General features: G+C 73.7%; 50 protein-coding genes, 1 pseudogene and 1 riboswitch (2 of these 52 running past the window's edge). Of the genes and pseudogenes, 22 read left to right on the top strand and 29 right to left on the bottom strand.

All coding sequences use genetic code 11. The features are described from left to right. Positions 1–393: the 3' portion of an aldo/keto reductase gene (locus tag AC3CHW_RS29485; RefSeq protein WP_398610609.1), read on the top strand. Its footprint begins 441 nt before the window's first position; only the last 393 of its 834 coding nucleotides appear in the window; its start codon lies off the left edge, out of view; it ends in the stop codon at positions 391–393. Positions 394–645: 252 nt separating this feature from the next. Here the strand turns inward: AC3CHW_RS29485 and AC3CHW_RS29480 are convergent, their stop codons facing one another. Continuing rightward, a complete protein-coding gene (locus tag AC3CHW_RS29480) occupies positions 646–1,440 on the bottom strand; it encodes an SDR family oxidoreductase (RefSeq protein ID WP_488468477.1) in 795 nt (264 codons plus the stop codon). 222 nt (positions 1,441–1,662) lie between these two features. Between AC3CHW_RS29480 and AC3CHW_RS29475 the strand changes: the two genes are divergently transcribed. Next, complete coding sequence (locus AC3CHW_RS29475; RefSeq protein WP_176160794.1) at positions 1,663–2,652, top strand: LysR family transcriptional regulator; 990 nt, start codon at positions 1,663–1,665, stop codon at positions 2,650–2,652. Between the two features lie 314 nt (positions 2,653–2,966). On the opposite strand, the gene AC3CHW_RS29470 is transcribed toward AC3CHW_RS29475, so the two are convergent. Both AC3CHW_RS29470 and AC3CHW_RS29465 read right to left on the bottom strand, forming a co-directional pair. Next, a complete protein-coding gene (locus tag AC3CHW_RS29470; RefSeq protein ID WP_488468476.1) occupies positions 2,967–3,143 on the bottom strand; it encodes a hypothetical protein in 177 nt (58 codons plus the stop codon). A 14-nt stretch (positions 3,144–3,157) separates the two neighbouring features. Next, positions 3,158–3,865, bottom strand: a complete 708-nt coding sequence (locus AC3CHW_RS29465) for an MFS transporter (protein WP_488468475.1) — start codon at positions 3,863–3,865, stop codon at positions 3,158–3,160. Positions 3,866–4,200: 335 nt separating this feature from the next. Here AC3CHW_RS29465 and AC3CHW_RS29460 point away from each other — a divergent pair, with 335 nt between their 5' ends. Further along, a complete protein-coding gene (locus AC3CHW_RS29460) occupies positions 4,201–5,370 on the top strand; it encodes a S1 family peptidase (RefSeq protein WP_488468474.1) in 1,170 nt (389 codons plus the stop codon). A 329-nt stretch (positions 5,371–5,699) separates the two neighbouring features. Here AC3CHW_RS29460 and AC3CHW_RS29455 read toward each other — a convergent pair whose 3' ends face one another. The 4 genes from AC3CHW_RS29455 to AC3CHW_RS29440 all read right to left on the bottom strand — a co-directional run bounded on the left by AC3CHW_RS29455 (position 5,700) and on the right by AC3CHW_RS29440 (position 8,664). After that, complete coding sequence (locus AC3CHW_RS29455; RefSeq protein WP_488468473.1) at positions 5,700–6,677, bottom strand: class I SAM-dependent methyltransferase; 978 nt, start codon at positions 6,675–6,677, stop codon at positions 5,700–5,702. 222 nt (positions 6,678–6,899) lie between these two features. After that, complete coding sequence (locus AC3CHW_RS29450) at positions 6,900–7,280, bottom strand: Asp23/Gls24 family envelope stress response protein (RefSeq protein WP_488468472.1); 381 nt, start codon at positions 7,278–7,280, stop codon at positions 6,900–6,902. Then, positions 7,277–8,116, bottom strand: coding sequence for an Asp23/Gls24 family envelope stress response protein (locus tag AC3CHW_RS29445; RefSeq protein WP_488468471.1), 840 nt, complete (start codon positions 8,114–8,116; stop codon positions 7,277–7,279). Before AC3CHW_RS29445 ends, AC3CHW_RS29450 begins: the two co-directional genes overlap by 4 nt. Before the next feature lie 2 nt (positions 8,117–8,118). Further along, on the bottom strand, positions 8,119–8,664 hold the full coding sequence (locus AC3CHW_RS29440; RefSeq protein WP_176160799.1) for an RNA polymerase sigma factor: 546 nt from the start codon (positions 8,662–8,664) through the stop codon (positions 8,119–8,121). A 346-nt stretch (positions 8,665–9,010) separates the two neighbouring features. On the opposite strand from AC3CHW_RS29440, the gene AC3CHW_RS29435 reads away from it, so the two are divergent. Then, entirely contained in the window at positions 9,011–9,502 is a 492-nt protein-coding gene (locus tag AC3CHW_RS29435) for an Asp23/Gls24 family envelope stress response protein (RefSeq protein ID WP_398610071.1), read from the top strand. A 163-nt stretch (positions 9,503–9,665) separates the two neighbouring features. On the opposite strand, the gene AC3CHW_RS29430 is transcribed toward AC3CHW_RS29435, so the two are convergent. After that, positions 9,666–9,971 (bottom strand): 4a-hydroxytetrahydrobiopterin dehydratase, encoded by a 306-nt coding sequence (locus tag AC3CHW_RS29430; RefSeq protein ID WP_176160802.1) that lies wholly within the window; start codon positions 9,969–9,971, stop codon positions 9,666–9,668. A gap of 69 nt (positions 9,972–10,040) precedes the next feature. Here AC3CHW_RS29430 and AC3CHW_RS29425 point away from each other — a divergent pair, with 69 nt between their 5' ends. After that, the gene (locus AC3CHW_RS29425) at positions 10,041–10,844 is read left to right on the top strand and encodes a helix-turn-helix domain-containing protein (RefSeq protein ID WP_398610069.1); all 804 of its coding nucleotides are present in this window, start codon (positions 10,041–10,043) and stop codon (positions 10,842–10,844) included. Positions 10,845–10,890: 46 nt separating this feature from the next. Here the strand turns inward: AC3CHW_RS29425 and AC3CHW_RS29420 are convergent, their stop codons facing one another. From AC3CHW_RS29420 to AC3CHW_RS29410, 3 genes are all read right to left on the bottom strand, one after another. Continuing rightward, a complete protein-coding gene (locus AC3CHW_RS29420; RefSeq protein ID WP_176160804.1) occupies positions 10,891–11,304 on the bottom strand; it encodes a nuclear transport factor 2 family protein in 414 nt (137 codons plus the stop codon). Between the two features lie 321 nt (positions 11,305–11,625). Continuing rightward, on the bottom strand, positions 11,626–13,425 hold the full coding sequence (locus AC3CHW_RS29415; protein WP_488468470.1) for an ATP-binding SpoIIE family protein phosphatase: 1,800 nt from the start codon (positions 13,423–13,425) through the stop codon (positions 11,626–11,628). A 512-nt stretch (positions 13,426–13,937) separates the two neighbouring features. Then, positions 13,938–14,345, bottom strand: coding sequence for an ATP-binding protein (locus AC3CHW_RS29410; RefSeq protein WP_459248778.1), 408 nt, complete (start codon positions 14,343–14,345; stop codon positions 13,938–13,940). 303 nt (positions 14,346–14,648) lie between these two features. On the opposite strand from AC3CHW_RS29410, the gene AC3CHW_RS29405 reads away from it, so the two are divergent. Beyond that, a complete protein-coding gene (locus AC3CHW_RS29405; protein WP_398610066.1) occupies positions 14,649–15,548 on the top strand; it encodes an RNA polymerase sigma factor SigF in 900 nt (299 codons plus the stop codon). Positions 15,549–15,693: 145 nt separating this feature from the next. Here the strand turns inward: AC3CHW_RS29405 and AC3CHW_RS29400 are convergent, their stop codons facing one another. After that, positions 15,694–16,269, bottom strand: a complete 576-nt coding sequence (locus AC3CHW_RS29400) for a MepB family protein (RefSeq protein ID WP_488471205.1) — start codon at positions 16,267–16,269, stop codon at positions 15,694–15,696. 195 nt (positions 16,270–16,464) lie between these two features. Beyond that, a riboswitch (cobalamin riboswitch) is annotated at positions 16,465–16,648 on the top strand. A gap of 177 nt (positions 16,649–16,825) precedes the next feature. On the opposite strand from AC3CHW_RS29400, the gene metE reads away from it, so the two are divergent. The 4 genes from metE (at position 16,826) to AC3CHW_RS29380 (ending at position 24,519) form a co-directional block, all read left to right on the top strand. Beyond that, a complete protein-coding gene (metE, locus tag AC3CHW_RS29395) occupies positions 16,826–19,156 on the top strand; it encodes a 5-methyltetrahydropteroyltriglutamate--homocysteine S-methyltransferase (RefSeq protein ID WP_488468469.1) in 2,331 nt (776 codons plus the stop codon). A 358-nt stretch (positions 19,157–19,514) separates the two neighbouring features. Beyond that, positions 19,515–20,714, top strand: coding sequence for a L,D-transpeptidase (locus AC3CHW_RS29390; RefSeq protein ID WP_488468468.1), 1,200 nt, complete (start codon positions 19,515–19,517; stop codon positions 20,712–20,714). 247 nt (positions 20,715–20,961) lie between these two features. Continuing rightward, positions 20,962–23,148, top strand: coding sequence for a PIG-L family deacetylase (locus AC3CHW_RS29385; RefSeq protein ID WP_488468467.1), 2,187 nt, complete (start codon positions 20,962–20,964; stop codon positions 23,146–23,148). Positions 23,149–23,247: 99 nt separating this feature from the next. Further along, positions 23,248–24,519, top strand: a complete 1,272-nt coding sequence (locus AC3CHW_RS29380) for an acyltransferase family protein (RefSeq protein WP_488468466.1) — start codon at positions 23,248–23,250, stop codon at positions 24,517–24,519. A gap of 165 nt (positions 24,520–24,684) precedes the next feature. Here the strand turns inward: AC3CHW_RS29380 and AC3CHW_RS29375 are convergent, their stop codons facing one another. Together AC3CHW_RS29375 and AC3CHW_RS29370 are read right to left on the bottom strand one after the other, a co-directional pair. Beyond that, on the bottom strand, positions 24,685–25,533 hold the full coding sequence (locus tag AC3CHW_RS29375) for an EamA family transporter (RefSeq protein ID WP_488468465.1): 849 nt from the start codon (positions 25,531–25,533) through the stop codon (positions 24,685–24,687). Positions 25,534–25,698: 165 nt separating this feature from the next. Then, positions 25,699–28,053, bottom strand: a complete 2,355-nt coding sequence (locus AC3CHW_RS29370; RefSeq protein ID WP_488468464.1) for an MMPL family transporter — start codon at positions 28,051–28,053, stop codon at positions 25,699–25,701. Between the two features lie 274 nt (positions 28,054–28,327). Here AC3CHW_RS29370 and AC3CHW_RS29365 point away from each other — a divergent pair, with 274 nt between their 5' ends. The 4 genes from AC3CHW_RS29365 to AC3CHW_RS29350 all read left to right on the top strand — a co-directional run bounded on the left by AC3CHW_RS29365 (position 28,328) and on the right by AC3CHW_RS29350 (position 31,838). Next, complete coding sequence (locus AC3CHW_RS29365; protein ID WP_488468463.1) at positions 28,328–29,503, top strand: sensor histidine kinase; 1,176 nt, start codon at positions 28,328–28,330, stop codon at positions 29,501–29,503. A 68-nt stretch (positions 29,504–29,571) separates the two neighbouring features. Continuing rightward, entirely contained in the window at positions 29,572–30,273 is a 702-nt protein-coding gene (locus AC3CHW_RS29360) for a response regulator (protein ID WP_488471204.1), read from the top strand. A gap of 242 nt (positions 30,274–30,515) precedes the next feature. After that, a complete protein-coding gene (locus tag AC3CHW_RS29355; protein ID WP_488468462.1) occupies positions 30,516–30,911 on the top strand; it encodes a VOC family protein in 396 nt (131 codons plus the stop codon). 261 nt (positions 30,912–31,172) lie between these two features. Continuing rightward, positions 31,173–31,838 (top strand): nitroreductase, encoded by a 666-nt coding sequence (locus AC3CHW_RS29350; RefSeq protein WP_488468461.1) that lies wholly within the window; start codon positions 31,173–31,175, stop codon positions 31,836–31,838. A gap of 541 nt (positions 31,839–32,379) precedes the next feature. Here the strand turns inward: AC3CHW_RS29350 and AC3CHW_RS29345 are convergent. After that, positions 32,380–32,673, bottom strand: coding sequence for a DUF1330 domain-containing protein (locus AC3CHW_RS29345; RefSeq protein WP_488468460.1), 294 nt, complete (start codon positions 32,671–32,673; stop codon positions 32,380–32,382). A 151-nt stretch (positions 32,674–32,824) separates the two neighbouring features. Then, entirely contained in the window at positions 32,825–33,385 is a 561-nt protein-coding gene (locus AC3CHW_RS29340) for a carboxymuconolactone decarboxylase family protein (RefSeq protein ID WP_488468459.1), read from the bottom strand. 90 nt (positions 33,386–33,475) lie between these two features. Here AC3CHW_RS29340 and AC3CHW_RS29335 point away from each other — a divergent pair, with 90 nt between their 5' ends. Further along, the gene (locus tag AC3CHW_RS29335; protein ID WP_488468458.1) at positions 33,476–33,832 is read left to right on the top strand and encodes a winged helix-turn-helix transcriptional regulator; all 357 of its coding nucleotides are present in this window, start codon (positions 33,476–33,478) and stop codon (positions 33,830–33,832) included. Positions 33,833–33,972: 140 nt separating this feature from the next. Here the strand turns inward: AC3CHW_RS29335 and AC3CHW_RS29330 are convergent, their stop codons facing one another. The 4 genes and pseudogenes from AC3CHW_RS29330 to AC3CHW_RS29315 all read right to left on the bottom strand — a co-directional run bounded on the left by AC3CHW_RS29330 (position 33,973) and on the right by AC3CHW_RS29315 (position 39,501). Next, positions 33,973–37,203 (bottom strand): chondroitinase family polysaccharide lyase, encoded by a 3,231-nt coding sequence (locus AC3CHW_RS29330; protein WP_488468457.1) that lies wholly within the window; start codon positions 37,201–37,203, stop codon positions 33,973–33,975. A gap of 196 nt (positions 37,204–37,399) precedes the next feature. Continuing rightward, positions 37,400–37,627 (bottom strand): DUF397 domain-containing protein, encoded by a 228-nt coding sequence (locus tag AC3CHW_RS29325; RefSeq protein ID WP_488468456.1) that lies wholly within the window; start codon positions 37,625–37,627, stop codon positions 37,400–37,402. Beyond that, entirely contained in the window at positions 37,624–38,475 is an 852-nt protein-coding gene (locus AC3CHW_RS29320; protein WP_488468455.1) for a helix-turn-helix domain-containing protein, read from the bottom strand. The genes AC3CHW_RS29325 and AC3CHW_RS29320 overlap by 4 nt, the downstream gene beginning before the upstream one ends. Positions 38,476–38,684: 209 nt before the next feature. Beyond that, positions 38,685–39,501: pseudogene (locus tag AC3CHW_RS29315) on the bottom strand (helix-turn-helix domain-containing protein). A 251-nt stretch (positions 39,502–39,752) separates the two neighbouring features. Here AC3CHW_RS29315 and AC3CHW_RS29310 point away from each other — a divergent pair. Then, the gene (locus tag AC3CHW_RS29310; RefSeq protein WP_187064024.1) at positions 39,753–40,364 is read left to right on the top strand and encodes a TetR/AcrR family transcriptional regulator; all 612 of its coding nucleotides are present in this window, start codon (positions 39,753–39,755) and stop codon (positions 40,362–40,364) included. A 141-nt stretch (positions 40,365–40,505) separates the two neighbouring features. After that, complete coding sequence (locus AC3CHW_RS29305; protein ID WP_488468454.1) at positions 40,506–41,267, top strand: SDR family NAD(P)-dependent oxidoreductase; 762 nt, start codon at positions 40,506–40,508, stop codon at positions 41,265–41,267. 59 nt (positions 41,268–41,326) lie between these two features. Here the strand turns inward: AC3CHW_RS29305 and AC3CHW_RS29300 are convergent, their stop codons facing one another. Then, a complete protein-coding gene (locus AC3CHW_RS29300) occupies positions 41,327–41,926 on the bottom strand; it encodes a TetR/AcrR family transcriptional regulator (RefSeq protein ID WP_488468453.1) in 600 nt (199 codons plus the stop codon). 192 nt (positions 41,927–42,118) lie between these two features. On the opposite strand from AC3CHW_RS29300, the gene AC3CHW_RS29295 reads away from it, so the two are divergent. Next, positions 42,119–42,940 (top strand): class I SAM-dependent methyltransferase, encoded by an 822-nt coding sequence (locus AC3CHW_RS29295; RefSeq protein WP_488468452.1) that lies wholly within the window; start codon positions 42,119–42,121, stop codon positions 42,938–42,940. Positions 42,941–43,003: 63 nt separating this feature from the next. Here AC3CHW_RS29295 and AC3CHW_RS29290 read toward each other — a convergent pair whose 3' ends face one another. The 3 genes from AC3CHW_RS29290 to AC3CHW_RS29280 all read right to left on the bottom strand — a co-directional run bounded on the left by AC3CHW_RS29290 (position 43,004) and on the right by AC3CHW_RS29280 (position 48,595). Further along, the gene (locus tag AC3CHW_RS29290; RefSeq protein WP_488468451.1) at positions 43,004–44,443 is read right to left on the bottom strand and encodes an amino acid permease; all 1,440 of its coding nucleotides are present in this window, start codon (positions 44,441–44,443) and stop codon (positions 43,004–43,006) included. A 99-nt stretch (positions 44,444–44,542) separates the two neighbouring features. After that, the gene (locus AC3CHW_RS29285; RefSeq protein ID WP_488468450.1) at positions 44,543–46,951 is read right to left on the bottom strand and encodes an alkaline phosphatase family protein; all 2,409 of its coding nucleotides are present in this window, start codon (positions 46,949–46,951) and stop codon (positions 44,543–44,545) included. A gap of 213 nt (positions 46,952–47,164) precedes the next feature. Next, a complete protein-coding gene (locus tag AC3CHW_RS29280; RefSeq protein WP_488468449.1) occupies positions 47,165–48,595 on the bottom strand; it encodes an MFS transporter in 1,431 nt (476 codons plus the stop codon). A 342-nt stretch (positions 48,596–48,937) separates the two neighbouring features. Here AC3CHW_RS29280 and AC3CHW_RS29275 point away from each other — a divergent pair, with 342 nt between their 5' ends. Both AC3CHW_RS29275 and AC3CHW_RS29270 read left to right on the top strand, forming a co-directional pair. Then, on the top strand, positions 48,938–49,720 hold the full coding sequence (locus AC3CHW_RS29275; RefSeq protein ID WP_488468448.1) for an MBL fold metallo-hydrolase: 783 nt from the start codon (positions 48,938–48,940) through the stop codon (positions 49,718–49,720). Then, entirely contained in the window at positions 49,717–50,337 is a 621-nt protein-coding gene (locus tag AC3CHW_RS29270) for a DedA family protein (RefSeq protein WP_398610045.1), read from the top strand. Before AC3CHW_RS29275 ends, AC3CHW_RS29270 begins: the two co-directional genes overlap by 4 nt. Before the next feature lie 30 nt (positions 50,338–50,367). Here the strand turns inward: AC3CHW_RS29270 and AC3CHW_RS29265 are convergent, their stop codons facing one another. After that, entirely contained in the window at positions 50,368–50,871 is a 504-nt protein-coding gene (locus AC3CHW_RS29265; protein ID WP_488468447.1) for a CGNR zinc finger domain-containing protein, read from the bottom strand. 107 nt (positions 50,872–50,978) lie between these two features. Between AC3CHW_RS29265 and AC3CHW_RS29260 the strand changes: the two genes are divergently transcribed. Continuing rightward, positions 50,979–51,860, top strand: a complete 882-nt coding sequence (locus AC3CHW_RS29260; protein ID WP_488468446.1) for an alpha/beta fold hydrolase — start codon at positions 50,979–50,981, stop codon at positions 51,858–51,860. A 76-nt stretch (positions 51,861–51,936) separates the two neighbouring features. Here the strand turns inward: AC3CHW_RS29260 and AC3CHW_RS29255 are convergent, their stop codons facing one another. The 3 genes from AC3CHW_RS29255 to AC3CHW_RS29245 all read right to left on the bottom strand — a co-directional run bounded on the left by AC3CHW_RS29255 (position 51,937) and on the right by AC3CHW_RS29245 (position 55,488). Continuing rightward, positions 51,937–53,175 carry a serine hydrolase domain-containing protein gene (locus AC3CHW_RS29255; RefSeq protein ID WP_488468445.1) on the bottom strand — a complete coding sequence of 413 codons (1,239 nt, stop codon included), beginning with the start codon at positions 53,173–53,175 and terminating at the stop codon, positions 51,937–51,939. Between the two features lie 297 nt (positions 53,176–53,472). Further along, positions 53,473–54,684, bottom strand: coding sequence for a serine hydrolase domain-containing protein (locus AC3CHW_RS29250; RefSeq protein ID WP_488468444.1), 1,212 nt, complete (start codon positions 54,682–54,684; stop codon positions 53,473–53,475). Positions 54,685–54,975: 291 nt separating this feature from the next. Beyond that, complete coding sequence (locus AC3CHW_RS29245) at positions 54,976–55,488, bottom strand: GNAT family N-acetyltransferase (protein WP_488468443.1); 513 nt, start codon at positions 55,486–55,488, stop codon at positions 54,976–54,978. Between the two features lie 175 nt (positions 55,489–55,663). Between AC3CHW_RS29245 and AC3CHW_RS29240 the strand changes: the two genes are divergently transcribed. Beyond that, complete coding sequence (locus AC3CHW_RS29240; RefSeq protein WP_488468442.1) at positions 55,664–56,233, top strand: hypothetical protein; 570 nt, start codon at positions 55,664–55,666, stop codon at positions 56,231–56,233. A 118-nt stretch (positions 56,234–56,351) separates the two neighbouring features. On the opposite strand, the gene AC3CHW_RS29235 is transcribed toward AC3CHW_RS29240, so the two are convergent. Further along, positions 56,352–56,402, bottom strand: partial view of an MBL fold metallo-hydrolase gene (locus tag AC3CHW_RS29235; RefSeq protein ID WP_488468441.1) — the end only. Its footprint extends 1,053 nt past the window's final position; the window shows 51 of its 1,104 coding nt (coding positions 1,054–1,104); the start codon falls outside the window, past its right edge; the stop codon is at positions 56,352–56,354.

Below are 56,402 nucleotides of genomic sequence, written 5' to 3'. Positions count from 1 at the left end.
GAGCGGCTGTTCGCCGAGACGTCGGTGGTCCCCGCGCTCAACCAGATCGAGCTGCACCCCCACCTCCAGCAGGGCGCGCTGCGCGCCTTCCACGCCGAGCACGGCATCGCCACCGAGGCGTGGTCGCCGCTGGGTTCCGGCAAGGGTCTGCTCGACGACCCGAAGATCGGCGCCATCGCGGCCAAGCACGGCAAGTCCCCGGCCCAGGCCGTCCTGCGCTGGCACCTCCAGCTCGGGAACGTGGTCATTCCCAAGTCGGTGACGCCCTCGCGCATCCGCGAGAACATCGACGTGTTCGACTTCGAGCTGGACGCCGACGACCTCGCGACCCTGGCCGGCCTCGACGCCGGTCGGCGTACGGGGCCGGACCCGGACACCTTCGACGTGAGCTGAGCCCTCCCGTCGCATCCCCGCCCGCAGCGGCCCCGAGCCGGCGAGGCGGGGTCGCGGTACGCCCGCGCCGGCCCACCGTCGGCGCCTCCGGCGCCCCGTCAGCACGCGCCCCCGTCGCCCGCCCCTTTCGGGGCCGGGCGGCGGGGGCGCGTGCGTCGCCGGCCCGCCACGCGCGCAGGCACGCTGCCCAGTCAAGGTGGGCTGCCGCGCGCGGGGGCGCGCCCGTGAACAGCGGGGACGGACGTCACGTCGTCAGCGCAGGGCGTATCCGCCGTCGGGGTAGAGCGTGGAGCCCGTCATGTTGCCGTTGCCGAACAGGAACACCACGCTGTCGGCCACCTCGTCCTCGGTGCCGATCCGGCCCAGCACCGTGGCCTCGCGGTAGCGCGCGAAGCCCTCCTCCCGTACCTCGGCCGGGCGGCGCCCCCACAGGTCGCCGTCGAGTGCGCCGGGCGAGACGACGTTGACCCGCACCGGGGCCAGCTCGACGGCGAGGCCGCGCCCGAGGCCCTCGACGGCCGCGTTGCACGCCGCGTACGCGGGAGCCGCGCCGAACGGGCGCACGCTCGCCGCGCCGGAGACCAGCACCACCGAGCCGTCGCGGGCCAGCTTGGGCGCGGCGTGCTTGACCGCGTAGTACTGCCCCCAGAACTTCGAGGTGAAGGGCGACTCGGCCGCCTCGTCGTCCAGCTCCAGCATGGGGCCCGTCTGGTACGAGGCGGCCGGCGTGAACAGGTGGTCCACGCGCTCCAGCGGGGCGAAGAAGGCCGCCAGCGACTCCTGGTCGGTGGTGTCCACCGTGCGCCAACTCGCCCGCTCCCCCAACGCCTCGGCCGCGGCGGCCAGCCGGTCGGCCGTGCGCCCGCCGAGCACCACCCGGGCCCCGTGCGCCACCGAGCGGCGCGCCACGGCGTATCCCATGCCGGAGCCGCCGCCGAGGATGACGACGGTGCGGTCGGCGAGCGGCGAGTACGGGACGGAGGCGGCGGCAGGGGCGGGGGCCGGGGCGGAGGCTGTTGTCGTGTCCGAGTTGTCCGAGGTGGACATCAGGTCCTGCCTTTCGACGGCGGTGCGCGGGGCGGGGTACGGCTCCGCGCGGGGCACCGCCCACCCCGCTGATCAGGGTTCGCAGATGCCAACTCGCCGAGCGCACCCCCGCATTCCTGCCAGGCCGCCGTCGCCCCGGGTCGCCGCGGCGGAAAGGGAGGTTACGCGAGAAGGTCGGGCACGTGTATTGCTGCCACGGAGATGCCGCCATAGCTTTCGCATATGGAGCTTGAGTTGCGGCACCTCAGAGCGATACGCGCGATAGCCGACACCGGCTCGCTGACCAAGGCCGCAGCCTCACTAGGACTCGCGCAGCCCGCCCTCAGTACCCAACTCAAGCGGATTGAGCGGGCACTGGGTGGGCCGCTGTTCGTTCGGGACCGCACCGGGGCGAGACCGACCCCGCTGGGTGAGTTGGTTCTGGACCGGGCCCGGGTGCTGCTGCCCGCGGTGCGCGAGCTCCAGGAGGAGGCCGTGCGGTTCGCGAACGCATGGGCGCACATCCAGCGGTTCCGCATCGGCGGCACCCACGGGCCACTCCTCGGCGGCCTCATCGACCGGTTGGCGACGGCCCACCCGTCCGCCCCGGTCAGCACGTACACCTCCTGGTCCGTCCAGGAGTTGAGCACGATGGTCGTCGAGGGGCGGTTGGACTACGCGCTCATCGGCGTGTGCGGGCAGAGCCCGCCACCGGTGGCCGACCAACTGACCTGGCAGCCGATCGGCACCGACCCGGTGTTCGTGATGTTGGTCGAGGACCACCCGCTGGCCGGCGAGGTGGAGTTGAAGCTGAGCGCGCTGGCGTCGGAGTCGTGGACGGACGTGCCCGGTGACGGGTGTTTCGGGGACTGCTTCGCGGCGGCCTGCGCACGCGCCGGCTTCACACCGGTTTCCGTCTTCGAGACCGATACGGCCTCCTGCGTGCACCTCGTCCAGGTGGGCCGCGCCGTGGGCCTGTGCCGGGCCACCTTCCCGCCGACGCCCGGCGTGGTCATCCGGCCGCTGGCCGGGGCGCCGCTGAGCTGGCGGCACATGATCGGCTGGCACCCCGGCGCGCCGGCCGCCGACACCGCGCCCGCCGTCGCGGGGCACGCCAGGGCGGCGCACGCGGACGCGGTGCGACGCAGCGAGCCGTACGCGACCTGGCTCCGGTCCCACGCGCGATGTAGCGCGGCCTTCGGCACGGCCACGGTCGGCCCGGCCGCGCCCTGAGAGGGCGGCCGGGGCCGGTTCGACCGCTGTTTCCCGCGGACCGCCCGCCGCCGTCACGCACCGGCTCTCGTTTCGCTCCGGCGTATCTGCTTTCACTCCGGCATGTCTACCGGTGGTCGAGTTCCGAGGCGTACGGAATTGAGGCGACGCTCGCGGAATGCGCCGGGGACGCGCGGACCCGGCACGGAACGCGGATGGTTGAGGTTTTTCCGCACGCGCTGGCTGGCCCGACGGAAAACGCGGCGTCGTGTCCGCGTCGCGCAATTCCCGCCCCGCGAAACGGGCCGGCTCTCGTTTTCGGCGGGCCGTCCGCGTCAGATCGCCGCTTCCTCGGCCGCGGCGCGCGCCCGGGGGCGGGTGGCCCAGACGATCACCGAGGCCAGGGCGATCGCGGCCACCGCGAGGAGCAGCCCGGCGCGCACGTGGACGGCGACCGTCACCGCACTCGCGACCAGCGCTCCCAGCGGGACGCCGAGGCCGGACGACAGCATGCGCCGGGTCGTGTTCACCCGGCCCTGGAGGACTGGAGACCGCCGGCGACGGTCATGGTCCGCAGCACCGGGTGCCCCCACAGGAAGCGCACCCCCTCGCGGATGGACGCCAGCAGCTCGGGCCGGTCCGCCGCGCCGCCGCCCCGGTGGGTCGGCGCGTAGCCGATGCCCCGGAGCAGCAGCGCGGAGGCGAGGAGGGACAGCGCGTCCAGGGCGAGCGCGCCGGAGGCGCTGGTGACGGCGATCAGGGTGCCGGCCATCGCCGTGCCGGCGATCCGTACGGCCGTCTCGCCGCCCCACAGCGCGCTGTTGGCCTCGGCGAGCCGGTCGCGGCCCACGGCGGCCGGGACCAGTCCGTAGCCGGCGGCGTCGAAGAAGACGTACAGCGTGGATGACAGGGACGCGGCGGTGAGGACGTGGGCGGGCGTCAGCGCGCCCAGGGCGGCGGCGAGGGGCACGCTGCCGACGCAGGCGCAGTTGAGCAGGTCGGCGGCGACCATGAGCCGGCGACGGTGCGCCCGGTCGGCGACGGCGCCGGCGAGCAGCCCGAACAGGACGTAGGGCAGGGCCTCGCTCGCGGCGACCAGGGAAACGAGAAAGGGAGACTTCGTTTCCTGATACACCAGTACCGGCATCGCCACGAGGGTGACGGAAGAACCCCCTACGGAAAGCACCCGGGACAGCCAGAGGTTCCGGAAATTCCGCGTTCTGCGCAGTGGCATTCTCACGGGCGCCGACTGGCTGCCCGTCGGATCAACAGGTGATTCGTCATGACAAGTTGTAGACATAACGCGCCCCCGGCTGTCAAAGAGCGCGAGAGTACGAGTCCCAGGGGGCCGTCCCCGAACCCGTACGCCGTGTGGGGACCCCGCTGGCCGGGGCGGCCCGAGGCCGGCGATTCGTGACCCGCAGCCGAACGCCGCGTTCCGCAACGGGGCCTTCCCGGCCGGACGGCGTGATCGGCGCCATACCGTCGCGATATGAGGAAGTTGACAGGTCCACGCCCAAGCGCGTCCGGATTACGGTGACGCCACCCCCGACATGAGGAGAACACCAGATGCTCCGCAGACGTGGCTTGATCGCTGGTTGCGCCATCGCCATGAGCGCCTTCTCCCTGACCACCCTCCCTGCCGTGGCCGACAACGGCCCCTCCTCCGCTTCCACCGTCGCCGCCGAGAGCGCCACACCCGCGCTGCCGGCCGGCATGCTCAAGGCGATGGAGCGCGACCTCGGCCTGACCCCCACTGAGGCCAAGGAGCGCATAGCGAACGAGTACCGGGCCGCCACCCTGGAGGCCAAGCTCCGCGGCACGGTCGGCGCCGACTTCGGTGGCTCCTGGCTGACCGGCGACGACGCCCGCCTGGTCGTCGCCACCACCGACCCGGCCGACAGCGCGCCCATCTCCGCCACCGGCGCCAAGGCCCAGGTCGTCAAGCACACCCTGAAGGAACTGGACGCCGCGAAGAGCGCGCTCGACCGGGCGGCCCGCAGCAACTCCACCAAGGCCGCCCCGGTCTGGTACGTGGACGTCAAGTCCAACAGCGTCGTGGTCCGCGCCTCCGACCCGGCCGCCGCCCGCACCCTGATCGCCAAGAGCGGTGCGGACCGCTCGCTGGTGCGCGTGGTCAAGTCCGCCGAGCAGCCGCAGACGTTCTACGACGTGCGCGGCGGCGACGCGTACTACATCGGCAGCGGCTCGCGCTGCTCCGTCGGCTTCTCGGTGACCAAGGGCACCCAGCAGGGCTTCGCCACCGCCGGCCACTGTGGCCGCGCCGGCGCGTCCACCACCGGCTACAACCGCGTGGCGCAGGGCACCTTCCAGGCGTCCCGCTTCCCCGGCGCCGACATGGCCTGGGTCGCCGTCAACAGCCAGTGGACGGCCCGCCCGTGGGTGAAGGGCCCGAGCGGCAACGTCACCGTCTCCGGCTCGCAGCAGACGGCCGTCGGCGGCTCGATCTGCCGCTCCGGTTCCACCACCGGCTGGCACTGCGGCACCGTGCAGCAGCACAACACCAGCGTCAGCTACCCGCAGGGCACCGTCTCCGGCGTGACGCGCACCAGCGTCTGTGCCGAGCCCGGCGACTCCGGCGGTTCGTACATCTCCGGTAGCCAGGCGCAGGGCGTCACCTCCGGTGGCTCCGGCAACTGCAGCAGCGGTGGCACCACGTACCACCAGCCCATCAACCCGATCCTGAGCGCCTACGGGCTGAAGCTGGTCACCGGCTGACCCACCCCCACCCGTGGTGCGGGCCCGCCGGCCCGCACCACCCGGACCCGCTGACCGACCCGATGAACGGCCAGCGGCAGACCACGGCACGACCGGGGGCCGACGCCAGCGCGTCGGCCCCCGCACTCCCAGCCCCGCACCCACCCAGCGCCCGCGCCCCCACGCCAGCGCCGCTCGCCCCCGCCCCACACCACCAGCGCCGCCGCCCCGCACCGGGTCGGCGGCGTTCGGCGTACGCGACGGGGGAGGACGGAGAAGGCGGAGAGGGCGGAGGAGACGGGCCGGGCGCGCTCGTCGTCCGCTTCAGGTCCGCCCGGTGGCGCCCGGGCTCACGCGCGCGCGGTGTGTACGGTCTCGGCCGTCAGCACGAACGCGTCCGGGCGGCGGGCGATGCCCTCGGGGTGCTCGGGGTCGAGCAACTGGTCGAGCACGGCCGCGTCCTCCGCGCCCAGCAGCTCCGGCGCGTGCTCCTGGAAGCGGGACAGGACGGAGGCGAGGTACGCGCGCCCGTCCGCGCCGAGCGGCGCCGGCAGGTCGAGCAGGAAGCTGCGGCTGGCGGCCTCGCGCAGGCCGGCGTCGGTGAGCAGCCCGGCCCAGTCCTCGACCACCCGGGTGCTGCCCGGCAGCCCGGCCCGCATGCCGTCGAACCGGTCCTCGGTGGCCGTGGTCAGCCGGGCCTGGAGGCCGGGCCGGCCGAGGCCGAAGTCGCGGGGCAGGAACCGCAGCGGCAGCCCGCCCTCGGTCAGGGCCATCAGCCCGCCCGGACGCAGCGCGCGGGCCAGCCGCCGCACGATGTCGCCCTGGTCACCGACATGGTGCAGCACCTTGCGGGACCAGATGAGGTCGGCCTCGCCGATGCCGGCCACGACCCGGCCCGCCTCCTCGGGCGCGGCGCCGGCGACGCCGTCCGGGAGGTCGGCCAGCAGCGTGCTGACCCGGTCGCCGAGGCCGCGCCGCGCCGCGCGCTCGGCGGTGAGGTCGAGGAGGGGTTGGGCCGCGTCCACCGCGACGACCTCGGCCTCCGGGAACGCCTCGGCGAGCAGACAGGTGGCGACCCCGGGGCCGCTGCCGATGTCGAGCACCCGCCGCACCGCGCCGGGCTGCCTGCCCGTCGCGGCCAACTGGTCGCGGAGCCAGTCGAGCACCTGCTCGGTGACGGGTTGGTACACCTCGGCCTCGCGCACCAGGCGGGGCCCCTCCGTCGCCCAGTCCAGGTCCGCGTGGTGGTGGGCGTGCCCGTGCGGCTGGCCCGCGGGCGGCTGGTCCCCGGGCTGATGGGCGTGCGGGTGGGAGTGCACCTGGGTCATGACGCTGCCTCCGGCTCGTGACGGTGTCGCGGTGTGCCGGCCGTTGCGCGGCCACCTGCGACGAGCCTGCCGCCAGGTGCGGTGTGCCGGCAAACATCGTTGCTGGTTCGGCAACGCGGGGGCGCCGATCCGGACCACCCGGACCGCCCGGGCCGGCGCCCCGCCCGGGCCAGCGCCCCGCCCGAACCGGCGCCGGTCCCGGGCCGGGGCCGGGGCCGCTCCTCAGGCGATGTCGGTGACCGTGATGGTGACGCTCACCCGCGGCTCCGGCGCGCCGGACGCCGCCGCGAGTTCCCGCACGGCCTCGGTGACCGCCGTGCGGACCTCGCGGGTGACGTCGAGCGCGCGGTGCCCGCGGGCGACCGCGAGGTGGATGCGCAGGCTCCAGCCGCGCGGGGGGTCGGTGCGCTGCGCGCGGACGCCCGCTATCCGGTGGGCGGCCGGCGTCTGGTCGTCGCGGGAGCGGTAGCGCACCGCCGCGCCGCGTACCAGGTCGCCGAAGCCGGGCCGCAGGTACGCGACACCGGGCGTCCGGCGGGCGGCGTCGGCAGCCGCCTCCAGGACGCTGGTGTGCTCCTTGGCTTCCTCCTGCGAGGGGATCACCGCTCTCTCCTTTCGCGGGTCTCGTCGGAGAACGGCGGCTCGCCGCCCAGCGCGTCGCCGAGGTCGTCACCCAGGACGTCCACGACGGACACGTCGATCTCCACGATGTCCATGCCGACGGCGTCCCGCGCGGCGTCGGCGACCAACTGCCGTACGAGCGAGGCCAGTTCCGGAACCGTCCAGTCCAGTGCCGCCGTGAGCTCCAGCGCCACGCGCATCGGCCCCCGGTAGCGCGGGCCGCCGGGGAGCAGCGAGCGGCGGGCCGCCGCGGGGTCGATCGGCATGACCTTGCAACTACCCGCGAACACGCCGGGCAGCGACTCGGCGGTCTCCCGGAACACCTTGGCCGCCGCGACCTCGGCGATCCACGCGTCATCCACGGGCTCGCCGAGCGGCAGCATCCGGCCGGGCCGCAGCTCGGTCCTGACCAGGTTCATCACCCGGGCCGTCACCGCCTCGGCGGGCGGCTCCCGCTCGGCGCGCGCCTCCCGTACGTACCGGTCGAGCACGCCGAGCCCAGCCAGCGCCTCGCGGCAGTAGGGGCAGCCGGTGGTGTGCTCGTCCGCTTCCTCCGCCTCCCACACGGCCGACAGCGAGCGCCCGCACAGCAGGATCTCGTCCTCCTCCGCGCCCTCGGGGTCGGTCTCGGGGAGCGTGTCGGGAACGGCGTCGGAGTGCGAGCCGGGTTCGGGGCCCGCGCCGGTGTCGGGTCGCGGGGTGGGGTCGGGCCGCGAGGTGGACCCGGGGTCCTGGCTGGGGTCGGGGGTGTGCTGGGGTCGGGGGTGGGTGTTCTCGTGGTCCCGGTCCGGCCCGTCGCCGGGCGGACCTGGGTTCATGCCTACCGCCATGCGCCCATCGCCTCCGTCAGGTAGCGCCGTGCTCGGAAGATCCGGCCGCGTACGGCCTGCTGGCTGATGTGAGTCACGTCAGCGATCTCCTCGTACGACAGGCCGTGCAGTTCGCGCAGCACCCAACAGGCGCGCTGCTCGGGGGTGAGGCCGTCGAGCGCGTCCGAGAGCGCCCGGACCACCTCGGTGGACTCGGCGGCGCGCACCGGGGACGCCGCGTGTTCGGGCGCGCTCAGCTCGGGGACCGTGCTGAGGTCCTGGGTGGGTCGGCGGGCGCGGAGCAGGTTGAGGCACCGGTTGGTCACGATGCGGTACATCCAGGTGGAGAACGCCGCGTCGGCCCGGAACTCCGGGAGTCTGCGCCACGCGCTCACGAACGCGTCCTGCACGGCGTCCTCCGCGTCCGCCCGGCTGCCGAGGAGCCGGGTGGCCAGGCTGAGCAACTGCCCACTGTGCCGGCGCACCAGCAACTCGAACGCCGCCTCGTCGCCTTCCCCGGCCCGGACGGCCAGCAGCTTGTCGCTGGGTTCGGGCACTCATCGGCTCCTCTCCGTTCCATACCGCTACAGCCTGCTCCCTCGGGCACCGCTCTCCGGGTTCGACACGGCGGGGGCTCACCCGTCACGCGTGGGCTGGGTCACGCCACGGTCCGCACATCTCAGGGGAAAGATCTCGGTTCTCCCGTGACGAACGGGGTACTGGACGGGTCCAAGCACGTGCCGGCCCATCCGCGCGGCACGTCGCGTACCGGCGCCGGGGGCGCACCGGCCGGCCACCCGCCCCCGACGGGGCGCCGCCCAACCGCACCGACTCCATCGCCGGCAGCGACCGCATCGACGGCATCGGCTGCCGACGACAGCACCAGGCAAGGAGAAGAACCCCATGACGACGGCCACCCCCGCGGTGAACGAGCCCCGCACCGGCGACAGCAAGCCCGCCACCGGCACCACCACCCTCGAGGACTCCTCCGGTGCCGACAGCCAGCCCGCCACCCGTGGCAAGACCTCCATCGCCGACGGCGTCGTCGAGAAGATCGCCGGCATGGCCGCCCGCGAGGTCTCCGGCGTCCACGCCCTCGGCGGCGGCCTCGCCCGCACCCTCGGCGCCGTCCGCGACCGGGTCCCCGGCGGACGTCCCAACGTCACCCGTGGCGTCAAGGTCGAGGTCGGCGAGCGCCAGACCGCCATCGACCTCGACATCGTCGTCGAGTACGACGTCTCCATCACCGACGTCGCCAGCGACATCCGCGAGAACGTCATCGCCGCCGTCGAACGCATGACGGGCCTTGAGGTCGTCGAGGTCAACATCGCCGCCGTCGACGTCCACCTCCCCTTCGACGAGGAGGAGGACGACGACGAGGCCCGCGTCCAGTAACACCGCTCCCGAGGCCGACCGCCGGCCCGGCGGCACTCCCCCGAAACCACCGAGGCCCCGGACCGGGGAGAGCGGTCCGGGACCTCGGCGGTGCGTGCGGCGCACGGGGCGCACGGGGTGCCTGGCGGGGCGTGGGGTGCCTGGGCGTCCAGGTCCGTGCGGTCTAGCGGGCGCCGTGGGCGGGGGCGATGGCCTCCAGGCGGCGGGCGAGTTCGAGGTCGAGATCGGTGACCTTGCCGCCGACGCTGTGCGTGTTCACCGTGACGGTCAGCTTGTCGTAGCTGAGCAGCAGGTCCGCGTGGTGGTTCAGCTCCTCCTGGAGCTGGGCGACGTGCACGACAAGGGCGGCGGCCTGCGGGTGGCCGGCGAGTGCGTACGTGCGCGTGATGCGGTCGCCGTCCGTACTCCAGCCGGGCAGTTCGCGAAGGCGTGCGTCGATCTCCTGCCGGGACAACGGTTCTGCGGCCATGCGGGCTTCCCCTTCGTCACTGCGGGTACTGGGTGACCAGCGTGCCACGCCACGGGTTACGGTCTGGGGATGACGACTGCCACGGTTGGCTCGGGTGTGGGTAACCTCCTGCGGAGTTGGCGCGGCCGGCGCCGCATCAGCCAGTTGGAACTGGCGCTGCGGGCCGATTCGTCCGCGCGGCACATCAGCTTCATCGAGACCGGCCGGGCCCGCCCCAGCCAGGAGATGGTGCTACGCCTCGCGGACCACCTCGACATACCCGTACGGGAACGGAACGCGCTGCTCGTCGCGGCGGGCTACGCCCCGCACTACCCGGAATCCTCGCTGGACGACCCCTCGCTGTCCGGGCTGCGCGCCGGCCTCGACCGGCTGCTGACGGCCTATGAGCCGTACCCGGCGCTGGTCATGAACGGCACGTACGAGGTGGTGGCCGCCAACGCCGGCACCGCGATGCTGCTCGCCGGCCTGCCCGAGCACCTGACGCGCCCGCCGGTGAATGCCATGCGCCTGACGATGCACCCGGAGGGCATCGCGCGCCGCATCCTCAACTACCGCCAGTGGCGCGGCCACCTGCTCGAGCAGATGGAGCGCCAGCTCGCGCTGCTCCGCTCGGAGCCGCTGCGGACGCTGTACGAGGAGGTCAGCGCCTATCCGCTGCCGGCGGGCAGCGACCGGCACACCGACTCCGACGCCACGCACGTGCCGTTCGCGCTGCCGATGGTCATCGAGCACGACGGCCGGGTGCTGTCCTTCATCTCGACGGTCACGACGTTCAACACGCCGATGGACGTGACCGTCTCCGAGTTGGCGGTGGAGACCTTCCTTCCCGCCGACTCGGAGACGGCCCGCTTCCTGCACGAGGCGCGCCCCTGACGACCACCGCTCCGCCAGGGGCCCGCGTCGGCCCGCGCCGGCCCGTTCAGGCGGCGGGTGCCCGGTCCAGGAAGCCGAGCACGGCGCGGGCGCGGCCGTCCTCGTCCAACGTCATCACGTCGGACCCGGCCGCCGGCGACGAGCCGTCGGCCTCCGAGACCAGTTCCCAGGAGAACCGGACGATGTGGTGGTGCCCGTCGACGAGGCCGGTGCCCCGGAACGTGTAGCCGGCGTACTGCTCCCGCGCCCCGGTGATCACGGCCGCGAGCTGGGCGTGGCCGCTGACGTCGCACAGCGGGTCGGTGTACGAGCCGTCCTGCGTCCACGCGGCGGCCACGGCGCGCTCCCGCTCGGCGGGGTCGGTGGCGTTCCAGGCGGCGAAGTAGCGGTTGACGGCGGCCTCGTAGTCGAGGCCCTGGCCCTCGGTCGCGGGGGTGGTCGGGGTGGTGGCCTGGGACATCGGGTCCTCCGTGGGTGGTGGGAGCGGCCCGGGCGGGCCGCGGATGGCTGAGCGGGTCCCGCCGGTCCCGACTCGTGCGGGACGGGCGGGGCGGAACCCGATCCGGAGTGCGCCGGACCGGATTCCGTTGCCCTCACTCTGCCGGTCGGCCGGCGCCGGGGCGATTACCCCTGAGGTCATGGTGCGGAAGCCGGGCCGGGGGCGCGGCGGCGGGCGCGTGGTGTGGCTGCTGGACGTCGGCTGCCGCGCGTGGGCAGGGCCCGGCGCTCGCCCGGGGGCCCGTCGGGGCGGGAGGACGCGTCCGGGTGGGCCGGGGCGCGGCTAGCGCGGGATGTCCTGCTCGGCCCAGACGATCTTTCCGGTGGGGGTGCGGCAGGAGCCCCAGCGGCGGCAGAGCATGTTGATGAGCTGGAGACCGCGCCCGCCCTCGTCGCTGACGTCGGCGTGCTGGATCTGCGGCAGGTCGGGGCCCGTGTCGGAGACCTCGATCATGAGCCGTTCGCCCTGGAGCAGGCGCAGCCGGCCCGGGCCCTGCCCGTAGCGCAGGGCGTTGCCGACGAGTTCGCTGACGATCAGCTCGGCGACGTCGGCGAGCGCCTCCAGGTCCCACTCGTCGAGCTGGTCGGTCACGTGGCGGCGGGCTATCGAGGCGGCGGTGCCGTCGGGGGGCAGGTCCCACACGCTGAGCCGGACCGGCGTCTCGGCGTCGGACGCGGCGGTGAGCAGGACCGCCTCGTCGAAGCGCCGGTCGCTGCCGGGCAGCGCGGTCAGCAGGCTGCCGTCGTCCAGGCGCTGCGGCGGCATCTGCGCCACGGTCTCCAGGAGCCGCCCGAACTGGGTGTCGGGGTCGTCGTCCCGGGTCTTGATCAGGCCGTCGGTGTAGCAGATCAGCCGGCTGCCCGGCGAGACGCGGATGCGCAGCGGGTCGTACGGGATCACGCCGGCGCCCAGCGGGGCGCCGGTGGGCACGTCCACGTAGGTGGGCTTGCCGTCGCCGTCGACGAGGAGCGGGCGCGGGTGGCCGGCGCTGGCCAGCGTGTAGGTGGAGTCCGCCAGGTCGTAGACGGCGCACAGACAGGTGGCGACCTGGTCGTCCTCCAGGTCGCGGGTGGCCAGGTCGAGGCGGGCCAGGACGCGGTCGGGGGCGGTGTCGAGCATCATCAGCGTGCGGGCGACGGTGCGCAGCCGCCCCATGGTGGCCGCCGCGGACACGCCGTGCCCCATCACGTCGCCCACCACGAGCGCGGTCCGCCCGCCGGGCAGCGCCATCAGGTCGTACCAGTCGCCGCCCACGCCACGGGCGTCCGCCGCCGGCGCGTAGCTGGTGTGCACGGCCAGGCCCGGGGTGTGCGGGGCGGCGCGGGGCAGCAGGCTGCGCTGGAGGGAGATCACGTGCTCGCGCTCGCGCCCGTAGAGCCGGGCGTTGTCGATGAACACCGCCGCCTTGGAGGCCAGCTGTTCGGCCAGGGCCAGGTCGGTGGCGGTGAACGGCGGGCTGCTGCCGGCGCGTACGAAGTCGGCGCTGCCGAGCAGGAGGCCGCGGGCGATCAGCGGGACCGCCATGTAGCTGTGCACGTTGCCGCGGCGCATCTTGTCCGCGGCGCTGTCGGTGGAGGCGACCCGCGAGAAGTCGCGGTCGGTCATCCGCGAGACGAGCACCGGCTTGCGCTGGGCCAGGCACACGGTGGTCAGCAGCGTGTCGCGGTGCTTCTCGTCGCGGACGATGATCTCGCCGACCGGGTCCGGCTCCAGGTTGGCCAGCGCGTCCACGGCCTTGACGGCCATCGCCCGCCGCGTGGCGAGCTTGGCGCCCTCGGCCCGGCGGTCGCCCTCCTCGCCGCGCAGCACCACCTCCAGCAAGTCCACCGCCACCGCGTCCGCCAGTTGGGGGACGACGAACTCGGCCAGTTCCTGGGCGGTGCGCCGCAGGTCGAGGGTGGTGCCGATGCGCGTGCTGGCGGCGCTGAGCCAGGCCAGCTTGCTGCGGGTGGTGAACTGGCTCGCCGCGCCGCCCTGGTCCTGGCTGACGCGCACGCGGCGGCGCGCGGCACCTCGGCCGCGGGCGGCACTCTGCGTGGCCAGCCGACTGGTCAGACGCCGAGTGCGGCTGCCGTCGTTCACCGTGCTGGCCTCCCATCGCGCCCAGGCCGCCGTTGCTTTACGAGTGTGCCGGCAAAGCGGCGTCTGCGCCGCCCGGGCGCCGTCCACGGGTGGCTGTTCGTGACTGTTGTTGTGGGACAGCGAGCGTATGTCGCTCTCCTGCAATGTTCAACGGCTCGGACCTGCTCCGGCCACCCTCCTGACACGTCCGACCTGCTTCGGGGACGCCTCGTGGGGGCTGATCGGGGCGCTCGGGGCCCCGCTGTGCGCCCCCCGATGCGCGGGTGACACCGCCCGGTGCGCGGGTGGCGCCGCTCGTCACGGTGGTCGTACGGGACGCGCGCGGGCGGCTGCCCGGCCGACTCGCACGGCGGGCCTGGCAGGCGGGCGCGGCGCGTGGCCGGCGGCGGGACGGGGCCGGGGACGGGCCGGCCGCCTGTCCGCCATGTGGTCGCTCGCCGCGGCGCACCGGCCGCTCCGGGGCCGCGCCGGGCCCGGGCTCCGGGCGCGCGCCCGGGCCGGGAGGGGCGGCGTCAGGTCACGGGCAGGACGACGCGGATCTCCTTGCCGCCGCCCGGACACGGGGTGACGCGGACCTCGCTGGCCAGCCGGCGGATCATGGGCCAGCCGTAGCCCCCGATGGGGACCGGGTCGCCCGGTGTGCGGGCTCTGACGAAGGGCAGGTCGTCGCTGCGGTCGCGTACGGCGAGCCGCAGCCCGTCGGCGTCGAGCCGGGCCCACAGGCCGACGACGCCGCCACCGTGCCGGATCGCGTTGGTCACCAACTCCGAGGTCACGAGCAGTATGTCCGTCACCGTCTCGGCGGCTGGCCCGGCCTCGTGGTGCGCCGGGAACTGCGCGCGCACCAGGTTCTCGATCAGGCGCCGTGCCTCACTGGCACTGCGCGGAATGGCATATCGACTCCGGACGGGAGGTCGCACGTGGCTGCACCTCGTGGCGTCCATACCGTCACCCCCGTAATGACGCGTTGTTTCCGTTGTGGTGCGGCTGCCCGCTCGCGCCGGGCGCAAGCCGGCACATGGGGATTATCCACACGCCCCGCCGGCCGCTGTGCCCGTCGGAGCCGCGCTCGTACGGCCGCCACGGGTGGCCCGTCGACGGGTTCACCGGGAGCCGGCCAGCCGAATCTCAAAAAGATGGGGCATGACTCGATTACGGGCGGGTAGGCGACGCTCGCCGCCGAGAACGGCGGCCAGCGTCTAGCGGATTTTCGGGGAGGACTCATGACGGCGCAGGTCATGGCCACAGCGATGAACACGGCGCAGGTGGAGCCCGTGACCCCCTTGGGGACCAGCACGGACGCCCCGGAGTCGGGCGGAGGTCTGCCGGAGCTCGCCGAGCCGCACAAGCTCGCACCGAAGGACGCTCGGTCGCTTTCCAAGCTCTTCTTCGACCGGTTGACCATTCTCGAAGAGGGCACTCCCGAGTACCAGTACGCGCGCAACACGCTCATCGAGATCAACATGTCGTTGGTGCGGTACGTGGCCAAGCGGTTCAGCCACCGCGCCGACGAGATGGAGGACATCGTCCAGGTCGGCATGATCGGCCTGATCAAGGCCATCGACCGGTTCGAGCTCTCCCGCGAGGTGGAGTTCCCCACCTTCGCCGTTCCGTACATCGTCGGCGAGATCAAGCGCTTCTTCCGGGACACGAGCTGGTCCGTGCACGTCCCCCGGCGTCTCCAGGAGGCCCGGATCGAGTTGGCCAAGGCGTCGGAGGAGCTGAGCAGCCGGCTGGGGCGCGCGCCGACGGTGCGCGAGCTCGCCGAGCTGATGCAGATGACCGAGGAAGAGGTGATCGAGGCCCGGGTGGCGGCCAACGGTTACAACTCGGCCTCCCTGGACGCCGCCATCAGCGGCGACGACCAGGACAGCGCGGCGGCGCTGGCCGACTTCATCGGCATGGACGACCCGGCCATGGAGCTGATCGAGGACTTCCAGTCGCTGGCGCCGCTGATCGCCGAGCTGGACGAGCGGGAGCGGCGCATCCTGCACCTGCGGTTCGTCGAGGAGCTGACACAGGCTCAGATCGGTGAGCAGCTCGGCGTCTCGCAGATGCACGTCTCGCGACTGCTGTCGCGCATCATCAACCGGCTACACCGCGGGCTGCTCACCTCGCACTGAGCGAGCGGACCGCGCGGGCGGGTACGGCTGCTGGCGGCAGGTGACGCACCCGCCCACGGCCCCGGTATCGGTCGGGACACCACGTCCCGGCCGGTACCGGGGCCGTGCCGTGCCCGGGTGGCTCACCGAGGCGCCGGGCGTGGTCTCAGGGGCGGGCGCCGGGGCGGTACAGGGCGCGGGCCCGGGCCTGGTCGACGGGTTCGCGCGCGGGCAGCGGCAGGAAGTGGCGCGACTGCCACGCCTGCGTGGCGCGGGCCTGCCGGCTGGTGGTCGTCACCCACGGCGGATAGACGCGGAACGCCCGCTTCCCACCGATTCCGTCCGTCGCCACGACGCCCCGCTCGCGGAGCACGTCCCGCGTGAACACGAACTGTCCCAGCCGCTGGCCCTCGCGCGTGCTGATCACGAAGAGGTCGACGGGGTCGTCGGCGTCGAAGGGTTGGATCGGCCCGCTCGCGGACCTCCGCCACACGGTGACGAACTGGCCGACCTTCGTCGGCGTCGTCCTGGCCACGCGGAACCTGACCGACGCGCCGTCCAGCGTGAACGCGCACGCCCCGTACGCGGCGCTCTCCGCTTCGGGCACCGGCCGCGAGCAGGCGAACCCGACCGGGTCGTACACGCGCGCCCTGGCCAGCAGCAGATCGTCGGGAAGTCCCGCCACACCGGACCAGGGTCCGGCGTCCCGGGTGCCGCGCTCCGACGAGACGTCGCGGTTCATCGACATTCCGCCATCCTGTCACCGCTGACCAGCACCCCTCGCCCGGCCCGGGTCGCGCAGGCCCGGGTTGTCGGACGGCCACGGGTCGGTTGATCGCCCGGCCGCCGGCCGGGCCCGGCGTCGCGCGCCGGTGCCGGGAACGGCCGAAGTCACCCGGGTCGTGTCGGGCCGAGCCCGTAGGGTGGGTGGCGCAGCCGGTTCGCCCTGTCCGCCAGGCAGGCGCGTCGTAAGAGGGAACCCGGTGGGAATCCGGGACTGCCCCGCAGCGGTGAGTGGGAACGACAGTCGTCATGAGCACTGGGTCCGGTCGGACCTGGGAAGCGGCGACCAGTAGGGGTCTGCCCTGGGCAGGCGTGCCCGCGAGTCCGAAGACCTGCCGCTGCCCGTGCGCGACCGCGCGCACGGTGGATTCCGGTGACCGCGAGGGCGGATCGGCGTACAGGGCGGGCGGACGCGCGCGGCACGGGCCGTGGCGGTCCCGGTCGGCCCTGTTCTCCCGCATCGCGCGTTCGGCCCGGCCCGGGGTCCTGGGACAACGCTCGCGAAGGAGAGTTCCGTGACCACCACGTCCGCGTCCGCGGCACATCGCGCCACCGTGTACGGCTACCCCCGGCAGGGCCCGAACCGGGAGCTGAAGAAGGCCGTCGAGGGCTACTGGCGGGGCCGGGTCGACGCCGCCACCCGGCGGGAGACCGCCGCGGGGCTGCGCCGCGAGGTCTGGCGCCAGCTCGCCGACGCCGGCCTGCACGAGGTGCCGACCGGCGACTTCTCGTACTACGACCATGTCCTGGACACCAGCGTCATGGTCGGCGCCGTCCCCGACCGGCACCGCGCCGCCGTGGCGGCGGACGCGTTGGACGGCTACTTCGCCATGGCCCGCGGCACGCGGGACAGCGCGCCGCTGGAGATGACCAAGTGGTTCGACACCAACTACCACTACCTGGTGCCCGAACTCGGTCCGGACACCGTCTTCGCCGCCGACTCGACCAAGCAGGTCGCCGAGGCGTCGGAGGCGATGGCGCTCGGGCTCGCGGCGCGGCCGGTGCTGCTCGGCCCGGTCAGCTACCTGCTGCTGGCCAAGCCCGACCCGGACGTGGCTGCGGACTTCGCGCCGCTGACGCTGCTTGACCGGCTGCTGCCGGTGTACGCGGAGGTGCTGGCCGACCTTCGGGCCACGGGGGCGCGGTGGGTGCAGCTCGACGAGCCGGCGCTGGTTCAGGACCGCACGCCGGCCGAGCTGAACGCGGCGGCCCGCGCCTATCGCGACCTCGGCGCGCTGACGGATCGTCCGCGACTCCTGGTCGCCTCGTACTTCGACCGGCTCGGCGAGGCGCTGCCGGTGCTCGCGGCGGCCCCGGTGGAGGGGCTCGCGCTGGACTTCACCGGGCCGGCCGCCGCCAACCTGGCCGGGCTCGCGGCGGTGGGCGGGCTGCCGGGCAAGCGGCTGGTGGCCGGCGTGGTGGACGGGCGCAACGTCTGGATCAACGACCTGGAGAAGTCGCTGGCCACCCTCGGCACCCTGCTCGGGCTCGCCGACCGGGTGGACGTGGCGGCCTCCTGTTCGCTGCTGCACGTGCCGTTGGACGCCACCGCCGAGCGGGACATCGACCCGCAGGTGGCCCGCTGGCTCGCCTTCGCGCGGCAGAAGGTCGACGAGGTGGTGACCCTGGCCCGGGCGCTGGCCCACGGCACCGAGGCCGTCGCGCCCCAGCTCGCGGCCAACCGGGCGGGCCTGGCCTCGCGCGCCGGCTCCGCCCTCACTCGCGACCCCGCGGTGCGTGCCCGCACGGCCGCCGTCACCGAAGCGGACGCCCGCCGCGACCAGCCGTACGCGGAACGCGCCGCGGCGCAACGCGCCCACCTGCGGCTGCCGCTGCTGCCGACGACCACGATCGGCTCGTTCCCGCAGACCTCCGAGCTGCGCGCGGCCCGCGCCGACCTGCGCGCGGGGCGCGTGGACGCGGCGGCCTACGAGGCGCGCGTCGAGGCGGAGATCCGCGCGGTCATCGACTTCCAGGAGCGGGCGGGCCTCGACGTCCTCGTACACGGCGAGCCCGAACGCAACGACATGGTGCAGTACTTCGCCGAACAGCTCAGCGGCTACCTCGCCACCCAGCACGGCTGGGTCCAGTCGTACGGCACGCGCTACGTGCGCCCGCCGGTGCTGGCCGGCGACGTCGCGCGGCCCGGGCCGATGACCGTGCGCTGGACCCGGTACGCGCAGGCGCGGACGGAGCGGCCGGTCAAGGGCATGCTGACCGGGCCCGTGACCATGCTCGCCTGGTCGTTCGTCCGCGATGACCAGCCGCTGGCCGAGACCGCCCGGCAGGTGGCGCTCGCGCTGCGGGACGAGGTCGCCGACCTGGAAGCGGCGGGCACCTCGGTGATCCAGGTCGACGAGCCGGCGCTGCGCGAGACGCTGCCGCTGCGCGCCGCCGACCGCGCCGCGTACCTGGCCTGGGCCACCGAGGCGTTCCGGCTGGCCACCAGCGGGGTGCGGCCGAAGACCCAGGTGCACACCCACATGTGCTACGCGGAGTTCGGCGACATCCTGTCGGCCATCGACGCGTTGGACGCGGACGTCATTAGCCTGGAGGCGGCCCGCTCGCACATGCGGGTGGCGGACGAGCTGGCCGCCGCCGGCTATCCGCGCGAGGTGGGGCCCGGCGTGTACGACATCCACTCGCCCCGGGTGCCGGAGGCGGCCGAGGTGGTCGGGCTGCTGCGCGCGGGCCTGGTGGCCGTTCCGGCCGACCGGCTGTGGGTCAACCCGGACTGCGGCCTGAAGACGCGCGGCTGGCCGGAGACCCGCAGGTCGCTGGAGCACCTGGTGGCGGCGGCGCGGGAGGTGCGGGCGGAGCTGCCCGGGGCGGCGGGACAGCCGTAGCGGTGGCGTGGGGTGGCGCCGCGACTCGCCCGTCACGGCGCCACCCCGCGCCACCGCCCGCCTAGCCGGGCGGGGCGGCGGAGGCGGGGCGGCGCGCCGTGGTGCGCCGCCCCGTGTCGCCGCGTGCGCGCGCGAGGGGGGCGCGCCGGGGCGCGTCCGCGGGCGCCCTGGCGTGGCGCACGGACGCGGCGCCGCGTGGCCTGGTCGAGTAGCGCGGGGCCTTCGGGGCGCTCGATTCGCGGGGGTTGTCCCCCGATGGCTGTCACAGAGGCGTTACGGAGTTTTCCGGACGGAATGGCAACCACCGTTCTCGATATCCGCTCTTCCCCCTTGACAGCCAGCGCACGGAGGAATCGCCATGCTTCACGTTCGACGCCCGCAGTACCGCACCTCGCTCCAGCGCCGTCGTACCGCGGCCCTGGCCGGCACGGCGGCGCTGGCTGCCGCCGCCCTGACCGCCTGCTCCAGCGCGGACGCCAACACGGCGTCGGACAAGCCCGCGACGGTGGCGGTCAACCTCTCCGGCTCCCAGGTCAAGGCCGGCGAGCAGGTGAAGGTCACGGCGCGGGGCGGCAAGCTGACCGAGGTGACGGTCGCCGACACCAAGGGCACCAGGCTGACCGGGCGCCTGGCCGATGACGGGAGTTCGTGGACCTCGGACCGGAAGACCGCCCCGGGTGCCAGCTACACCGTCACCGTGCAGTCCAAGGGCGACGGCGGGGCGAAGGACTCGAAGACCTCCTCGTTCCGCACGGTGGCCGCGGACAAGGTCAACAAGTTGGACTGGCGGCCCGGCGCCAAGTCCACCGTGGGCGTGGCCCAGCCCATATCGCTGGTCTTCGACCACCCGGTGAAGAACAAGGCCGAGGTGGAGAAGCAGCTCAAGGTGGAGACGTCGAACAACACCGAGGGCTCCTGGGGCTGGATGCAGGACTGGTCGGGCAAGGACCGGGTGGACTGGCGGCCCAGGGAGTACTGGCAGCCGGGCACCAAGGTGAAGCTGAAGGCGCAGCTCGCGGGCGTGGACTCGGGCGAGGGCGGCTGGTTCGTCCGTGACTACGCGACGGACTTCACCGTCGGCGAGCGCCAGGTGGTCTCGGTGGACCTGGACACCAAGCAGCTCACGCTCACCCGGGGTGGCCAGCGGGTGCGGACGATCCCGATCTCGGGCGGCACCCCCGGCGGCGACAAGGCGTCCTGGCGGGGCACCACGGTGCTGATGTCCAAGGAGGGCACCATCAACATGAACTCCGAGACGGTGGGGCTCGGCAACTCGTACAACAAGATGGTCGACTACTCGATGCGGCTGAGCTGGTCGGGCACCTACGCGCACGCCGCGCCGTGGAACGCGGCCTACTTCGGCCGGGCCAACCACAGCTCGGGCTGCATCGGGATGAGCGACGCGGACGCCGCCGCGCTCTACGGGCAGGTGCGCGTTGGCGACCCGTTCGAGATCAAGGGCCAGGAGACCAAGGGTCTGATCGCGCCGAACAACGGCTTCGGCGAGTGGAACCTGAGCTGGGACGCGTGGCAGGCCAAGAGCGCGCTGCGCGGCTGAGCCCGCGGCGCGCCCCGCGGGGGCGCCCGCCCCCGCGCGTCCCCGGGGGGCGGGCCCGTGACGCCGGTGGTCCCTGACGTCGGTCAGGGACCACCGGCGTTTTCGTGCGCTATGACACGCTCATGCCCGACTTATCCGGGTGGGCACGCATTCGTACGTCATTTCGATACGTGACGGTCACGGGCGGCGCGGCAGGCAACCCCGTTGATCCCCGTGACATCTCTCAGCACGCCAGGGTGGCCTCCAGGTGGCCACCGCAGAACGACGCGGGACCACTCAGGTGCACAACTCCTCACGTACCGGCATAGCGCGGCGCTCGGCGCTGGTCGGCTTCGCGGCGGTCGCCGCCGCCACCGCCGCCGGGTGCGCGGGCGGCGGCTCCGCACACCCGCGCCCCGTCCACCGGCCGGTACGGGCCGTGGACCCGAGTTCGACCGACGCCTACGCGACCGGCGGCGAGCCCGCGCTGCTCCAGGTCATGGCCCACCCCGACGACGACCTGTACTTCATGAACCCGGACGCCGAGCACCTGGTGCGCGCCGGCGTGCCGGTGGTCTCGGTCTACGTCACGGCCGGCGAGGCGATCGGCAAGAACTGGGTGCCCGGCATGCCGAAGCCGGTGCTCGACAAGGCCGCCTACTCCGCCGCCCGGCACCAGGGGCTGCGCCAGGCGTACGCCACCATGCTCGGCCTGGACGCCTTCACGCCCTGGCGGACCTCGGTGCTCGACCTGCCAGGGGGCGTGCGGGCCGAGACCAACGTGCTGACCAACGGCCGCCGCCGGGCCCAGTTGGTCTTCCTGAACATCGCGATGCTCTCGCCGGGACAGGTGCGCGTCCCCGCGCTGTGGGCCGAGCCGGGCGCGGTCATGCGCAGCCTGCCGGCCACCGGCTCGCCGTGCCAGGACGTCAGCACGTACGACCACGACACGCTGGTCGACGTGCTGGCCGCCATCATGGACGGCTGCCGCCCCACGGTGATCCACACCCTGGACCCGGACCCCGAGTTCCAGGCCCACGACGCCGCCCACCCCAAGGACAACGACTACGGCTCCTGCTCCGACCACCGGGACCACACCCCGACCGCGCTGTTCACCTGGAAGGCCATGTCGCAGTGGGTGGCCGACGTCACCCGCCGCGAGCGACGCGCGCCCCGCTTCACCACGCTCGCCTTCCGCGGCTACTACAACCAGCGCTGGCCCTTCAACCTGCCGCCGAGCGTCGTCGAGGACAAGGTGCGCCTGGTGGACGCCTACGGCGGCGACCCGCGCTGGGAGTGCGGCAACGAGGCCGGCTGCGGCGACTACGGCCAGGGCGGCGGCCGGGCGCTGCGCAGCCGCAAGGCGTGGATCCGCTCCACCCACCACCGCTACCCGGGTCCGCAGCTCGCCCTCGACACCGACCGGTCGGGCCGGCTGACCGCGTACGGGGTGCTCGGCACGCAGGCCGCCTGCTGGCGGGAGACCGCGCCGGGCAGCGGGCGCTTCGCGCCGCCGCGCAACCTGGGCGGCGGGCCGCTCGCGCCGACCCTGGCGCAGGTCACCGACGCGGCCGGGCGCACCGTGCTGTTCGGGCTGCGCTTCGCGCGCCTGGAGGGCCAGGGCGGCGCCAACACCCGCGAGATCGTGGCCCTGGAGCAGCGCTCGCCCGGCGGCGCGTTCGGCCGCTGGCGCGGCCTGGGCACGCCCGAGGCGCGGCCGGTGCGCGGGCGCCGGGTCGGCACCCCGACCGCGGTCGCCACCCCCGACGGCCGGGTGCACCTGTTCGCCCGTACGGCCGCCAAGGGACTGGCCACCCGGGTGCGCTCGGCCGGCGGCCGGTGGGGGCCGTGGCAGGACCTCGGTGGCGCCAGCGTGCAGGACGGGCTGTCCGCCGTGCTGGACGCGGAGCACCGGGTGCATGTCTTCGCCGCGGGCCACGACACCGTGCACCACTGGTCGCAGGACGCCCCCGGCGAGCCCCTCACTTTCCAGCCACTCATCGGGTGGCCAACGCCCAGCCACCCACCGGGCGTGGTGCCGGCCCCCGACGGCTCGCTGACCGTGGTCTACCGCGCGCCCGCGGCCGTGCGTCCGGTGGCCTACCGCTTCGTGCCGGGCAGCGGCGGCGCGGCCCGCCGCTCCGCCGTCGACGCCGCAGCGCCGCACGCCACGCCGCTGCGGGAGTTCGACGGCTACGGGGCGATCGGCGCCGGCGTCCTCGCCGCGCGCGGCGGCGGGGACACCGTCGTCCTGCTCGGCCGGGCGACGGACGGCCGGGTGCAGATACAGCAGGGCCTGACGAACGGTGCCGCGCCGGTGCGGGCGCCCGCCGGGCCGCTGCCGGTGGGCACGAGCGCGCTGGTCGCGGGCGTGGATCAGCAGGTGTGCGTGGCCGGGATGGGGGCAGGCGCCGCGCCATGGGTCTGGCGATCCCACCCGACATCGGATGTCTGACTTCCGGACCGGCTGCGGCGGACCAGGGGCCCGGCATGTCAGCATGCCCGGAATGGATTCCGCGTTCAGCGGCCCGGGCTTCGAGGAGGGGAAGAGACTATGCGCCACGCCGACCGAGGCGATGTCGATGGGGCGACCCACCACAAGCGGTCGGCGCCCAGACTCTACGTCCTCGACGGGCTCCGGCTCGTCGCGGCTCTCATGGTGGTGCTCTTCCACTACGTCGCCCTCTACGGCGGCTGGGAGAACAACCCGCGCGCGGTCTTCCCCTCGCTGCACGCCTACGCGCGCTACGGCTGGCTCGGTGTCGAGGTCTTCTTCCTGATCAGCGGCTTCGTCATCTGCATGAGCACCTGGGGGCGCTCGCTCGGTGACTTCGTGGTCTCCCGGGTCTCGCGGATCTACCCCGCGTACTGGGTGGCGGTGCTGCTGACCGCGGCCGTCGTCACGGTGTGGCCGCAGGTGCGCAGCGTTGCGGGCTGGGGCGAGGTGGTGACCAACCTGACCATGCTCCAGGAGGGGCTCGGGGTCTCGGACGTGGACGGCGTGTACTGGACGCTGTTCATCGAGCTGAAGTTCTACGCGCTGTTCGCGGTGGTGGTCGCCACCGGGGTCACCTACCGCAAGTGCGTGATGTTCTGCGGCATCTGGACGGCGGCGGCGGTGATCGCGCCGACGGCGGACAACACGCTGCTCGACATGTGGGCGATGCCGCTGTACTCGCCGTACTTCGTGGCGGGCATCGCCTTCTACCTGATGCACCGGTTTCGGCCCACGGCGCTGCTGTGGGGCATCGTGCTGTTCTCGCTGCTGCTGGCCCACCACCACCTCGGCGAGCGGATCACCGACAACCTGGCCGACCCCGAGCAGCCCATCGCGCACTGGCCCGCGCACCTGGTCGTGGTCCTCGCCTTCGGCGCCATGGCGCTGATCGCGCTCGGCGCCTTCGACCGGGTGCGCTGGCGCTGGCTGGCCACGGCGGGGGCGCTGACGTACCCGCTGTACCTGGTGCACATGTACATCGGCCTCACGATGATCCACTGGCTGCGGGGGCTGCTGCCGGCGCCCTACATCGTGCTCACGGTGGTCCTGGTGATGCTGCTGGCCGCGTACGCGCTGCACCGCTGCGTCGAGCGCCCGCTCGGCACCTGGTTGCGCGGGGCGATGCGCCGGGGCATCGACGACATGCGGCGCCACTCGGCCCCGCGACCGGCGACGGGCCGGTGGGGCCGAGGAGCGGACCCGGACCGCGCGGGCGCGGCCGGCCCCGGCGCCACGACCGCGGACCGGGCGGTGGCCGCCGGGGCGAGCGCGGGCGCCGGCCCGGAGTCCCTGGTGGCGGCGGAGCGACCGGTGCGCGAACGGGTGTGAGCGCCTCGCGGGGCGGCGCGAGGCCGAGCACCGCCCCGCGAGGCCGCGATGGCGCCACGGGCCGCCCGCCCGTGGCGCCGTCGCGCTCCCCCGCTGCCCGCTCCCGGCTCCGGCTCCGGCTCCGGCTCCGGCTCCGGCCACGCTCACACGGGCGGAGCGGGACGTTCACCCCAGGCTGAGCAGGACCACCGCGGCGGCCGAGCCTGCCAGGCCCACCGCCTGTGCGCGGGTGACCTTCTCGCGCAGGACCGTGAGGCCGAGGACCGTCGGGACGGCCGGGTAGAGGGAGGCCAGGACGACGGCGATGGCCAGCATCTGCAGGCGGGTGGCCCAGAGGTAGAGGATGAGACCGAGGGCGGCTCCCGCGCCGATCAGGACGGCCCAGGCCGACGACCTCCCGGACTTCCCGAACTCGGACGTGTGTCGCCAGGTGGCCGGCAGCAGGAGCAGCACCGCGGCGAGGCGGCCGACGGCCACGGGCCACAGGCCGCTCGCCGGGGCCGCCTGGGCGAGGGCGACGTACTGCACGGCCACCCCCAGGCTGGCGACCAGGCCGTCTGTCGCCACCGACCCCGACCCGGTCCCCGGGTCGCCTCCGCGATCGGTGCCGCCGGTGGAGACGAGCCACAGGGCGGCCACGGTGACGCAGATGCCCAGCCAGGCCAGCGGGGTGGGGCGGTCCCCCAGGAAGCACACCCCGCACACCACGGACAGGGCCACCCCGGTGACGGCGCTCACGGGTATCACCACGCTCATCGCGCCGCGGCTCAGACCTCGGTTGAGGAAGTGCATGGCTGTGGCGCTGCCCACACCGGAGAGCGCCCCCCACGTCAGGTCGGCTGGTCCGACCGCTTCGGCCGGTAACAGCAGAGCGGCGGCGAGCGCGAGCAGCAGACCTCCGACCTGCCCGAGGAAGGTGACCACGGCGAAGTGGACCCGGCGGGACAGCAGTCCGCCGGCGAAGTCGACGAAGCCGTAAGCGACCGCGGAAGCCAACGCGAGAAGAGCACCCATCCGCTCCGTGTGCCCGATGCCGCCGCTCCGATCCGCAGAGGCCGACGCCCGCTCCGCACACGACGTCGGTCTCCGTGGCCCGTCGCGGCCACGGAGACCCACGTCACCTCTCCGGCCCGGGGTTCGCCGACGGTGTCGACCGCCCCGGCGGGGATGTGGCGCGTGTCAGCGCGCGTTCACGTCGTCGTAGTACGGCGGGTGGGCGCGCGGCTGGCCCGGATACGGCTCGCTCGCGCGCGGCTGGCCCGGGTAGGGCTGCTCGGCGTACGACTGGCCGGCGTACGGCTGCCCCGGGTACGGCTGGCCCGCGTACGCCTTCTCTCCGTACGACTCACCCGCGTGCGGCGCGGCGTGCTGGGCGCCCCGTTGGCCGCGGCCCGGGCGGATCGGCCACCAGGTGGAGCGGCCGAGCAGCGCGGCCAGCGCCGGCACGAGCACGATCGACAGCACGAACGCCGAGAGCATGATGCCGAGCGCGGTGGCGAAGCCGATCTGCTGGGTGGAGGGCATCGCGTTGACGGCGAGGCTGCCGAAGGACGCGGCGAGGACGACGCCCGCGGTGGCGATGGCGGGCGCGGTGTGCCGCACGGCGCGGGCCACGGCGGCGCGGGCCGGGCCCGGGCGGTCCATCTCCTCCCGGATGCGGTCGCTGATGAGGATGTTGTAGTCGGTACCGAGCGCGACCACGAACAGGAACAGCACCAGCGGCAGCACGAAGTTCACGCCCGGCTTGTCGAGCATGTGTTGGAAGAAGAGGGTGGACGCGCCGAGGGTGGCGGCGAAGCCGAGGCCGACGGCGAGCATGAGCATGGCCGGCGCGAGCAGGCTGCGCAGCAGCATGAGCAGGATCAGCGAGATCAGCACGGCGGCCACCGGGAAGACGATCTTGAGGTCGTGGTCGACGGCGGTGGACACGTCAGCGAAGATCGCCGCCGTGCCGCCGACGTGGGCCTTGACCCCGGCCGGCGCGTGCTGGGCCACGGCGTCGCGCACCGGCCCCGACACCAGGTCGCGGGCGGCCTGGCTCTGCGTCTCGACGGTGAGGTACAGGTCGAAGCGGGCGGCGTCGCGTTCCGGGTTCAGCTCCGTCTTGCCGACCTGGCCAACGCCCTCGACCTTGGCCAGCGCCCGGGGCAGCGCGGCGATCCGCTCGGCCGTCAGGCGCTGCCCCTCGGGCGCGGCGACGTACACCGTGGTCGGGTCGGACACGCCGGCCGGCAGCGCGCGGGAGACCTCCTTGGCGGTGGCGGCTGCCGGGGTGTCCTGGTTGCCGCCGCTGGTGTCGAAGTCCATCCGGATGCCGGCCAACCCGGCGGTCAGCGCGCCGAGCAGCGCCACGCTGGCCAGCACGAGGGCCAGCGGACGACGGGCGACGAGGTCGCCGACGCGCGCGGCGAGCCCGCCGCGGGGCTCGCGCTTGAGGGCGCGCGAGGGCCAGAACATCTTGCGCCCGGTGACGGCGAGCAGCGCGGGCATCAGCGTGAGGCTGGCCAGCAGCATGACCAGGACCGCGACGGCGATGGACGGGCCGAGCACCCGGAACTGCCCGAAGCTGGCGACGGCCAGCGTCGCGAAGGCGGCCACGATGGTCAGGGCGGCGGAGGTGATCGCGGTGCCGACGCGGGCGCTGACGTCGCCGGCCACGGCGCGGGCCGGCAGGTCGGGGTGGGCCCGCAACTGTTCGCGGAAGCGGAACAGCAGGAACAGGAAGTAGTCGATGCCGATGCCGATCAGCACCACGCTGATCATGCTGGGCGTCGAGGCGTCGAGCTTGATGCCGGTGAGCATCGCCGCGCCGACGACGGCGCCCGCCGCGGCGCCGCCCACGATCACGACCGCGAGCAGGGGCACGAAGGCGGCGAGGACGCTGCGGAAGACGAGCACGTTGATGAGGACGATCAGGCCCATCATCACCGCGCCGACGATCTTCTCGGTGGTCTCCTGCTTCTCGCCGGTGTCGACGAGGTCGGCGAGGCCGCCGGTGAAGCCGGTGCGCATCCCGGCCTCGGCGAACTCCTCCTTGGCGTCGTCCCGGAACGCGCGGTAGAGGTCCTGCATGCCCGGGTCGGTGGAGTTGCCGGTCAGTTGCGCGGTCAGCAGTTGGAAGCCACGGTCGGGCGCGACCATGGCCGAGGCCACCTTGGGCGTCTGGCTGTAGTCCTCGACCATGAAGCTGGGCGTGTCCTCCTCCGGCTCGGGCATCTCGACGCGCTTGTCGCCGAGCTGCTTGGCCACGGCACCGATGCGCCGCTCGTCGGCCCCGGTCAGCGGCTTGCCGTCGGCGCGGGCGACGAGCACCGTCACCGCGTTGGCGTCGGGCTTGACGTCGAACCGCTCCTCGGCGACCTTGAGCGCCGCCGCCGAGTCGTACTTCGCCGGGAGGAAGTCGCCGCTCTGCGACTGGGTCACGCGGTAGATCAGCGCCTGGCTGAGCAGGGTGAGGAAGATGCCGACCACGGCCCACAGGGCGATGACCTTCCACGGATTGCGGGTGGAGAACCCGGTCAGGGCCCGGATCACGTTGTCCTCCGATGATGGCGATGGTGGATGGAGCGCCGAGTTCTCCCGGCCGTATCCAGCTCATCAGCGACAGACGGCCACATCGTCCGAGCGGGGAACGAGAAACGGCCTGGGAGCCCGGGCCGACCGGCGCCACCGACCAGGACCCTGGTCCCAGGACGAGGTCGGCTCAGCGGCCGGCCGACGGGCCCGGGTCCGGTGCCAAAATGGAGCGCACAGCACAGCCGTGGCGTACCGAAAGCGGTCGGCAGGGCCCTTCGGAGGGAAGAACGACATGTCGACAGCGCGCCCCACGCCCCGCGCCCCCGCGCCGCCACCAGGCGACGGCCTGCCCTGGACCCGTAACGACGCACTGGTCGCCGTCGCGGTCGGGGTCGTCGACCTGATCGGTTTCACCATCACCATCCAGACCGAGCTGGGGTACGTCCCGGTGATGGGCTGCCTGCTCATCGTGGGCGCCGCGGTGCCGCTGCTGATGCGGTGCCGTGCCCCGCTGTTCACGCTGGCGGCGGTGCTGCTGATCGGCCTGACCCTCAACCTGACCGTGCCGGTCCCCCAGCACTTCAACGCCTCGGCCGCGGTCGCCCTCTACACCGTGGCGCGGGCGAAGCGCCCCGCCGTGACGGCGGTGGCGGCGCCCGTGACCGTGGTGGTGACGCTGATCGCGGAGAACACCTGGCCGCGCCCGGGCCTTGTGGACACGCTGGCCAACACGGCGGGCGGCGCGCTGGTGCTGATCGCCGCGTCCCTGGTGAACCGCTGGCAGCGGGAGCAGGCGGCTAAGCGGCAGATGCTGACCGACCGCGCGCTGGCCGACGAGCGCCGGCGCATCGCCCGCGAACTGCACGACATCGTCGCCCATCACATCACCACCATGCAGCTCATGGCCGGCGGCGCCCGGGCCAACCTCGGCCGAAACCCGGAGGTGGCCCGGGAGGCGCTGGTCACCCTGGAGGGCTCGGGGCGGATGGCGCTGCGCGAGATGCGGCAACTCCTCGACGTGCTGCGGGCCGGTGACGAGGTGGAGGACGAGCCCACGGCGCCCCAGCCCGGCGTCGGCGACCTGGAACGCATCGTGGCCGACTCGTGTCGCGCCGGACTGCCGGCCGTACTCGACACGCGCGGCACCGAGCGCCCGCTGCCGCCGAGCGTGGGCCTGACCGTGTTCCGCATCGTCCAGGAGGCGCTGACCAACGCGCGCAAGTACGCGGGCCAGGCGAGGGCGTCCGTACGGCTGACATACGAGCCGGACGCGGTGGCGGTCGAGGTGACCGACGACGGCGAGGGCGTGGGCACGCGCCACCCGACCGGCTCCGGCTACGGGCTGGTCGGCATGCGGGAGCGCGTGGGGCTGCACGGCGGGACGCTGGAGACCGGCCCCCGCGACGAGGGCGGTTTCCGGGTGGCGGCCCGACTGCCGCTGACGGCGGACGAGGGGGTACGACGATGAACGCGAGGGACACGAGGAACGCGAGGGACGCGGTGAACGCGAGGGACACGGTGAACGCGACGCATGCGATGGACGCGGTGGGCGCGGTGGGCGCCGGCGCGCCCGAGCCGGTGATCAGGGTGCTGATCGCCGACGACCAGCCGCTGGTGCGGCGCGGCCTCGCGCTGATCCTCACCCCCGACCCGGCCTTCGACGTGGTGGGCGAGGCGGGCGACGGCGCCCAGGCGGTGACCCTGGCCCACCAACTGCGGCCCGACGTCGTCGTGATGGACATCCGCATGCCGGTGCTGGACGGGGTCGCCGCCACCGAGCGACTCGCGCGGGAACTCCCTGCGTGCCGGGTGCTGGCGCTGAGCACCTTCGACATGGACGAGTACGTGGTGGCCGCGCTGCGCGCCGGCGCGTACGGGTTCCTACCCAAGGACATCTCCCCGGAGGAGCTGGTCGCCGCGGTACGGGTGGTGCACGCCGGAGAGGCGGCGGTCGCGCCCCGGCTGCTGTCCCGGCTGATCTCCACCTACGTACGGGCCCCGCACCGCCCCCAGCCCCCGGCCACGGCCTCGGTCGACCTCACGCCGCGCGAGCTCGAGGTGTGGCGCCTGATGGCCCTGGGCCTGGACAACGCCGAGTTGGCGACGGCCCTCGACATCAGCGTCTCCACCGTGAAGAACCACATCACCAGCGTCTTCGGCAAGCTGAACGTGCGCGACCGCGCCCAGGCCGTGATCGCCGCGTACGAGAGCGGGCTGGTCGAGGTGGGCGGCGGGTAGCCCTGGCGGGGGGCGGGGTCGGCCGCCCTCGGTTCATCGAGGCGGGGTGCTGTTGACGGCGGGGCGTCCCGGCCCACCGCCGCCCCCGACGGCGAACAGCCGACGCTCGCGGGGCCGGCACCAGCACGCCGAGACACCTTCCGGCGGTGAGGACATGCGGACAGAACCTGACCTCGTCGACGGCTACGGTCACGGCACGGTCCGGGGTGCGGTACCCGCGGAGCGAAAGAAGGGAAACATCCATGCTGCGAGGGCTTGCCACCGTCAGTTTCTGGACCGCCGATCTGGCGGCGGCGAAGGACTGGTACACGGAACTGCTGGGCGTGGAACCGTACTTCGAGCGCCCGGGGTACGCCGAGTTCCGCATCGGCGACTCCCAGGGCGAGCTGGGGCTGATCGACAGCCGCTACGCACCCGCCGGCTCGGCGACCGAGCCGGGCGGTGCCGTCGTGTACTGGCACGTCGACGACGTGAGCGCGACTCTCGCACGGCTGCTGTCCCTGGGGGCGAAGGAGTACGAACCGCCCACGGACCGGGGCTCGGGGTTCGTCACCGCCTCCGTGACAGATCCCTTCGGGAACATCCTGGGCTTCATGTACAACCCGCACTACCTCGACGTGCTGGGCGCGCGCGGATAACAAGGGGGTGCGGCGAGCGGGCTCCGGCCATGCGTGTCCCGTCACGTTCGATGTTGCATCCAGGTCGGTCGCTAGCTGGGAGATGGACGAACGGGTTGATCGGCAGGGCGTGGATCTGTGCAGGTTAACTCTGCATTTTCCGTCAGCTGTTGCGGCAGAGGAGGGTTTTGGCAGCACCAAAACTCCGCTCGGTCTGCTCGCCTGGTGCGATGATCACCTCGTGTCTTCGCTGCCCGCCATGGAGTGAGAGGACGACAAGACGTGGATGTGTATGAAGCCGTGGACAGTCGCAGAGCTGTGCGGGCGTTCAGCGATGAGCCGATACCCAAGGAGGTACTCGAACGAGTGCTGACCGCAGCAACGCGGGCTCCGTCGAGTGGGAACCTCCAGCCGTGGCATGTGTATGTCGTGACCGGCGAGCCCTTGGCCGAACTGAAGAGGCGCGCAACGGCCAGGGCACTGGCGGGCGACTCGGGTGACGAGCGGGAGTATCCGATGTACCCGGCCGGGCTGGCGTCGCCGTATCTGGACCGCTTCGCCGCCGCGGCCACCCAGCGGTACAAAGCGCTGGGCATCGAGCGCGACGACCCCGACAGGCCCATGAAGATCGCTGCCTTGAACTCGGAGGCGTTCGGGGCGCCGGTCGTGCTGTTCTGCTACCTCGACCGGACGATGGGGCCCGGACAGTGGGGGGACGCGGGGATGTATTTGCAGACGGTCATGCTGTTGCTGAGGGCGGAAGGGTTGCACACCTGCCCCCAGGTGATGTGGACGATGTATCGCAAGACCGTCAGCCAGATGGTCGGAGCCGATGACGGGCTCGTGCTTTTCTGCGGTGTCTCGGTGGGGTTCGAGAAGGAAGGCATGCCAAGGCTGCGTACCGGGCGGGCGGACATGACAGAAACAGTGAGTTTCCTCGGAGTGTGACGTCCTGACCGTTGCTCCTCGCAGCAGACGGGTCGTCAGTCCGTGCCGGTCTCGATGATGCTCCCACCGCAAGCACCCAGGTGGTGTCAAAACTCAGCGATACCGCTCCCCGATGAGACCGGTGACTTGGACGCGCGTACCGGAGTGACGTCCTCGAACCGTACGGCCCACGCGTCTACCAGCGGCAGGCGGAACTCCGCTCCGTCCCGGTCGGCGTACGCGACCTCGAACCCCTCGACCGGTGGCCCGGCGGACCCGCCCGACAGCACCCTCAACGCATGCACCACAACCAGCTAACGCTGGCACCCAATGCAAGGCCACGCTGACCCATGCAAGCTCACATGCAGAATCAAGCTGACCTTTGCAAGGTCAAGCGCTACAGGACAAGGCGTGACACGCGGCGCAGGTGGCGCGGCACCCGGAGAGTTCGCCGCTTCGTGGGGGGGGCTCGCGGGGCGAGTGCCAACGCCGAACCGCGCCAGCGCCCCCCGCCACGGCTTGCCCCGCGGCGGACTTCAGTGAAAATCCGACCGCACCTCGGTCAGGCGACGCCTTCGACGATGCGGAAGTCGCGCTCGACGCCGTCGGCCAGGGCGACCAGCGCCTCCTGGTAGGCCGCGCTCTCGTACGTCGCGACGGCCTGCTCGAAGCTGTCGAACTCGACCAGGACGGTCCGCTCGGCGATTCCGGCGTCACGCGCCACGACCCGGCCACCCACGACGAGGGTCCGACCGCCCCCGGCCCTGACGGCGGGAGGGGTCAGCTCGTTGTAGGCGGCCAGCTTCTCGGGGTCTGAGATGGTGCGGTAGACGCTGACCCAGTAGCCCTTGGGCATGGAAGACCTCCGGTGTTGAGATGAGTGCGCCTGACGTACGGGTTGGTCTCGGACGAGCGCCGGCGGGCGACAGCGCGGCTTGCCGGCGTCGTGATCACCCTGGCGCCGATGCCGACCAGCGCCAGGGTGGTGGGTGGGGCGCGGAACCCGGTCACCCCGCGGGGAACCGGGCGCCCCAGGGTTCCTCTTCCAGGCGGAGCCCGTTGGCCAGGTAGCTGATGGTGCGGTACCAGCCGATCAGTACGAGCAGTTCGAGTAGTTGAGCCTCGTCGTAGTACCTGCGTAGGGCGTCCCAGGCGAACTGTGTGAGCTGCGTCGTGTCGTCCAGTTCGTCAACGGCGCGCAGCAGTGCCGTGTGGCGTGGCGACCACGGAGCGCTGGCCGCCGCGTCGGGTCGGGTGGTTGCCCGGAGTTGCTCCGGGCCGAGCCCGGCCCGCGGCGCCAGGGTCGCGGCGTGGACGCCCCATTCGTAGGCGCAGGCGGATCGCGCGGTCACGCGGGCGATGACGATCTCACGGTCGATGGCGGGGAGCAGGCCGTGGCCCAGCAGTCCGGCGCCGAGGGCGAACATGCGTGAGGCCAGCTCCGGGTTGCGGTGCAGCACGCGGAACAGCGCGAGCGGCTCGTGTGGCACACCCGGCGGCATCCACCGACGGAGCGCCTGGTCGACGTCGGCGGGGTAGGGCGGGGTGAGCGGTTCGATGCGTGGCATCGCGACACCTCCTGCTTCGATTTCCGCATCACTATGATGCTTCGAGAGTCGAAGCGCAAGGAGTGACTAGGGAATGACTAGGGAGTGACTATGGGAGCCAGCACGCCGCGTCCCGGTGTGCCAGTCCGGGGGTCCGAGTCGGGCCGTCCGGTGATGGCCGCACTCGACCTGCTCGGCCGGCGTTGGACGATGCGCATCCTGTGGGAACTGAGCCAAGCGCCGGCCGGCTTCCGCGAGTTGCAGCGCCGATGCGAGCGCATGTCCTCCAGCGTGCTCAGCACCCGCATCGAGGAACTGACCGGCGCCCGCCTGCTCACCCTGGACGGCGACGGCTACCGCCTCACCCAGCTCGGCCAGGACCTCGTCGAGTCACTGAGCCCCCTGGCCGCCTGGAGCCAACGCTGGGCCGAGGAAATGGGTCCCGCGACGACGGGAGGGCCGGAATGACCATCGCGTGGCCGGTCTGACGCCGACGCGCCCCCGACGACCGCCGCCCCTCCCACCGCGCCCGCCCACCGCGCACCACCCACCCCAAGGTCACCCACGACCGCGACTTCGCGTGAGCCGACCCGTCACCCGACAGACTCTCAGCCGCGCACCAGCCGCACCTGCACCGGCCGCCCGTGCACCGTGCGTACGCTCAGCACGGTGTCGCCCGCCGCCGCCGTCACCCGGCACCCCTCCCCCGTCGCGAGGCGCCACCGGCCGCGCAGTCGCACCCGCAGGGTGTGTGCCTGGCTCGGGTGGGTGAGCCACGGGCGGGAGAAGGGGCTCCAGTGGCCGACGTAGCGCTCCCCCTCGTACTGGTCGGCGTCCCGGCCCTCGTACAGCCGTAGGTCGGGGTCGCACACCGACAGCGCGAGCGCGCCGTCCCCGTCCGGGCGGCACAGCAGCAGCGCGGGGGTGTCCACGCCGCGCACGGGTCCGCCACCCGTGTCCAACCCATCGGTGGGTTGGAACGCGGCGTAGCCGGTGAGGCCGGTGGCGCGGTCGGTGACGATGTGCGCGCCGTCGTCGGCGCGATGCGTGGTGTACGGGGCCGTCGCCGGGTCGGCCATCTGGCGGGTGAAGGCGGCCATGGTCGCCGGCGTCGCCCCGATGACCATGGCGTACGCGTAGCGCGCGGCGCTCGGGGCCCGGCCGTGCCTGAGCCAGGCGGTGGCGAAGTCGCCGCTGGTGGGGGCCCCGTTGCCGTGGCGGCGTGAGTGCTGGGTGGAGCGGGTCAGCGCGAGGCGCTGCCCGGCCGGCACGTAGTAGCCGAGGCCCTTGTCGTCCAGGAGCCAGGTGTCGGCGGCCAGGACGCCGTCGGGGTGGTGGTGGGGGAAGGCGGTGATCGGCTCGGGGCCGCCGAGGTAGGTGGGGTCGTCGGGGCGTGCCAGGTGGGTCTGGAAGAGGGTGGTCTCGGTCTCGTGGTGGCGGTCGTCGTTGCCGATGCCGGTGCCGAGGGCGATGACCCGGTTGTCGAAGAGGAAGACGGAGACCCGGGCGTGGTGGCTCTCGTCGTGCTTGGGGTGCTCGCGCAGCCGCATCGCGAACATGCCGTTGCGCCCGTCGATCGTGTGGCCGCCCGCGAACGCCTCCTCGCTGAGCAGCATCTCCTCGATGGTGCCGGTCAGATCGGCCTTCAGCGCGTCCCACGGCTTGTGCAGGGTGGTGGTGCCGGGGCGGCGGTTCCAGTCGTAACCCTCCTGCCGGAAGCCGCTGTCGCGGTTGGTGACGGGATCGCCCCGGTGCAGTACGTGGATGTGGCCGTAGGTGTTGTAGCGGCCGTACCAGTTGGCGCCCTCGTACACCTCGGTCGACCACAGGTAGCGGTTGTGGCCGCGCACCACGACCTGCCAGGCGTCGCGCCGCTGGACGGCCAGCGCCGCGTAGTTGTACGCCCAGGCGCCCGCCGGTGGGTTCTCCGCGCGCACCCCGGCGGCTCGCAGCCGCTCCGCGACCCTGCGCTGGGCTTCGGTGGGCCGCGCGGGCAGCAGCCGTAGGAAGGCCGCGCCGACCTCCGCGTCGATGGCCGCGCGCCCGTCCGGAGTGCCGGCGATGGCCAGCCACTGGTACGGGGTGACGGACAGGCCGGTGGTGCCCTCGGGCTTGCGACCGCTGAGCGGGATCGGCCAGTGCAGGGCGTTGGCCATGATCCGCAACGTCAGCGCGGCGCGCCGCAGCGCGGTGTGGGCCTGCGTGGTCACGCGGAACGGGCCGCGGCTGAGCAGGTAGACGATGGGTGCGACGCCGGAGAACCCGTCGCGCGCGTAGTCCGGGTAGCAGCCGACGTGGTGGAAGGTGGTGCCGTCGACCTTGAGCCCGTCCTGGATGCCGTCGGTGGGCAGCAGGTAGCGGCTCAACCAGTCGCTGAGGGCGCGCAGATGGCCCGCCTGACGGGCCGCGCCGTCCTGGAGCAGGGCGACGGCGAACATGCCCCGTACGTTGGTGTTGAGGATGTCCACCGTGGAGCCGTGCCCGTTACGGAAGTCGAAGCCGCGCCGCAGCCGTCCCAGCCCCACCAACCACGTCAGGTCGGCCCGCACCGCGGCGAGCAACCCCGCCTCGCGCAACACCTCGCGCATCAGCACGACCGAGTCGTAGTAACCCACCATGGCGAAGCCGAGGTGGTGGATGGTCCCCTGACAACTCCCGTACGTCCAACCCAACGCACGCAGCCGCCGCACGATACGTACGTACAACTCGCCGAGCGTGTCAGCCTGCGGCGTGCCGGGGCCCGCCGCGTCGTACGCCTGGGCGAGGGTACGCAGCAACCCGGTCACCTCCTTCAGGTCGGCGGCCCCGACGAAGGCGGTCAGGTCGGCGGCGATCTCGGGCGGATAGATCTGCCCCTGGAAGGAGAACACCGCCCGATCCCGCGTCAACTCCTCTGTTTGCTGGGCAAGTTGCTCGACGTACGCGTCGGTGACGGGCGGCCCGCCGGCCAGGTAGTCGTCGTGGTAGCGGCGCGCGACGGTACGCAGCCCCGCGCGCTCGGCCGGGGTGGGGGTTGGCGCCTCGATGGGTTGGCGGGTCAGCAGCCGGTCGAAGAGGTAGAGCGCCTGCCAGTGCTGCTGGTCCCAGTTGTCCCCCTCGATGCCGACGTGGTCCACCTGCGCGTCGCGGCAGGGCGCGTCGGGCCGCAGCGCGACGTTGAGCAGGAGCTGATCGAGCCAGAGCGTGCCGGCGCGGCGCGGGGCGGTGATCCGGCAGGTGTCCATGTCGGTACGCGGTTGCCCGTGCATGTCGTACGCGTACCGCACCCAGGCGGTGCGCCACCCGGTGAAGTCCAACCGGAACTCGAACCAGCAGTCCACCCGCTCCCCGCGCCCGAACTCGAAGCGGATCGCGTCGCCGGTGGCCCGCTCGTTGTGCACCCACACCGCGAAGGTGTCCACGGTCCCCTGCCACGCCTGGTCGGCGAGCGGGTTGGTGCGGTACGGGTCGGGGGCCCAGGCCAGCTCCGCGGTGACGGTGAGCTGGGTGCGCGGCCCGTGGTCCCAGCGGAGCGCGTGCCGCCCGCAGACGGAGCCGTGCGTGGCGTCGATGGCCAGCGCGCTGCCCGTACCGGCGGCGAACGCCTCGGGCACGGCGGTCTCCAGCAGGAACGCGGGCGGGGCGAGGGCCAGCGCCCGCTCCTCCAGGGTGGCTGCCTGTGCGGTGGTGCTGGTCACCTGGCTGGTGAGGTCGGTGTCCGGCGGCCCCGCCGCGTGCACCGGGGCGAACGGGAGCAGCGGCGCGGCCTGCGTCGCGGCTGCGCCGGTGGCCGCGGCGCCGTAGGCGAGCAGCCTGCGCCGGGTGACTCTGCTGGGTTCGGCCTGGGGCCCACGCTCCACTGGGGTTTCCTTCCGTCGCCGGCCGGTGCTGCCCTGCTTGCCCCCGCGCTTCGATTGTGCGGGCGAGGGGGCGGGTGAGCACAGGGTGCGTGGCGGTCGGGGGCGGAGGGGGCCCGGGCGGGGGCACGACGAAGCCCCCGTCATCCAGACGGGGGCCTCTGAGGTGCGGCTTCCGAGAGGGTGTGACGCCGGGGCATCAACTGCCGGCGAACTCCCCGGCCTTGACGGCGGAAACGAACGCTGACCAGCCTGGCGCGGCGAAGACGAGCGCCGGACCGTGTGGGTCCTTCGAGTCACGAACCGGGACGGCACCGGGGTGACCGTCGGCGACCTCGATGCATTCGCCGCCGGGCTCACCGTTGCTGTAACTGGACTTCCGCCAGCACGACACGGCGGACGCGTCAGGAATCATGTTCATGCTCATACTCTTTCAGTTAAGCGCGCGCCCCGGGAACATTTCAGCAAATGCTCCCTGATCACCGCGCGCGACTCGGTAGCGGAAAGCGCCGCGCCGTGGACGGCGGAGTACATCTGCGTCAGCCTCCGCATGTCGCGCGCGGTCCTCGCCCGTTTCCCGGAGAAGAAGCTCTCGACGTAGCCGTCCATAGCTCCGTTGGCGAAGGTCAGCAGGCTCAGACTGCCACCCAGCAGCGGATGCCCTCCCCGTTCGAACGGCAGCACCTGGACCGTCACGCGCGGCATCTCGGCGACGTGCAGCAAGGCTCGTAACTGGTCAGCCATGCAGGCGGCCCCGCCCACCTGCCGCTCCAGCACGACCTCATCGACAACGGCCTCGTAGCGGAGTTGGTCGGACTCTTCCAACACCGCCTTACGCTTGAGGCGAGTCGCCACATGGCCTTCGAGTTGCTCATCGGATGCGTCGAGCAGGGAGGCGCGGAAGAGGGCACGCGCGTAACCTTCGGTTTGCAGAAGTCCCGGGATAACGCTGCCGCCGAACACCTGAATGCGAGTCGCCGCCAGCTCGTTGTTGACGATCGCACGCCCGTACCTGGGGATCGTTGTCCTACGGGCCGTGGCTAGCGATTCCACCATCACCCCGTCCGTACCGAAGTACGCGTCCAATGCCGCAGCGAGCGTTTGGGATGGCAGTTGCTTTCCGCGCTCCACCCTGCTGATGTACGAGTGCGGGTAATGCACCGCGTCGGCCAGGCCACGCAGCGACACCCCCGCCCGCTCGCGCAGGCGACGCAACCTGCGCCCCAGCAGGACCCGAGGCGCGAGCCCGGCCTCGTCCTCGTTGTTCAGCTCCATCAGCGAAGACCCCCACCCCGTGTCCCCAGTTGCCTGTTGGTCACAGACAACGCGTAGGCAGCACACCCCTCACCGGCAATACTGGCCACCGTACCGGCGCGGTTCAGCCCAGCACCGGGTTTAGCCCGATCGAGTGACGGAATGCGAAAGAGGAACTCGGCATGCGCATTTAGTCGCCCGAGAAACAGATAAGGCGCGTCGCGAGCGAGCTATCTGAGCGAGTCAATCGCGGCACGAATGAGCAGTGCGGCGCGTGCGCCATGGACGGCCATGTTGGACAACTCCGCGTACGCGCGAGCGTAGGTGGCAATGTCGCTCGGCTGGGTCACGGTCACCTTGGCCGTCAGCAACTCCACGACAACCCGTTCGTCGTCGAACATCGTGAAGGTCTCCTGGCCCCACATGGCGCCCCTCTCCGCCGCGCGAGGGATGATGCCCAGCGACACGTTCGGCAGCGGGACGACGTCCAGCAGGTGTGCGAGCTGAGCGGCCATCTCGTCGCGACTGCCGTGCCGCTTGTAGAGGACGTCCTCCTCGATGGTGAAGGCGAAGTGGCGACCACCTCGGTAGACCACTCGACCACGGCTGACGCGTGCCCTGGCCGCTTCGGCGGAGTCGTCGGGGATGCCACGGAATCTGGCGATCGTGGACATCAACGTACGGGCGTAGTCCTCCGTCTGGAGGACTCCGGGCATGACGCGGGTGGCGTAGACGCGAAAGTTGAAGGTGGCGTAGCCCGGTGCGCTGTAAGCGACGCCACTCGACATAGAGGGTCTCCACATCGCGAGTCGCCGCGATGAGGTCGACGGCCTGCCCCGGCGCCGCGCAGGCGTCGCACCACATCCTGATGTCGGCGTCTGTCGGCGTCTGCTGCGCCGATTCGATCCGCGAGACCTTGGACTTGTGCCAGCCGCACAGACCGGCCAGCCCGTGCATCGTCAGCTCTGCGTCCTTGCGTAGATCTCGCAAGCGGCTGGAGACCGACTTCCGTGCGCTCTCGGCGCTCGACAAGGGCGAGGGAGACATGGGCTACCGGCAAGCCGAGGCAGTGGACCCCCGGAACAGGACGAGCCAGTTCGTGTTGGTTGTGCTGAGCTTCATCACACGCCTTTCGGATCGGCGACGCCACGCCGGCCGGGTCACGGACGGCAGAAACAGTAGGGCCGTGGCCACCTCTCCCGCGTCGTTCGTTGCGATGTGTTGCGCGAGCCAGGGCGGCTCCACCCCGCCTCAACATTTATTGACCGACCGTTCTCGATACAGCTACTGTCGCCCCCGTGGCCAGGACCAAGGAATTCGATCCGGACGCCGCGCTCCAGGCAGCGCTCGAACTGTTCTGGCGGCGTGGGTACGAGGCGACGTCGATGGCCGACCTCGTGTCGCACCTCGGCATCGCGCGGGCCAGCATCTACGCGACGTTCGGCAGCAAGCGCGAGCTGTACGCCAAGGCCCTGGAGCGCTACAGCGAGCAGCACGGACCCGACATCGTGGTGGAGCTGTCCCAGCCGGGGCCGGCGCTGCCCGCCGTGCGGGCCGTGGTGCGTCGGTTCGCCGACGAGGCCGCGGCCGACCACGAGCGGCGGGGCTGTTTCGTCACCAACACCGCGATCGAGCTGGCCCCGCACGACGCCGCCATGGCCCGGCGGGTCGGGGCGAGTTGGGACTCCATCGAGACCGCGCTCACCTCGGCGCTGATCCGGGCCAAGGCGCAGGGCGAACTGCCGGCGGGGCGCGATCCGCGAGCGCTGGCCCGCATGCTGCTCGTCCTACTCCAGGGGCTGCGGGTCATCGGCAGGTCCACCGACCAGCCGGGCCGCCTCGCGGACGCCGCGACGCAGGCACTGGCCCTGCTCGACCCGGCCGAGCCCGCGACCGCCGACCAGCCGTAGCCCACGGCGTCCCGGTGGGGCACTCCCCCACGCATCGCACCTCACACCCTGAGCCTCGCACGCCCTCATTCAAGACCGATCGATCTGGTATCTCTGGCGGACCCGCCAGGTTCCGTCCCCTTACGTGAAGGAGTCACCCTCATGCCCGCACGCTTCACCGGCAAGACCGCCCTCGTCACGGGCGGCGGCACCGGCATCGGCCGGGCCGTCGCCGTCGCGCTCGCCGCCGAGGGGGCGCGGGTCGTGGTCGCCGGCCGTACGGCGGAGTCGCTCAAGGAGACCGTCGGCCTGATCGAGCAGACGGGCGGGGTGGCCGCCGCGATCACGGCCGACGTCACGCGCGGGCCGGACGTGGAGCGGCTGGTGCGGGAGACGGTGGAGCGGTTCGACGGGCTGCACGTCGCCGTGAACAACGCGGGGCTCATCCTGCCCGCGACGCCGGTCGCCGACGTGACCGAGGAGGACTGGCGGCGCGTCGTGGACGTCAACGTGACTGGCGTCTGGCTGTCGCTCAAGCACGAGATCCAGCACATGCGCGCGCACGGTGGCGGCGCCATCGTCAACATCGCCTCCCGGCTCGGCGCCCACTCGCGCCGCCGCGACATGGCCGCGTACGTCGCGAGCAAGGCCGCCGTCAGCGCGCTGACCCGCAACGCCGCCCTGGACCACATCGGCGACGGCGTACGCGTCAACGCGGTGAGCCCCGGTTCCACGGACACCTCGATGTCCACGCTGCCGGGCGAGAGCCCGGAGGCGAAGGCCGAGCGGATGCGGCAGCAGGTGCCCAACGGGCGGGTGGCCCGTACCGAGGAGATCGCCGCCGCGGTGCTCTACCTCGCCTCGGACGACGCCGCCTCCACGGTCGGCGCCGACCTGGTCGTGGACGGCGGCTCGACGGCCTGAACGAAGGGGCTCCCGGCGGCGCTCACTGGCGGGCGCTGTCGCGGGCGAGGGCGGTACGGCTACCCGCCACCCCTGACGTGCCCCGCCAGCACCGACACCACGAGCCGGCGCACGGTGGCCTCGGTCGGGGGGCCCGGGTCGCGGTCGGCGAAGAGGAGGTGGCCGCCGCCGACCAGGGAGAGGGCGAGGGAGTCGAGGTCGGCGTCGGGTGCGACGCGGCCCCGGGCGCGCTCGTCGGCCAGGTAGGCGGAGACCGCCGTCGTGACCTCCGCGAGGATCGCGATGCCGCCGCCGGGCCTGGCCTGGCGGAGCCGGGCGCGCAGTTCGTCGCGGAAGGTGATGAGCGGGATGATCGCCACCGGGACGGGCTCGAACAGGGTGGTCAGTGCGGCGGTGAGGTTGTCGGCCACCGTGCCGGTGCCGGCGGCCTCGCGCAGCGCGTGCGCCCGCGCCTCGAGCCGCGCGGCCCGGTCGAGCACCAGCTCGGCGAGGAACCCGTCGAAGTCGGCGAAGTGCCGGTGCAGGACGCCCTTGGCGCAGCCCGCCTCGTCCGTGACGGCCCGGCTGGTCAGCCCGGTCGGGCCGGCGCGCAGCAGTACGCGTTCGGCGGCGTCGAACAACTGCTGTCGCGCATCGCGAAGGTGCACTCCGGTCGGCACGTACCGGTCCTCTCCTGCGCCAGTCCCCTGGCACCCGTCGACGTGCGGGCACTCGCCCCGTGCGGGCGCCTGCCCCGTATGGGCACCTTGCCATGCGCGGGCGCGTGTCACGTACACGCCCTCCTCGCGTAGCCGCCCTCGTCGCGTGTACGCCCTTGCCAGGTGTGGGCGCTTGCCCACTAGAGTGACCGCATGCCCACTTTACCGCGAGAGCAGCCAGAGCCAGCGCGCCCGCACGAGGCGCGACAGGTGGCCGAGTCGTTCGGAGCGCAGGCCGAGCGTTACGACCGGGCCCGGCCCGCGTACCCCGATGACCTGGTGGCCCGGGTCGTCGCCGGGAGCCCGGGGCCCGAGGTGCTCGATGTCGGGTGCGGCACGGGGATCGCGGCCCGGCAGTTCCAGGCCGCCGGCTGCGCCGTGCTCGGGGTCGAGCCGGACGCGCGGATGGCCGAGTTCGCGCGGGCTCGCGGCCTGCCGGTGGAGGTGGCGACCTTCGAGTCCTGGGAGCCGGCGGGGCGGGTGTTCGACGCGGTGGTCGCCGGCCAGGTGTGGCACTGGGTGGACCCGGTCGCCGGCGCCGCGAAGGCGGCCGAGGTGCTGCGTCCGAGGGGGCGCCTGGCGGTCTTCGGGCACGTCTTCGAGCCACCCGCCGAGGTGGCCGAGCCGTTCGCGGCTGCCTACCGGCGGGTGGTGCCCGACTCCCCGTTCGGCCAGCAGCCGGCGCGGCGGGCGCTGGAGACGTATCAGGCGGGGTACGGGCGGATCGCCGACACGATCCGTGGGACGGGGCGGTTCTCCGAGCCGGAGCAGTGGCGCTTCGACTGGGAGCGGACCTACACCCGTGCGCAGTGGCTGGAACTCCTCCCCACGACCGGCGGGCTCACCCGGCTCTCCGCCGACCAACTGACCGAGATCCTGGGCGCGGTGGGCGACGCCGTCGACGCCATCGGGGGTCACTTCACGATGCGCTACACCACCCTGGCGACCAGCGCCGTCCGCACCGACGCGCCGTGAGGCGCGCGGTGCGCCGTGTGTCGCGGGGCACGGGCCGTACGGGCGACCGGCCCCGCGCGCGGGTCACGGCCTGCCGCCGCCCGCGCCCACCCCGGCCGGTACCTGATCGGCCGGCCCCTGGCCGGGCGACGCCTGGCCCGACGGCTCGACGCGGGGCGCTGCGCTGGCGGGCTCCGCGCCAACCAGCGAGCCCGCCCGCGTACGCCGCGCCGCCAGCCACACGTACACCAGGACGCCGGCGAACAGGAACAGCACGCCCTGGTAGACCGCCGCGTAGCCGGCGCCGGCGACCAGCCACAGGGAGAAGCCGAAGGCGGTCAGGGCCAGGGCCGCGTCGCGGGTCAGGCGGGCGGGGCGGACGCGGTCGCGCTGGCCGGAGAGGAGGAAGTAGAGCTGGGCGGCGGTCGCCAGGAGGTAGGGGACGGTGGCGGTGAAGGTGGTGACCAGGACCAGCGTCTCGAAGGCACCGCCGGTGCCCAGGGTGTAGGCGGCGACGGTGAGCAGTGAGGCCAGTACGGTGCCCACCAGTACGCCGGTGGTCGGCACGCCGCGCCGCCTGCGCAGGAACGCCGCGGGGAACAGGCCGTCGCGCGCCGCCGCGTACGGTGCCTGGGCGCTCATCAGGGTCCAGCCGTTGAGCGCGCCGGTCATGGAGACGAGCGCGGCGCAGGCGATGACGACGCCGCCCCAGTCGCCGCCGAACATGGCGTTCACGGAGTCGGAGAACGGCGCCGTGGAGTCCACCAGGTCCGCGTGGGCGACGGTGCCGAAGACCGCGAGCGTGCCGAGGAGGTAGACCAGTGCCGCGCCGAGCGTGCCGAGGACGGTGGCGCGGCCGACGTTGCGGCGCGGGTCGCGTACCTCGCCGGCGCTCATCGCGGCCGACTCCACGCCGAGGTAGCTGAACAGCAGGATCGCCGCGGCGGCCGAGACGCTGCCGGTCAGGCTCTGGTCGCCGGCCTGGAACGGGCCGAGGTTGGCCGGGTCGAAGAAGACGAGGCCGCCGATCGCGACCAGCAGCAGCGGCGCGAACTTGAGCACCGTCGAGACGAGTTGCACCGCGCCGACGTACCGGGTGCCGGCGAGGTTCGCGAGCGCGGGCAGCCACAGGATGACCAGCGCGGCCAGCACGGTCCGCCAGGTCGCGCCGTGCACCGGGACCAGCACGTCGAGGTAGCCGACGGCGGCCACGGCGAGGGCCGCGTTGCTGACCCAGGTGGTGATCCAGTAGCTCCAGGCGGCCAGGAAGCCGGCGAAGTCGCCGAAGGCCGCCCGCGCGTACACGTACGGGCCGCCGGTGCGCGGGTCGCGCTGGGCCAGCTTCCCGAAGACCAGGGCCAGCGCGAGCGCGCCCGCGGTCAGCACGACGAACGCGACCAGGCTGACGGTGCCGTACGGGGCGACGAGGGCGGGCAGCAGGAAGATGCCGCCGCCGATGATGTTGCCCATGACCAGGGCGGTCGCGGTGGGCAGGCCGAAGCGGCGGGAGTGGCGGTCGTGCATGGGGGGTGAGCCTCTCGGTGCGGGTCGCGCACATCGCCCGAAGGTGTCGGACGGGACGGACCGCGCAATATGGTCAGGGACCGGGAGCGGCTCGCAAAATCAGCGGGATTTGTCCTGTTCGACGGGCTCCGTCGTGGAAAAAGCGCCGGTCACACGGGGTGTGATCGGGGATTCGTCCACCGGCTCCGCGAGTCGCTCCGCCGCCGGGAACGGGTCCGCGGACCGGTGCCCGGAGGCGGACCGCTCCGCCTCCGCGAGCCAGCGGCGCAGCACCTGGTGGACGCGTTCGGCCCCGACCAGTTCCGTGCCGTCGGCGGTGGGTGGGGACAGTTCGCTCGGCCACAGCAGGAAGGCGTGCGACTGGTCGCCGCCGAGGCCGCCGTGCGAGCCGATCTGTTCCTCGAAGGCGTGCACCTCGCCGGTGCGCGGGTCGTAGGCGGAGTTGACCATGATGTCGGCGACGTGCGGGAAGCCGTCGGTGCGCAGCACGGCCTCCGCGGCGCCGGGGCCGAACGGGGTCAGCGGGCTGGCGCCGACGACGTGCCCGGTGGCGAGGTGGTGTTCGCTGCCGTGCGCGCCGAGCACCACGGGGCCGTGCCGCGCGGACCGTACGAGCAGGAACCCGATCCCGGGGTGCTCGGCGAGGGTGTGCAGCAGGGCGGGGTGGCGGCGGTCGATCTCCTCGCGGGTCAGCCGGTGCGGCACGTCGGGGAAGGAGATCAGGCCCAGGTTGCCCGAGCCGAGCACGAGCGGCCCGGGCCGGCCACGCCGGCGCTGCGACTCGGCGGGGGTGGTGGCGGACGGTGGCTCGGCGGGGTCGGTGGCGGGCGGCTTCGCGGTCGGGGCCGTGGGCGTGGCCGGCGTCGGGGCAGGGGGGCGCGGCCCGGGGGTGGTGGCGGTCGCGTCGGGGCCCGCGGGCGGTGCGCCGGCGGGCGCCTGCTCGCGTTCGTGCGTCTCCTCGGGCCGGTGCAGCGCGACGCGGGCCGCGGCGCGGGCCTCCGCGCCGCTGCGGGTGCGCCCGGCGCGGCGCGGGACCGGCAGCCCGCAGCCGGCGCGCACCAGGTCCTCCAGGGTGAGCCCGTACTGCGCCGCGAAGGTCTCGCCCGGGGTCTGGCCGTGGTCGGACAGGAGCACGAAGCGGTAGGGGCGTGGCGCGTGCCGGGCGGCCTTGGCGATCAGTTTGATGCTGCGGTCGAGGCGGCGCAGCACCTGGTGGGTGTCGCGGCTGTACGGGCCCGAGTGGTGGGCGACCTCGTCGTAGGCGACCAGGTCGGCGTAGACGGCGCCGCGCCCGGCGAGCATGTCGCCGATGACGGCGGCCACGACCACGTCGCGCTCGACGACGGTGGCGAAGGCGCGGATGAAGGGGTAGAGCCCGCCGCGTCGCACCCGGGGCCGTTCGCGGCGCAGCTTGGCGCGGGTGGACTGGCCGATCTCGCGGCAGACCTCGGCGACGAAGGAGCCCGCGGTGCGGGTGGCGTTGGCGGGGTCGGAGAAGTAGGCGAAGTAGCCGGCGCGGGAGCGGTTGTGCCTGCCGCGCCGGCCGGCGACCGACAGGACGAGGGCGAGTTGGTCGGCGCCGCCGGTGAACAGGTTGCCGCGGCTGGCGCCGTCCTCGGCGAGCAGGCCCGGGTGGCCGGCGCGGGCGGCGGCGCGGCGCTGGAGTTCGGCGGCGCTGGTCGGGCGGTTGCTGATCATCAGCTCGCCGGTGTCCTTCTCGTACCAGCGGAAGGCGGGCACGTCCTCGTTGGAGCCGTGCAGGATGCCCAGTTGGCTGGCGCCGGTCTGGCTTGACCAGTCGGTGCGCCAGCGGGTGAGGGTGTGGGTGGTGCCCTCCCAGGCGGCGAGGGTCTCCATGAGGGGCGGCCTGGGTCTGGCCCGGCCGCGGGTCGCGGGGCGCTCGCGCAGGGCGGCCCGCAGCAGGTCGTGGCCGACGCCGTCGAGTTGCAGGAAGACCGTGCCGGGGGCGGTGTCCGGGGTGCCGGGGTGGGCGCGGCCGGCGGCGGGTCGGCCGCGCCAGGGCGGGGCGCCGGGCAGGCCGCCGCGGCGGTGTCTGCGGTAGGCGAGCCGGGCCAGTCGCCGGCGGTAGGCGCCGTCGTCGCGTACGGCCAGGGCCGTGCTCGTCGCGGAGGAGGCGGCCGACATGACGGCGGCCACGACGACGGCGGTCTCCGGCTCGACCTGGCCTCGCCCGTCGGGTATCAGGCTGAGGGCGACCAACAGCAGCGAGCCGTTGAGGAAGAAGACGAGGAGGCCGAGGACGAAGGCGGGCACCAGCAGCAGGGCGCGCACCAGCGCCGGCCAGACCAGCGCGCTGAGTACGCCGAAGGCGCCCGCGCCGGAGGCGGCCGTGACGGCGATCCGGGTGGTGCTGTCGCCGTCGGCGGACTGGAGCCGGAAGTCGGGCAGGATGCCGGCGAGGGCGAGCATGGTCAGCGTGCTGACCGCCCACACCACCGTCACCCGCAGCAGGGTGCCGCCCACGGTCTTCCATCGGGGCCACTGCACGCGTCGTCTCACCTCGTGTTTCCGCCCGCCTGGTACCCGGGCTCGGCGCCCAGCCTGTCATGTCGGAGCCGCCGGCGTCGGCCGACCGCCGAGCGGGCCGCGCGCACCCCGACGCTCCCCCGGCCTCGGGTTCGGAACGGGCGGCGGGCTCTGGCCGCGCGGCCTCCCACCCGGCCGGCCCGATGCCGGCCGGGCCGGGCCGACATCGGGCGGCTATCCGCGCTCCCTGGGCAGCAGCGTCGCGGCCCCGGCCGTGGCGAGCGCGGCGAGCAGGCCGGCGATGAGGAAGGCCACGCCGTAGCCGTGGGCCCCGCCGAGCGCGCCCGCCACCGCCGTCAGGACCGCGATCCCGAGCGCCGTGCTGACCTGTCGCGTGGTGTTGAGCAGCCCGGAGGCGAGCCCGGTCAGGGCGGGTTCGACGCTGCTGGTGGCCGCCACGGTGATCGGCGTGAAGGCCACGCCCGCGCCGAGGCCGACCAGCAGCAGCGGGACCACGATGGTGGGGAGGAACGACGTGTCGGGGCCGAGCCGTACGAGCAGCAGGAAGCCCGCGGTGACCAGCGAGAGGCCGAGGCTGGCGGTGCGCCTGGTGCCCCAGTGGGTGGTCATCCAGCCGGTGACCTGGGCGCCGACCATCACCGCGAGGGCGGTGGGCAGGAAGCCGAGCCCGGCGCGTGAGGGCGAGTAGTCCAGCACGTGCTGGAGGTAGAGCGAGAGCACCACGGGGCTGGCGAGGTAGCCGATGCCCAGGCAGAACATCACGGCGTTGGCGGCGCTGACCGCGCGGTGCCCGAAGATCCGCAGCGGCATCAGCGGGCTGCGGGCCCACCGGTGCTGGCGGGCCACGAAGAGGGCGAGCAGGACGACGGCGGCGGCCGAGAACGCCACCGCCCGCGCCGTGCCGGCCGGCTCGCCGAAGGCGACGACGCCGTAGACGAGGGCGGCGAGGCCGCAGGTCACCAGGGACGCGCCGAGCACGTCCAGCGGCTCGCGCGGGGCGTCCGTACGGGGCCTTCGGGCGAGCGCGCGCCAGGCGACGACGAGCACCGCGACGCCGATGGGCACCTTGACGAGGAAGACCCAGCGCCAGCCGAGCGAGTCGGTGAGCAGCCCGCCGAAGACCGTGCCCGCCGCCGCGCCGACCGCCCCGACCATGCTCCACAGGCCGAGCGCGCGGGCCCGCCCGGCGGGCTCGGCGTAGGCCAGGTGCACGATGGTCAGCGTGGTGGGCATGAGCAGCGCGCCGCCCAGGCCCTGCACGGCGCGGGCGAGCACCAGGTGCCAGGGGGCGGTGGCCAGGCCGCACCAGAGGCTGGCGGCGGTGAAGACGCCGAGGCCGGTGAGGAAGACGGCGCGGGTGCCGATCAGGTCGGCGAGCCGGCCGCCGAGCAGCAGGAAGCCGGCGAAGGCGAGGGTGTAGGCGTTGACGACCCAGCCGACGGACGAGGTGGTGAAGCCGAGGGCGGCGGCGATCGGCGGCAGCGCGACCGAGACGATGGTCGCGTCCAGGACGACGAGGAACTGCGCGCTACACGACAGCAGCATGAGCAGCCACGGCGGCGCGGCTCCGCCGGCGCGCGGCGTGGCCGGCACCCCCTTCGCACCGCCCTTGGTGAAGACCCGCGACACGGCGCGCGGCGACATGTCCTCCCCTTTCCGCCAACCCCCGAGATCCGAGTTAAGTAAGGCTAACTTAGCTTTTGCGCCCCTTACGGCCCCCGCGGCGACCGTTGGCCCGCCGCCCGCCCTCCCCGTCGAGAATTCAGCCACCCATGCCTCCCCGTGGCCGTTCCATGACCCGCACCTGACCCGGCCTTGACGGACCCGAGCCCTACCCGGCCCGGACGCGCTCGCGCCGGGCGGGCCGACCCCGGCGGGTGGCGTGGGTCGCGCGCCGTACTCCCGCACGGGCGCCCCGGCACCTGAACTACGCTCGGGTGAGCTGACGCCGGTCAGCGTGCGAGAGCGTCGAGACGGGAGATCCGGGTGTCGGTGGAGATCACCTGGTGGGGACATGCCACCGTGACGGTGGTGGACTCCGGAGTCCGCGTCCTCACCGATCCGCTGCTCGTCCAGCGCCTGGCCCACCTACGGCGGCGGCGCGGCCCCGTGCCGCCGGACAGCGCGCTGGTCGCCGACCTCGCGCTCGTCTCCCACCTGCACGCCGACCACCTGCACCCCGGCTCGCTCGCGCGCCTCGCGCCCGGCACCCGGCTGATCGTGCCGCGCGGCGCGGGCGCGGCCGTGCCGGCGCTGCGCCGGGTGGCCGGCGCGCGGGCCCTGCGCGTCACCGAGGTGCTGCCCGGCGACGAGGTCACGGTCGGCGAGGTGCGGGTGCGGGCCGTACCCGCCGCGCACGACGGGCGGCGGCTGCCGTACGGGCGGCACCGGGCGCCCGCGCTCGGCTACGTCCTGCGCGGCGCGGCCACCACGTACTTCGCCGGCGACACCGGCCTCTTCGACGAGATGCCCACCGTGGTCGGGCCGTGTGACGTGGCGCTGTTGCCGGTCGGCGGCTGGGGCCCGTACCTGGGTCCGGGGCACCTGGACGCGCGGCGCGCGGCGCGGGCCCTGGAGCGGCTCGGGGCGCGCAGCGCGGTGCCGGTGCACTACGGCACGTTCTGGCCGATCGGGCTCGACGCCGTCCGGCCGCACGAGTTCCACGCGCCGGGCGACGAGTTCGTACGGCACGCGGCCCACCTGGCGCCCGAGTCGGTGGTGCACCGGCTTGACCACGGCGAGAGCGTGCGCCTGGAGGCCGCTCGGTGATCGCCGAACTAGCCCGCGCCGTACCGCCCGAGTCCACCCAGCAGGCGGTCGGCTACCCCTCGCTGTTCCTGCTGGTGGTGGTGGGCTCGCTGGTGCCGGTGGTGCCCACGGGCGCGGTGGTCAGCTCCGCCGCCGTGGTGGCGATACACCAGACCTCGCCGTTGGCGCTGCTGTTCGTCTTCGCCGTCGCCTCGCTGGCCGCCTTCCTCGGCGACCTGGCGCTGTACTGGCTCGGCCAGCGCGGGGTGCGCTCCAAGAACGGCTCGCTGTGGCTGGGGCGGCTGCGCGAGCGGGCGGCGCCGGAGCGGCTTGAGCAGGCGCGCGTCCGGTTGGACGAGCACGGCGTCGCCGTCCTCGTGCTGTCCCGGCTGCTGCCGGCGGGCCGGATTCCGGTGATGCTCGCCTGCCTGCTCTCGTACGTGCCGCTGCGCCGGTTCGCGCGCGGCGCCGCCCCCGCGGCGCTGGCCTGGGCCGTCACGTACCAGTTGATCGGTCTGCTGGGCGGCTCGCTGTTCGCCGAGCCGTGGGAGGGCGTGGCCGCGGCGGTCGGGCTGGCCCTCGTGGTCACCGTGGCGCCCGCGATCTGGCGCCGACTGCGCAGGTCACCGGCCGGGTAGCCGGCGCGCCCAGTCGGGCGCGCGCACCCGTCAGGGCGTGGGGTTGTGGCGGGCGCGCTCTTGGTGGCGGCGGGCCTTGAGGCGGTTGCCGCAGGTCTTCATCGAGCACCAGCGGGCGGTGTTGGCGCGGCTGTGGTCGAGGAGGAAGAGGCGGCACTCGTCGTTGCCGCACGGGCGCAGTCGGCCGGGCCGGCGCTGTTGGACGTCGTACCAGGCGAGCACCAGTTCCACCGCGAGCAACCGCTCGGGCGGCGCCGTGAGGCGCCAGCGCAGCTCCGCCCCGTCGACCTCGGGCAGTTGGCGGACCTCGGCGAGCAGCCGCCGCAGCTCGGGCTCGGGTACCGCGTCGCGGGTGGCGGTCTGGAGCGCGTCCCGCGCCGCCCGTAGCCAGTCGAGCGCCCGCGCGTCGCACCGGCCGCCGTGCTCGTGCGCCCACTGGCGCAGCGCGGCGTCATCGGCCCACAGGTCCCGCGGCCGGCCCTCCCGTACGGGTGTGCTGTTCAGCGCCGCGAGCAGCGCCGTTTCGTCGATCATCTCCGACCACCCCATCACCTAACCCTCTTCACGCACTTGACAGGTTACCCCGCATCGGGTCCACTGAGGGCGCCGATAACCACCACAGCGACTTAAGAGGGTTAGCCATGACGGACGTTCGTCATCAGTACGCCACCGTGCGCGGGCACCGCGTCTTCTACCGGGAGGCCGGTCCCCGCGACGCGCCGACCCTCGTGCTGCTGCACGGGTTCCCCACCAGCTCGCGCATGTTCCGCCGGCTGATCCCGCTGCTCGCCGACCGGTACCGCGTCATCGCCCCCGACCACCTCGGCTTCGGCCACTCCGACGCCCCGCCCGCCGACGCCTTCCCGTACACGTTCGACGCGCTCACCGACATCACCGAAGCGCTCCTGGCCGAGCTGGGCGTCTCCCGGTACGCGCTATACGTGCAGGACTACGGCGCCCCCATCGGCTGGCGGCTCGCGCTGCGCGACCCGGCGGCGGTCACCGCGGTGATCTCCCAGAGCGGCAATGCCTACGAGGACGGGTTCGTCCCCGAGTTCTGGGCGCCCCTGTGGGCGTACGCCGAGGACCCGGGGCCGGCGACGGAGCCCGCGGTCCGTACCGCCCTCGACCTGGAGGCCATCCGCTGGCAGTACCTGCACGGCGTCGACCACCCCGAGCGCGTCGACCCCGACACCTGGACGGCCGACCACCGCGACGTCAGCCGCCCCGGCAACGACCTGGTCCAGCTCGCCCTGTTCCGCGACTACGCCACCAACCGGCCGCTCTACCCGCGGTTGCACGCGTACTTCCGAGACAGCCGCGTCCCGCTGCTGGCCGTCTGGGGAGCCGGGGACCTCATCTTCGGCCCGGACGGCGCGCGCGCCTTCGCGCGGGACCTGCCGGACGCCGAGATCCACCTGGTGCCCGGCGCCGGCCACTTCCTGCTGGAGAGCCACCTGCCGACCGCCGTCGACCACATCCGGGACTTCCTGGCCCGGGCGCTGCCGACGACCCGGAGCTGACGCCGCGCCGCGCGGGCCGGCCCCAAACCGGCGCGCGGCCGGCGCCCCGTGTCACGGGTGCCGGCCGCGCGCCGGGCTAGCGGGCGTCACACAGCGCGTGGTCCACCAGCCGCGACGTGGCCTCGTCCTGGCGCCGTTGCTGGGCGGAGCCGGGGCGCCAGGTGGTCACGGCGGTGGCGACCGCGCGCCGACCGTCGTCGGTGGCGCCGGCCGCCGCGACGTGGCCGGGCGAGGAGCCGCCGTGGTACCAGACGCCCGCGTCGCACCCGGCGACCGGCCGCCAGTACACGCCGAGCCCGAACCGGACGCCGGACTCGCCGCCCCACCCGTCCCGCGCGGCCGTGGTCTCCCGCAGCCGGGCCCGCTCCGCGTCGCCGAGCAGCCGCCCGTCGAAGAGCGCGCGGAAGAACTCCGCGACGTCGCCGGTGGTGCTGATGACGGAGGTGTCCGGCAGCGGCACGAACACCGAGGTGTCGGTGAGCTGGTCGGTGCCCGGGAAGCGGGTGTAGCCGGTGGCCGCCGGCCGCGGCAGGTACGCGGACGTGCCGGCCGTGAACGTGTGCCGCAGCCCGAGCCTGGCGATCACCCGGTCGTGGATCTCCCGCGCGACCGGACGGCCCGTGACCTTCTCGATGACCAGGTCCACGAGCAGGTCGTTGGTGCGGGAGTAGCCCCACCGCTTGGTCGCCACCGGCGCGGTGGGGTCGGGCTGCCACCTCGGCCCGCGCGCCATCGCGAGGCGCACCAGCTCCGCCGGTTCGTACGCGGTGAAGCGCCTGGCCTCGAACGCGCGCGGCGTGAGGTCGCGGGCCCCCGGCAGTTGGTCGGTGTAGTCGGAGAGCCCGCTGGTGTGCCGCAGCAGGTCGGCCACCGTGATCCGGGTGCCGTCGTTGCCGTGGCCGGCCACCACGCCGGGCAGCACCCGCTCCACCGGATCAGCCAGCCGCAGCCGGCCCTCGCCGACGAGTTGGAGCGCCACCACGGACGCGAACGGCCGGCCGACGCCACCGACGCGGTAGTGCGCGCGCCAGGGCACCGGCCGCCGCGTGGCCACGTTCCCGTCGCCCGCGCGGGCGCGCGCCCGGCCGTCCGGGGTCCGCACCTCCGCCACCACCCCGGTGGCGCCGGCCACGTGCACCGCGTTGGTGTCCCGCCGCAGCTCGCGCCGGTCCACGGGGGAGCGGTCCGGCGCCGTGCCGGTGGCCGTGGCCACCGCCCCCGCCGCGACCGCCACCACCACGCCCAGACCCACGCCCAGCCGCACCCGCCTGGACGCCCACCCGCCGCGACCACGCGCCCCCGTCGTGTCCCCCACCGGTCCCCCTCTTCCGCGCCGGCGCGCGCCCCCGACGGGCGGCTCCGGCCTGTGCTTCGGTCGGTCCCGCCGCCCCCGCGCCGTCAGCCGCTCGCCGCGTCCCCGGCGCCCGGGCGGGCAGGACCCTCCCATCCTGCCCGGGGACGGGCGCGAACGCCGCCGGGTTTTTGGCCCGCCGCGCGGCGCGACGACTTCCCGAGGTCCCACAACGGCCGTACGGCTCACGTGAGTTGACCCCGTGAACCGTACGGCCACCTGGCGCGCCCGTCGGCCCGCGCTACCGCTCCCGACGGCCCGTCACCGGCACAGCGCCGCGTCCACCAGGGCCAGGACGTGGTGCGGGCCGTCCGCGACCGTGGGCGTGTCGGCCGTGACGGCGATCGACACGGCGCGGCCGTCGTCCGTCCTGCCACCGCTGGTCTGGTAGCCGGGGATGTTGCCGCCGTGCCCCCACGCCAGGCCGCCGCAGCTCAGCGGCGTGCTGATGACGCCGAGCCCGTACCGGGCGCCGGGCCACAACCCGCCGTCGGTGGCGACGGTGGTGCGCATCTGCGCCAACTGCGCCGGGGCCAGCAACTCGCCGCCGAACAGGGCGGCGTAGAACCGGTTCAGGTCGGACGGGGTGGAGATGAGCTGCCCGGCGGCCCAGCCCCAGGAGGGGTCCATCGTCGTGATGTCCTCCAGCGGCGCCCCGGGCCGCTCGGCGAAGTACCCCCGGGGGTGGGCGCCGCGAATGCGCTCGTCGCCGACGCCGGGGAAGTAGGTGCCGCGCAGCCCGACGCGGTCGATGACGCGGCGGGTGATCTGCTCGGCCAGGGGCCGCCCGGTGACCTTCTCGATGATCAGGCCGGCGAGCGTGTAGTTGGTGTTGCTGTACGCCCACCCCTTCCCGGGGGCGAACAGCGCCTTGTGCGCGAGCCCCAGGTCGAGCGTGGTGCGGGGCTGGACGTAGGTGTGGCGCCCCTTGCCGGTCAGGTCGTCGATGTACGGGACGTAGTCCGGCAACCCGCTGGTGTGCTGGAGGAGTTGGCGGACCGTGATCCGGCGGCCGTCGATGCCGTCGCCGCGCACCAGGCGGGGCAGGTACGTCTCGACGGGGGCGTCCAGCGAGACCTTCCCCTCGCCGACCAACTGGAGGACGACCGTCGCGGTGAACGCCTTGGTGTTGCTCCCCGCCCGCACCCGGCCGTCGAGCGGCGCCCTGGCCCCGGTCCGCAGGTCGGCGACGCCGACCGCGTAGTCCCGCACCCGACCGTCGGGGCGCGTGGTGGCGGCCAGCGCGGCGGGGTACCTGTCGTCGCGGGCCAGGCGTTCGAGGCCCTGGCGTAGGACGTCCCGGGAGTCGCGGTCGGCGGCGGCCGGCGTCGGCAGCGTGCCGCCGACGGCCAGGGCCGCGGCGAGCGCCCCCACCACGGCGATGACGCGCCGCGAGCGGAACGGGCGGGTGCGGGCCGAGCGGAAGCCGGCCGGGCGGGGGTGGCTGCGCGGCGGACGGTGGCGCGTGGTCACGGGGGAACCTCCTGGTCGCGCCCTGTCGGGCACGGGAAACACGGGGCGGGTCGGTGCGGCGCGTGCGGGCCCCGCTCGGGGCGGCGGCGGTGCGACGGCCGCGTACGAGGAGGCTAGGGATGAGCCGCCGCCGAGCACATCGACCGGGGGCACGAGGGCCCTGAGTCCCGGCCGTGACGACGCCGCTGGGATGAGGGTCCCAACCCGGAGGAGGAGAGCGGGACCACGGGCCTGGGTGGGCGGTGCTGTCCGCGAGGGACAGCCTTCGCGTGGGGTCGTGGTGACCGTGGGTCAGTCGGCGGTCAGGGCGTACTCGACCTGTGGGAGCGGGTTGCCGTCCCCGTAGTCGAAGTCGCGGACGACACCCGACTCGGTGAAGCCGTGCTTGGCGTAGAAGCGGCGCGACCGGGGCGTGTCCCGCAGCGTCCACAGGTGGACGTGGCGCGCGCCCCGCTCCCGGATCGCGGTCAGCGTGCTGGCCATCAGGGCCCGCGCGACGCCGGTGCCCCAGCCGTCCGGGTGGCCGTAGAAACCGAAGACCTCGACCGTGTCCGGCTCCGGTGACGAGGGGCCGAAGTAGGAGAACGCCAACGGACGCCCGTGCGCCGTGGCGAGCAGGCACGTGTTCCGTGGCTGCTCGGTGAGCACGGCCTGCCAGCGGTGGCGGCGCCGGCGCAGCGCCTGGGCGAGGAAGTCCGGGGAGAAGAAGTCGGCGTAGGCGGCGCGCCAGGAGGCGGCGTGGATCTGGCCGATGGCGTCGCCGTCGCTCGGTGTGGCCGGGAGAACCGCGAAGTTCGCTGTCATCCGGCCACCGTACGGGCGGGCGCCGGTGCCGTCTCGGCGATATGTCCACGCCGATGGTGGTGGTCCGGCGCCGCCGGGTCAGCCTGTGGTCGCTGGTCCTTCTCCTTCGACCGGGGTACGGGTTCTGCCCTACGGGTTGATCCCCCCGGTGGGTCCGCCACGCGAGGATCTCGCCATGTCCCTGAAGATCCTTCACCTGCCCCCGCCCGTCAGCGACACCGAACGGCCGCCCCCGCGCTGGGCGGTACGCCTGGCGTACGCGCTTCCGCTGCTCCTGCTGCCGTCGTGTCTGTGGCGGCTGCCCTTCGCCGTGCATTTGGAGATGGGGCAGATCCAGGACGGCGGCATGCCGCCGTACTGGGTGAGCGTCCCGTACGTGCTCGGGCTCAGCGTGCTCACCGAGGTGACGGCCATCCTGGCCATCGGGCTGGTGCGCGGATGGGGCGAGGTGGCGCCCGGCTGGATACCGCTCATCGGTGGCCGGCGCGTCCGGCCGCTGGCGGCCGTCGTCCCGGCGGTGGTCGGCGGGCTGGTCCTCACCGTGCTCTTCACCGACCTGCCGCTCGGCGACGGCCGCCGGCTCACCCTGTACGGCGTCATCGACACCGTCGACTACTCCCACGACGCCTGGGAGACGCTCGCGACCGTCTGCGTCGCCCCGACCAGCCTCTGGGGACCCATCACCATCGCCCTGGCCCTCGCCTACCACCGCCGCCGGCGCGCGACGCCGCCCACGGGAGGCTGACCGGCCGCGCCCACGGCCGGTCGGCGAAGCGGGGCGTCGGGACACCGGCGGGAAGCGGCAGGACGTCGGCGGGTCGGCGGGGTGTCGGCGGGTCGGCGGGGTGTCGGAGGCACGTCGTTCAGGGCGCTTCCAGCACGCGCGAGGCGCCCACCGGCAGGTCCCACAGGTC

The organism is Streptomyces sp. MGP-BFMKR1 (assembly GCF_057766585.1).
The sequence above is the reverse complement of the archived record's forward strand: the minus strand, read 5'-3'. Positions and strand labels throughout refer to the sequence as shown.

Coding starts and splice junctions, on each gene's coding strand:
- AC3CHW_RS29390 (WP_488468468.1), top strand. CDS start 19,515: ATGCTTCACGTTCGACGCCCGCAGTACCGCACCTCGCTCCAGCGCCGT.
- AC3CHW_RS29425 (WP_398610069.1), top strand. CDS start 10,041: ATGACGACTGCCACGGTTGGCTCGGGTGTGGGTAACCTCCTGCGGAGT.
- AC3CHW_RS29470 (WP_488468476.1), bottom strand. CDS start 3,143: ATGCTGTCGTCCGGCCTCGGCGTCCCGCTGGGAGCGCTGGTCGCGAGT.
- AC3CHW_RS29365 (WP_488468463.1), top strand. CDS start 28,328: ATGTCGACAGCGCGCCCCACGCCCCGCGCCCCCGCGCCGCCACCAGGC.
- AC3CHW_RS29430 (WP_176160802.1), bottom strand. CDS start 9,971: ATGGCCGCAGAACCGTTGTCCCGGCAGGAGATCGACGCACGCCTTCGC.
- AC3CHW_RS29360 (WP_488471204.1), top strand. CDS start 29,572: ATGGACGCGGTGGGCGCGGTGGGCGCCGGCGCGCCCGAGCCGGTGATC.
- AC3CHW_RS29375 (WP_488468465.1), bottom strand. CDS start 25,533: ATGGGTGCTCTTCTCGCGTTGGCTTCCGCGGTCGCTTACGGCTTCGTC.
- AC3CHW_RS29340 (WP_488468459.1), bottom strand. CDS start 33,385: ATGCCACGCATCGAACCGCTCACCCCGCCCTACCCCGCCGACGTCGAC.
- AC3CHW_RS29345 (WP_488468460.1), bottom strand. CDS start 32,673: ATGCCCAAGGGCTACTGGGTCAGCGTCTACCGCACCATCTCAGACCCC.
- AC3CHW_RS29295 (WP_488468452.1), top strand. CDS start 42,119: ATGCCCACTTTACCGCGAGAGCAGCCAGAGCCAGCGCGCCCGCACGAG.
- AC3CHW_RS29280 (WP_488468449.1), bottom strand. CDS start 48,595: ATGTCGCCGCGCGCCGTGTCGCGGGTCTTCACCAAGGGCGGTGCGAAG.
- AC3CHW_RS29265 (WP_488468447.1), bottom strand. CDS start 50,871: ATGATCGACGAAACGGCGCTGCTCGCGGCGCTGAACAGCACACCCGTA.
- AC3CHW_RS29475 (WP_176160794.1), top strand. CDS start 1,663: ATGGAGCTTGAGTTGCGGCACCTCAGAGCGATACGCGCGATAGCCGAC.
- AC3CHW_RS29435 (WP_398610071.1), top strand. CDS start 9,011: ATGACGACGGCCACCCCCGCGGTGAACGAGCCCCGCACCGGCGACAGC.
- AC3CHW_RS29455 (WP_488468473.1), bottom strand. CDS start 6,677: ATGACCCAGGTGCACTCCCACCCGCACGCCCATCAGCCCGGGGACCAG.
- AC3CHW_RS29405 (WP_398610066.1), top strand. CDS start 14,649: ATGACGGCGCAGGTCATGGCCACAGCGATGAACACGGCGCAGGTGGAG.
- AC3CHW_RS29325 (WP_488468456.1), bottom strand. CDS start 37,627: ATGAGCATGAACATGATTCCTGACGCGTCCGCCGTGTCGTGCTGGCGG.
- AC3CHW_RS29445 (WP_488468471.1), bottom strand. CDS start 8,116: ATGAACCCAGGTCCGCCCGGCGACGGGCCGGACCGGGACCACGAGAAC.
- AC3CHW_RS29305 (WP_488468454.1), top strand. CDS start 40,506: ATGCCCGCACGCTTCACCGGCAAGACCGCCCTCGTCACGGGCGGCGGC.
- AC3CHW_RS29400 (WP_488471205.1), bottom strand. CDS start 16,269: ATGAACCGCGACGTCTCGTCGGAGCGCGGCACCCGGGACGCCGGACCC.
- AC3CHW_RS29420 (WP_176160804.1), bottom strand. CDS start 11,304: ATGTCCCAGGCCACCACCCCGACCACCCCCGCGACCGAGGGCCAGGGC.
- AC3CHW_RS29290 (WP_488468451.1), bottom strand. CDS start 44,443: ATGCACGACCGCCACTCCCGCCGCTTCGGCCTGCCCACCGCGACCGCC.
- AC3CHW_RS29320 (WP_488468455.1), bottom strand. CDS start 38,475: ATGGAGCTGAACAACGAGGACGAGGCCGGGCTCGCGCCTCGGGTCCTG.
- AC3CHW_RS29380 (WP_488468466.1), top strand. CDS start 23,248: ATGCGCCACGCCGACCGAGGCGATGTCGATGGGGCGACCCACCACAAG.
- AC3CHW_RS29465 (WP_488468475.1), bottom strand. CDS start 3,865: ATGCCACTGCGCAGAACGCGGAATTTCCGGAACCTCTGGCTGTCCCGG.
- AC3CHW_RS29240 (WP_488468442.1), top strand. CDS start 55,664: ATGTCCCTGAAGATCCTTCACCTGCCCCCGCCCGTCAGCGACACCGAA.
- AC3CHW_RS29460 (WP_488468474.1), top strand. CDS start 4,201: ATGCTCCGCAGACGTGGCTTGATCGCTGGTTGCGCCATCGCCATGAGC.
- AC3CHW_RS29480 (WP_488468477.1), bottom strand. CDS start 1,440: ATGTCCACCTCGGACAACTCGGACACGACAACAGCCTCCGCCCCGGCC.
- AC3CHW_RS29355 (WP_488468462.1), top strand. CDS start 30,516: ATGCTGCGAGGGCTTGCCACCGTCAGTTTCTGGACCGCCGATCTGGCG.
- AC3CHW_RS29260 (WP_488468446.1), top strand. CDS start 50,979: ATGACGGACGTTCGTCATCAGTACGCCACCGTGCGCGGGCACCGCGTC.
- AC3CHW_RS29335 (WP_488468458.1), top strand. CDS start 33,476: ATGGGAGCCAGCACGCCGCGTCCCGGTGTGCCAGTCCGGGGGTCCGAG.
- AC3CHW_RS29245 (WP_488468443.1), bottom strand. CDS start 55,488: ATGACAGCGAACTTCGCGGTTCTCCCGGCCACACCGAGCGACGGCGAC.